We start from the raw sequence: 56,637 nt of genomic DNA, 5'->3' as shown, positions 1-56,637 counted from the left end.
CATCTTCACGACCATCATCTCGATCGCGATGATGGCATCGTCCACCAGCAGCCCAAGCGACAGGATCAACGCACCCAGGGTAATCCTGTCGAAGTCGCGCCCGGTCGCCAGCATGATCACGAACACGGCTGCGAGCGTCAGGGGCACCGACGCTGCGACGACGATGCCGACCCGGAACCCCAGCGCAATGAAGCTCACGGCCATGACCACCGCCAGGGCGACCGCAAATTTGATCATGAACTCGCCATAGGCGTGTTCGATGACGGCACCCTGGTCGGAAACATGCGACAATTCCAGCCCGACCGGCAGTCCGCCGCGGATCGCCTGTACCTCGCGCTCAAGCGCCTTGCCGAGGTCAAGACCGTTCCAGCGTGGCTTCATGACGACGCCCAGCATGAGGGCAGGTTCTCCCTGATGGCGCAGGTAGAAGGACGCCGGGTCCTCGTACCCACGCGTCACCGTCGCGACATCGCCGACGGTCAGCACGCGCCCGCCGGCGGCGACCGGCAGCCGGCGGATCGCATCGACATCGGTGAACGCCCCGTCCAGACGGACGCGAAGCGACGGGCCCGATGTCTCGATGACTCCGGCCGACGCGACGGCATTTGCACGCGCGACTGCGGCGGTGACATCGTCCACGCTGATCCCCGATGCCTGCAGGCGCGCCTGATCGAACCCGACGAAGATCCGCTGCGCGCGCTCGCCGATGATGTTCACCTTGGCGATACCTGGCACCGATAGCAGGCGCGCCCGCATCGTCTCTGCAATCTGGACCAGGCGTCGTTCGGGAAGACCCCGTGCCTGCAGGGCGTAGAGCCCGAAATAGACCTCGGAAAACTCGTCGTTGAAGAAGGGACCCTGCACGCCGTTCGGCAGGTTAGGCGTATCGTCGCCCAGCTTCTTGCGGACCTGATACCATTGATCCGCGATCGCGGCGGGCGGCGTGCCGTCGCCCAGCGTCACCTGCATCACCGTCGTGCCAGGCCGTGAAATGGTCTCCACGCGATCGAAATAGCGGATCTCCTGCAGCCGCTTCTCCAACCGGTCGGCGACCTGATCCTGCATCTCCTGTGCGGTGGCGCCGGGCCATGCCGCCGCGATCACCATGGTCTTGACCGCATAGGTCGGGTCTTCGGCACGGCCGAGCTTGAAGAATGCGATCAACCCGGCGACGGCGACCGCGATCAGCAGGAAGAGCGTGATCGACGGTTGCCGTACGGCGGCAGCGGACAGGTTAGGACCTCTCACTTCGGCAACCCGCCCAGGCGCACGCGCTGGCCAGCGGAGAGGAGATGCGCCCCGAGCGCCACGACCCGGTGACCTGCCGGCAAACCGGTCACCAGCGCTTTTTCGGCGTCCATGGACGCGATGCCGATGCGGTGAAACGCCACGGTCCTGTTCGGCTGGATCAGCCAGACGCCGGTCCCCGCGCCCCGGTCGACAAGGGCGCCGATCGGCAGCGCGACCGGTCGGCTTGCCCGTTCCCGGCCCGCGAACCGTAGCGTCACGGTCGAACCGATCGGCGCAGTCGCGCCGTCATGACCCAGCGCATAACGGGCCTCGAATGTCCGGGTCCGGGGATCGGCCGCTGCGGACAATTCCCGCAGCGTGGCGGGGAAGGCACCACCGTCGTAGACCTGCGCCGTAGCAGTCTGCGGCAGCGACGCTCTCAACGCCTCCGGCACCGCGATGACCGCGTCGCGCTCGCCGCTGCGGGCCAGCCGCACGATCGGCTGACCGGGCGAAACGACCTGCCCCGGTGCGGCGACCAGCTCCATGACGACCCCGTCGGCATCGGCGATCAGGCTGGCATAGCGGCGCTGATTGCCGGCGACACGCGCGCCGGCGCCAGCAGCGGCAAGCCGCAACCGGGCGGCGGCGAGTTCGGCGGCGGCCGTGTCGGACGCCGCACGTACGGCATCATATTGCTGGGGTGCGATGCCGCCAGCCCCGACCAGAGGCCGCAACCTGGCCTCATCCGCCGCAGCGCGGGTCGCGGCCGCTTTTGCGGCAACAACCTGCCGCGCGGCAGCGGCGGCCTGAGCCGTCGCCTGCTCGGCAGCGAGGCTGAGGTCGGAAGCATCGATCCGGGCGAGCACCTGTCCGCGGCGCACCGTCTGGCCGAGCCGAACCGGCCGCGCGACGATCTGGCCGCCGACGCGGAACGACAGCATCGCGTCATACCGGGCACGAACCTCGCCGGTCAGCGATCTGCCATTTTCCGTGCCCTCCTGGACGACGATCGTCGCAACCAGCAGGTCGGGGCGCGAGGCGTCCTTCTCGCCGCAACTTGCAAGCAGCAGACTCAACCCGCCGGCCATCAGCAGAGTAACGACGCGGCGCATGTGGTTCCCCGGTGTCCCAAATCCCCGACACTGGTTAGTGATGTGTGACGATTACGTCAATCCGTCACCAGGCTTGGCTCAGTTTCGCGCCAGACCGCGCAGCGCCAGATCGGCGATATGCCGCGCGTGCCTGTCCAGATCATGCGCGGCATGAAGATGCTCCAGCACGGTCGGGTGCGCGAACGGGACGAGCGCAATCCAGATCGCGTCGACGACATCGCCAAGCGGTGTACGGGTTTCGAACTCGCCCGATGCACGGCCCGCTTCGATGATCCGTTGCGCGGCCTGGCGCATGCCTTCCTTGTGCCGATCGATCGCCGGCCATTGTTGATCCAGGCTGGTGCGGATCATGTCGTGAAGTTTGCGATCCTCGAAGTACAACGCCATCGACCGTTCCAACAGGACGCGAAACAGGCGGCGCAGGCGCTCGGACGCGGGGATATCGGCGTCGCACACCTCGTCCAGCGCGCCGCCGACGCGGGCGACCAGTTCGGCCACGATCGCCTCGCAGATCGCGAGCTTGGACGAGTAGAATTTGTAGATATAGGCAGTCGAGATACCAAGATCGGACGCGACGTCGCCGACCGTCGTCTTGCCAAACCCATAATGACGGAATCGCGCTTCCGCCGCGGCAAGAATACGGTCCCGCACCTCGTGCTCCGGCGCACCGCGGACACCTCGGACGCCGCCAACCTCGTCTGTGCGCACGATTTTCGCCATCCTCCCTATGTGCGGTAAGGGCTGGCTTAGTGCAAGGCTTGACACGAAGTGACATTTTAGGACATTCGTCACACATGCGCAGCCTTTTGCTTGTTTCGCTTGTCGTCGGCCTTGCCGTTCCCGGTTCGCCCGCGTGTGCGCAGCCCCCGGCGGCGAAGACGGGCATCGAACAGGCCGAAGATCCGGCGGGTCCGGCCTGGTGGCATGTTCTGGGTGATCCGATTCTCGCCAGCATCGTCGAGCGCGCGCGTACGGACGGGCTGACCGTCGAAATCGCGGCCGCAAGGCGCGATCAGGCGCGTTCGGTCGCCCGTTCCACGCGGGCCGCGTTGCTGCCTTCGTTCGGCGCATCGGCCGGCGCAGGGGCGGTCCGGCAGTCGCTGGAAGACCCCGCCATCCGGCCCTTTTCGCGTTTTCCGGGGTTCGAACGCGACGTACAGCGCTACGACGCCCGCATCACGGCGCAGTGGGAGGTCGACCTGTTCGGCGCCGGGCCAAGGATCCGGGCGGCGCGTGACCGGGAAGAGGCGATGCGCGCGGAACTGGAGGCGGCGCGCGTTGCGGTCGCCGCGGACGCCGCACTGGCCTACTTCAATCTTCGCGAACTTCAGGCGCGGATCGGGATCGCGCAAGCACGCAGCGCCAGCCTTGCGCGGCAACGGACGGCGCTTCGCCTGCGCGTCGCCGCCGGCACGGTCGCCCGTCTTGATCTCGACCGGCTGGACGGAGAGGCCGAGAGCGCTGGCGCGGCCGTGCCGGTGCTTCAGGCCCTGGCAGCCGGCGAGGAGGCCCGGCTGGGCGTACTCGTCGCAGACCGGGCCTTGGCGGCGGAGGCGGGGACCGCCGATCCGCCATCGGTGATCGCCAATCCTGCATCGCTCGTCCCCGACATGCTCCAGGTTTCGATCGCGCGCCGCCCCGACGTGAGAGCGGCTGAGCTTCGCGCCCGCGCCGCCGATGCGGATATCTCGGTCGCCAGGTCCGCCCGCTGGCCCAGGCTCACGCTCACCGGCCTCATCGCGACGATCGCCACCGCGCCGGCATCGCTTTTCACATCCGCCGCCACGGCCGCGCAGGGCATTGGCGGGATCGGATTGAACCTGTTTGATTTCGGCCGGATCGACGCCGCGATTGCCGGCGCCCGCGCCACGCACCGGGAGGCCCTGGCAAGATACCGTCTGACAGCTCTCCAGGCGCAGGCGGAGGTGGAAACCGCTGCGGTCGCCCTCGTGCGGCGCCGGCAGGAGGCGGAGTATCAAGCGGCGGCGGCGATGTCCTTCACGCGGGCGGAGACGACCGCGCGTCGGACCTATGACGCTGGTGCGCTCGATCTGACGGTTCTCCTGGATACCGAGCGTGGAGCCCTTCAGGCCCGCGAGAATGCGATCCTGGCACAGACGTCCGCGCGTCGCGCGCTCGTTGATCTGCTCAGGGCCACCGCGGGGTCGATTTCGGCAGCGGCGTCTTGACGCTCATCGACTCAACGCCCGTCGACGCGACCCGGTGATCGGGACGCAGCCCGCCAGCCTCCGCGATCAGAACGGGAAAAAGATCGGGATCACGGCCACCCCCACTGCCCAGCTCACGATGTTCAGCGGCACGCCGACTCTCACAAAGTCCATATACCGGTAGTGGCCAGCCTGAAAAACGAGCACGTTGGTCTGGTATCCGAACGGCGTTGCGAAAGCGGCGCTCGCCGCTATCATCACGGCGATCAGAAACGGCCGGGGCGCGACGCCGAGACTTTCGGCCAGGGCGACCGCGACGGGGGTCGAAAGCACCGCCAGCGCCGCATTCGACAGGAACTCGGTAGCGAACAGCGTGACCCCGTAGAGGATCGCCAGTGCGGCCAGCGGCCCGAACGGACGGATGACGTCGATCGGCAGCCCCGTCCCGGCAGCGGCAAGGCCCGTCACCTCGATCGCCAGACCGACCACCATCATGCCCGCTATCAGCAGCAGCACCTCGGGGCGCAGCCCGGCATAGGCTTCTTCCGGACTGATGATCTTCAGCAGGATCAGCAGCACGGCGCCCGCGAACGCTCCCGCGGCGATGGAGGTGACTCCCGCCGCCGCGGCCAGGATGACCGCAAGGAAGACCGCGAGGGAGATCATAGCTCTTTTCAGGTCGAACGGGTTCTCGATGCCGAACATTTCGGGATCGCCCAACGTCTCGTCGCCGGTCTGCTCGTGAAGCTTCCGCCTCGGACGGGTGGGGCCGTCATCGGCTTGCGCCAGCAACCGCCCGCCGATCAGGAATAGATAAAGACCACCCGCGGCAGCGACGATGAGGCCGACGGGCGTGATTTCGAACACCCCGAACACCGGCTGCCCGGCATTGCTGGCCATGTCGTTGACCAGCAGGTTGGTGGACGTGCCGATCAGCGTGCAGGCGCCACCCATGATGGTGACGTAGCTCAGCGGAATCAGGAACCGCTTGGGCGACAGGTTCAGCGCATTCGCGACATCCTTCACGACCGGCGCCGCAAGCACGACGATGGGCGTGTTGTTCAGGAACGCCGACGCGGCTCCGCACAAACCCAGGATCAGCCACAAGCCCACACTTCCCAGCCGGGCGCACAGCTTCGTCGCCTGCCGGATCAGAAGCCCCAGAAGACCCGACATTTCGATCGCGTAGGCGATGATGAAGAGGCAGGCTAGCGCGATGATCGCGGGACTCGCGAACGCCCCCTGGACCTCGACCGGGCGAATGACGCCCCCTCGCCAAACGGTTATCGCATGCTTCTGGAAGGCCGGATCGCGGCGTTCAGCAGCAGGCAAGCGATCGCGTGCCATGCCGGTGGGCCAGACCAGCGCCCGGTCTGCATCATCGCCATGCAGCGCGATCGCGTCGCGTTCGAGGACACCAACGACACCCTATTGAGCGAGTGGCGACCGAGATAAGGCGGCTTTGACCGAATAGGGCGGGCGCAGTGACCCACGGCGCCGGCCGTCCGCCGAAAAATGGGACCGCGCTCGCCGGCTACGCCTGCGACACATCGCACGATTTACCAACCTTTCGATCTATTCGCCACTTTCCGAGTGATTTTCCGGAACTGGAAAGGTCTTTGAACAGGAAATATCCCGGAAGCCGCCACATTCCGCACTTGGCACGCCTGTTGCAAAACTCCTGACATCGCCAGCCATCACGGCCGGCACATCTCAGGGAGCCTTCACATGACCATCCTCGCCCGCACCTTCGCCGCCACCGCCGCGCTGCTGCTGTCCACCACCTGCGTGATCGCCGCGGTCGGCCCGATCCACACGCCCGCCGCCATCGTGCACATCGCCTGAACCCGTGATCGGAAAGGACCGCATCATGACCCGTTTCGCCCTCGACAAACGCAATGCCCGCATCATGGGCGTTTGCGCCGGGATCGCCGGCAGCACCGGCGCCGATCTCCTGCTGGTCCGGCTTGCGACCGTGCTGCTGACGGTCGTGCTGCTCGGCCCGGTCGGTATCGCGGCCTATCTCGTCGCCGGCTTCTGCGCCCCCGAGCGTGCAGTCTGATCTCCCAGCCAGCGTGCGGCGACATCGGGGGAGACTTTGCCGGCGTCGCGGTCGACCATGAAATTGGCCTGCCGCATCGCCGCTACCGGGATCGCCCCGATCAACGGCCGCAACGCCGCCTGCAACCGCGCATCGCCGGCGCGGCGCCCGCCCACCAGCAACAGCGCGTCGTAGGACGGCACCGCCCGCTTCGGATCGGCCAGCACGCGCAGGCCGTCCGCCGCGATCCGCCCGTCGGAGGAGAAGGCGGAAATCACATCCGCCTGCCCGCCCGACAGCGCCCGGTACATGAAGGTCGGGCTGTAGGCGCGGCTGTCCGCGAAACGCAGGCCATAGGCCGCCCGGATCGTCCGCCATTCGGGACGATCCAGAAATTCCAGGTCGGACGCCAGCCGCAATCCCGGCGCGATGCCGGCCAGGTCGGCGATCGACATCACCCCCGCGCGCGGTTTCATCGCCAGCGCATAGGCATTTTCAAATCCCAGCGCGCCCACCACCCGCGCGCCGTGCCGCGCGCGCAGCCAGCTGTCGATCGCCGCCGCCATCCGTGGCGCCGCCGGCGTATCATGCCGCTGCATCGCATTGGTCCAGATCGTACCCGCATAATCGACATAGACGTCGACCGCGCCATCCTCCAGCGCATGCAGCGCCACCGCCGACCCCAGCCCTTCGCGGTACCGGACGGCATAACCCGCCTGCTCCAGCCGCCCGCCGATCAGCCGGGCCAGGATATACTGCTCCGAAAAGTTCTTCGCGCCGATCACGATCGCCGGCCGGGACGGCCAGTAGCGATAGGCGGCAGCCCCCCCCACCACCGCCAGCAGCAGGGCGGCCGGCCCCAGCACGCGCCAGCGACTGCGCGTCGCCACGCCGGCCTCCACCAGCCCCAGCAACGCATCGGTCCCCAGCGCCAGCACCGCGCTCGCCAGGCAGCCGACCAGCACCAGCGCGGTCGTCTCGGTCTGCAACCCCGCGAAGATCAGGTTGCCGAGCGACGGATATCCGACCGTCGTCGACAGCGTCGCCGCGCCGATCGTCCACACCGCCGCGGTGCGGATCCCCGCCATCGCCACTGGTGCGGCCAGCGGCACCTCCACCAGCCGCAACCGTTGCGCGGGCGTCATGCCCAGGCCATCCGCCGCCTCGATCACCGCCGGATCGATTCCGCCCAGGCCGGCGATCACGTTGCGCAGGATCGGCAGCAGCGCATACAGCGTCAGCGCCAGCAGCGACGGCAGGAAACCGAGCGCCGGGATCCTCCCACCCACCAGCGCCGACAACCCCAGCAGCGTCGGATAGAATAACGCCAGCAAGGCCAGCCCCGGCACGGTCTGCACCAGCGATGCGAAACCCAGTGCGATGCGGCGCAGCACGGGCCGCCGCGTCGCCGCCACCCCCAGCGGCAGGCTGATCAGCAATCCCAGCACCAGCGCCGCCGCCGCCAGCAGGATATGCGACGCCGCCAGGGCCGGCACCTGTGCCAACGCGTCGTTCATGACGCGGCCAGCGCCTGCAACCGCGCCGCCTGGGCGCGCGGCACCGCCACCAGCGCCGCCGCGGGGCCATCCGCCGCGCGCAGCATCTCCACTGGCGTCCCGTCCGCCACGATCCGGCCTGCCGTCATCGCCAGCACCCGGTCCGCCAGCAGCAACGCCTCCGCCATGTCATGCGTCACCATGATCGTCGTCAGCCGCAGCCGGTCATGCAATGCGCGCACGGTTCGCCCGATCTGGTCGCGCGTCACCGGGTCCAGCGCGCCGAACGGCTCGTCCATCAACAGGATGCGCGCGTCTCCCGCCAGCGCGCGCGCCACGCCCACCCGCTGCTGCTGCCCACCCGACAGCGCGCGCGCCGGCCGCGTCGCCATTGCCGGGTCCAGCCCGACCTGCTCCAGCAACCCGGCCACGTCCGGCATCGCCGCGCCCAGCCGCGCCCGGATCGCGATATTGTCCCCCACCGACAGATGCGGGAACAGCCCGACATTCTGAAAGACATAGCCGATCGACCGCCGCAGCACCGCAGCATCGCCGGCGGCGACATCGTGCCCCGCCACCGTCACCCGCCCCGCATCGGGCGCGACCAGCCGGTTGATCATCTTCAACAGCGTCGATTTGCCCGATCCCGACGTGCCGACCAGCGCGACGAAGCTGCCCGCCGCAATCTCCAGCGTCACCGCGTCCACCACCGCGGCGTCGCCATAGCGCTTCGTCACGTCCCGGAATGCGATGGCCGGTCCGTGTCCCGCGTCGATCACCCCGCCACCGCGTCGATCGCCTGCGCCATCGCGATGTCCCGTACCGAAAGGCCCCCGGCATCATGCGTGGTCAGCGTCACCTCCACCCGGTTCCACACGTTCGACCATTCGGGATGATGATCCGCCTTCTCGGCCAGCAACGCCACCCGCGTCATGAACGCGAACGCTTCCGAAAAATCGGTGAACAGGAACGACCGCATGATCGCGTCGCGGCCATCGTCATGGTCCCAATCGGGCAGGCCGTCGAGCGCATCGATCCGCTCGGCTTCGGACAGGGGTTCGATCATCGGCGGCGGCTCCTCGGCTGGTATCGGTGCGTCCGCGACGATAGGGTCGGCATCATGCAGAAAGCAATCACCGGCCTCGCCCCCAGCGCCGACGAGATCGAGGCCCTCGCGCGCTTCGCGCTGGCGGCACTGCCTCCGGTGTTTCGCGCGCATCTCGGCGACATCGCGCTCCGGGTCGACGATTTCGCGGAGCAGGAGGTGCTGGACGAACTCGGCATCGACGATCCGTTCGACCTGACCGGCCTCTACACCGGCCGGCCGGTCGGCGAGAAATCGATCACGGATTCCGGGGCGTTGCCCGACATCATCCACCTGTATCGCCGCCCGCTGCTCGATGAATGGGTGGACACCGGTGTCTCGCTGCAGGCGCTCGTCACGCATATACTGGTCCATGAGGTCGGCCACCATTTCGGGCTGTCCGACGCCGACATGCACGCGCTGGAGGACGCCGCCGGATGACCCATCGGCTGCAACTCGGTGGCATCGCGGCCTGGCGCGGCGAACGCCTGCTGTTCAAGGGAATCGACCTTGATCTGCGGCCCGGCGATGCCCTGCTCGTCACCGGACCCAACGGCACCGGTAAATCGACGCTGCTCCGCATCGTCGCCGGGCTGCTCCCTCCCCTGTCCGGCACGGTCCGCCGCCACGGCCGGCTTGCGCTCGCCACGGCCGATGCCGATGCGCTCGATCCGCGGCAGCCGCTTGGCGCTGCGCTCGGCTATTGGGCGCGGCTCGACGGCGTCGCCGACACGACGACCGGCGCGCTGGAAAGCATGGGGATCGCGCATCTTGCCGACGTTCCGGTCCGCATGCTTTCCACCGGCCAGCGCAAGCGCGCGGTGCTGGCCCGTACGCTGGCCAGCGGTGCCGGCCTCTGGCTGCTCGACGAACCCGGCAACGGCCTTGATGCGGACGGTCTCGCCCGTCTCGCCGCAGCGATGGCGGCGCACCGTGCGCGCGGCGGCATGCTCATCGCCGCCTCTCATCAACCGCTCGGACTGGTCGACGCCCACCATCTCGATCTGACGCGCGCGCAGCCGAGTGACGCGGGGCCACCGCCACCCGGCCCGGACATCCGGTCTGCCCCGCCACCGGCATCGGGCGGTCGCCGCTTCGCCACGCTCCTCCGCCGCGACATCGCGCTTCATTATGCCGGTGGTGCCGCCACGCTTCCGATCCTGTTCTTCCTGCTGGTCGCGACCCTGTTCCCGTTCGCGGTCGGGCCCGATGGCGCGTTGCTCGCCCGCACCGGCGGCGGCGCGCTCTGGATGGCGGCGCTGCTCGCCGCGCTGCTGCCGGTCGATCGCCTGGTCGAACCGGATCGCGCCGCGGGCATATTCGATCAATATGCCGTCCGCGGCATCGCTGCCGAAACCGCGATGACCGCCAAGCTGGTCGCGCACTGGCTTGGTTTCGCCCCACCCCTGATGCTGGCGGTCCTGCCGGCCGCCGCCCTGCTCAAACTGAATGGCGGCACCGTACTCCGGATCGAAGCCGGGCTGGCGCTCGGCACGCCCGGTCTCGCCGCACTCGGGCTGCTCACCGCCGCGCTCACCGCCGGTCTGCGCGGGGCCGGCGCCTTGGCCGGCCTCGTCATGCTGCCGCTCGCCATCCCGCTGCTGATCTTCGGCGCCGGCGCGCTCGGCGATCAGGGCGCCGGTGCGCTGAAACTGCTTGCTGCCACCAGCCTGCTGCTGCTGGCGATCACGCCCTTCGCCGCCGGCGCCGCGCTGAAGGCGACCCGAAGCTGATCCTCAGGACGCCGGGCGTGGTACCCTACTCCCGGACCCAGCGCGCGAAGATCGCGGTCGGCAGCAACAGTCCGCGCGCTTCCTCGCGCACCGCCATCTCGCCGCATTCCACGCGCCCGCCCAGATCGGCGGTGGCCTGCGCCAGCAATTCTGCGATCGCCAGCGCCGACATCCGGATCGCATAGACCGTCAGCACCAGGAACTTGGACTTGTCGTCGATCAGGTTGCGGCAATGCGTGATCAATCCCGGCAGATGCTCCTCCAGCCGCCAGACCTCGCCATCCGGCCCGCGCCCGAACTTCGGCGGATCGAGCAGGATGCCGTCATAGCGCCGCTCGCGCCGCACCTCGCGCGCCGCGAATTTCACGGCATCGTCCACCATCCAGCGGATCGGCCGGTCGGACAGATCGGACAGGAACGCATTCGCCTTCCCCGCCTCGACCGACTTCTTCGATGCATCGACATGCGTCACCGCCACGCCCTTCGACGCCAGCGCCAGCGATCCGATGCCGGTATAGCCGAACAGGTTCAGCACCTCGTCGCCCGGCCCGACGCGCTCGCGCATCCACGACCACACCGGCGCCATGTCGGGAAAGAAGCCCAGGTGCCGGAACGGCGTATTCTGCGCGGTGAAGCGCAGATCGTCCCAGCGGATGTGCCAGCCGCCGCGCGGCACATCGCGCGACAGATGCCAGCGTCCGCCGCCATCCTCGTCCGACGCGCCGATGAAATCGCCGTCCGCCGCCCAGCCCTGCGTGGCGGGCGCCCACATCGCCTGCGGTTCCGGCCGGATGAACCGGAACCGGCCATAGCGTTCCAGCTTGCGGCCATGGCCCGAATCGATCAGCCCATAATCGTCCCAAGGCTCGGCGATGATCGTGGTCAGCGGGTTCATGCCGCCGCCTTCAAACTGCCACCGACCGTCGCCAGCGCCTCACCGCCCGCCAGCGCCGCCGCGCCCGCCGCCCGCGCCTGCTGCACCGTCACCGCATCCAGTTCCGCAACCGTCTCCGCCGCCGGCACGATCCGGCCATGGATCTGCAGGTTGCGCGCCAGATGGTCGCAGCGCGCCGCCACCGATTCCAGCCCCATCAGCAACCCGGCCTTCGCCTGCGCCCGCGCGCGCACCAATTCCGCCTCGCTCAACGTTTCCGCGGTCTCGGTCAGCACCGTGCGGGCTAGCGCCAGCGCCTGCGCCGCGCGCGGCCGTTCCGCCGCGCAGTAGATGCCGAACAGCCCCGTCTCCGCATAAGCCTGCGTCCAGCTATAGATGCTGTAGGCCAGCCCCCGTTCCTCGCGCAGTTGCTGGAACAGCCGGGACGACATGCCCCCGCCCGCCGCCGACGAAAACAGCGACAGGGCATGCAGCGCGTCCGCGCTATGGCCTACGCCCGGCCATGCCGCCGCCACGTGGATTTGATCGAATCGCCGCCGATCGTGGTGCGTTCCGCCACCGAACCGCGCCGTCGGCGCGGGCGCGGGGACGCCGCGCGCCATGTCGCCGAACCGCGCCTCCGCCAGCGTCAGCAGCGCATCCTCATCGACCTTGCCCGCCGCCGCCAGCACCAGCCCGCCCGGCCGATATTGCGTCTCGGTCCAGCGACGCAGGTCGCCCGCGGTCAGCGTGGCGAGCGTCGCCTCGTCACCCAGCACCGGCACGCCGATCGGCTGCCCCGGATAGCAGGCGGATTGCAGATGATCGAACACGATGTCGTCGGGCGTATCGCGCGCCTCGCCCAGTTCGGACAGCACGACCTTCTTCTCGCGTTCCAGTTCGTCCGCGTCGAACCGCGGCGCCCGCACCAGATCGGCGATCATGTCCACGCCCAGCGCCAGGTCACCGGCCAGCAACCGCGCATGATAGACGGTATGATCGCGCGCGGTCCACGCGTTCAGGCTCCCGCCGACATCCTCGATATCCTCGGCGATGGCGCGCGCATCCCGCGTGCCCGCGCCCTTGAACACCATATGTTCGACCAGATGCGCCAGTCCGCCCTGCCCCGCCGCTTCCGATCGCGATCCGACATCGGCATAGATCCCGACCGCCAGCGTCTCGACCCCGGCCATCGGCTCGACCGCGATGGTCAATCCGTTGGACAGCCTGTGCACCCGCGCCGTCATGCCCGCGCCCGCGCGTGATCGCCGATATAGCCCTCGACCGCCGCCAGCGTCGCGGGCAGCGTCTCGTAGCGCTCCTCCCGCTCGAACAGCCCGGCGATACGCGACGGCAGCGCGGGACGGCGGCCAATCGCACGCTCCACGGCATCGCGGAACTTGGCCGGATGGGCCGTCGCCAATGTCACCACCGGCACATCGGCCGGCAGGTCGGCACCGCGCGCCGCTGCCAGCCCGATCGCGGTATGCGGATCCAGCACCTGCCCCATCCGGTTGGCGGCATGGTGCATCGCCCCGGCCATGGCCGCGGCGTCGATCCGCGCGCTGCTGAACAGCCCGCCCGCCTCCGCCCGCATCGCCGGCGTCAGCGTCATGGTGCGATCACGCTCGAACCCGGCCATCGCCGCGTGCAGTGCACCGCCATCGCGGCCGTGCAGGTCGAACAGCAGCCGCTCGAAATTGGAACTCACCTGGATGTCCATCGACGGCGCCGCGGTCGGCGTCACGGTTCCGGCCGAATAATCCCCGGCGGACAGTGCGCGGTGCAGGATGTCGTTGACGTTGGTCGCGACGATCAGCCTGGCGACCGGCAAGCCCATCCTGGCGGCGCAATAGCCCGCGAACACATCCCCGAAATTGCCGGTCGGGACCGAGAATGCGACCGGCTTCTCCGGAGCGCCCAGCCGAACGGCGGCGTAGAAATAATAGACGATCTGCGCCATCAACCGCGCCCAGTTGATCGAATTGACCGCCGACAGCTCGAACCGCTCGGCAAAGGGCCGGTCGGCGAACATCGCCTTCACCAGCGCCTGCGCGTCGTCGAAACTGCCATCGATCGCGATATTGTGAACATTCGGCGCCAGCACCGTCGTCATCTGCCGCCGCTGCACGTCCGACACGCGGCCATGCGGATGCAGCATGAAGATGTCGACTTTCGCGCGGCCGGCCAGCGCATCGATCGCCGCCGATCCGGTGTCGCCCGACGTCGCGCCGATCACCGTCAGATGCGCGTCGCGCCCCGACAGGAACCGCTCGAACAGCAGCCCCAGCAGCTGCAACGCCACGTCCTTGAACGCCAGCGTGGGCCCATGGAACAGTTCCAGCAACCAATTGCGCTCGTCCATCTGCACCAGCGGCGTCACCGCATCATGCTCGAACCGGCCATAGGCCTGCACGCACAGCGCCCGCAGATCCGCTTCGGACAACGCATCCGCCACGAACGGCAGCATCACCGCCACCGCCGTATCGACATAGGATTTGCCGCGCAGCGCCGCGATCGCATCGGGGCTCAGCGTCGGCCAGGCTTCCGGCACATAAAGCCCGCCATCGGCGGCCAGGCCGGCCAGGGTAACGGCTTCAAAGCCGAGAATCGGCGCGGTGCCGCGCGTGCTCACATATTGCATGACCCGGCCGCTTAGCCGGGCGGGGTGCGGGGGGCAACTATCGCCCTGGATTCCGTCCGGGGGCGACGCCCGCTACGCACCCCGCATCCGCCGCCGGAGCGCCAGCGCGTAGATCACCAGCGCGATCCCGGCGAAGGCGAACCACTGCACCGCATAGGCGAAGTGATTGTTCGGAATGTCCTCCGGGCTCGGTCGCAGGCTCGGGCTCAGTCCCGGCGCGGCCTGGTCGGATACCAGCAGCAGGATGTGATCGCGGTCGGCATCGATCATCCCGGTCACGCGCCCGCCGGTCCAGCCGACGGGATTCTTCGGATCTTTCGACCATCCCATGTCGACCGCCATGCCCGGGCCTTCGGCACCCGTCCGGCACAGCACGACATGGCGCCATCCGCCCTCTCCCGCTCGGCTCCGTCCTGCCCGCGCGCTCCAGAGCGTCGGCTCCAGGCAATAGCCGCTGATCCGACGATAGAGCAGGCTGCCATCGCTTGGCGGAACCGCCGGCCACGCGACCGGCGGCTTGCCGGGTGCCGCGGCATAGCGCGCCAGCAGTTGTTCCTTCTCGTGCAACCGCCGGACCTGCCACAGGCCCAGCATCGCCATCGCCACTGCGGCAGCGATCACGATCAGCGTCGGCAGGATCGGGATCCGCTTCATGCGTCGCCATCCTTCCCGTCTGTCCGCATGCGTCCCTCGCGCGCATCGTTCCGATATTCGGCAAAGATCAGCATCGCCTTGGCCACGCGCAGCGATCCCACCACCGCCAGCAACGTCACCGGGGTCCAGATCGCGAAATGCACCCAGAAGGGCGGCGACACCGTGAGTTCCAGCGTGATCGCCGCGATCGTGATGAGCGTTCCGATCCCCAGCGTCAGGAACGCCGCCGGCCCGTCATCGACGTTGAACCGCCCATAATCCAGCCCGCACCGCGCGCAGGCGGGCGCGAACCGCGCGACGCCGGCGAACAGGGTCCGCGCGCCGCAGCGGGGGCATAGCCCCTTCAGTCCCGCGGCGATCAGGGTGGGAGCGTTCGAAACCGGATCTGTCATGGTGCCCCAGATAGCATGATCCCCCCGGAACGTATCGCCGTTCCGGGGGGATCATGCTGGACCGATCGTCCTGGCGGGATGGTGGGATCAGCCGGCGTGGATCGTCGCCCCGGCGCTGCCCCACACATAGATGGAAATGAACAGGAACAACCACACCACGTCGACGAAATGCCAGTACCAGGCCGCCGCTTCGAACCCGAAATGCTGCTTCGGCGTGAAGTCGCCCTTGTAGGTCCGGAACAGGCAGACCGCGAGGAAGATGGTGCCGACCAGCACGTGGAAGCCGTGGAACCCGGTCGCCATGAAGAAGGCCGCGCCATAGTTCAGGCCTTTGAACGCAAACGGCGCATGCATATATTCATAAGCCTGGATCGACGAGAACAGCACGCCGAGCGCAATGGTGCACCACAGGCCGAGCTTCAGACCCTCGCGATCACCCTGCAGCAGGGCGTGATGCGCCCAGGTCACCGTCGTGCCCGAACAGAGCAGGATCAGCGTGTTGAGCAGCGGCAGGTGGAACGGATCGACGACCTCGATCCCCTTGGGCGGCCATACCCCGCCGACCGCGTCGACCGTCGACGGGAACAGCGAGAAATCGAACCAGGCCCAGAACCAGCCGACGAAGAACATCACTTCGGACGCGATGAACAGGATCATCCCGTAACGGAGGTGCAGCGACACCACCGGCGTATGATCGCCGGCATTCGCCTCGCGGATCACATCAGACCACCAGCTGTAGAAGGTGTAGAGGATCCCGGCCAGACCCAGGAAGAACACCAGCCCGCCATGCGCGACGCTGTGCATCCACATGATCGCGCCCGACGCCAGCACCAGCGCCGCCATCGAGCCGAAGAACGGCCAGATGCTGGGGGGAAGGATATGATAATCATGGTTCTTGGCGCCGGCCATGTGCGGTCTTCCCCTGTCTCTTATCGTCGTCTTGTTCGATGCTTAGCCTGCGGTCGCGGGCGAATCCACCGGGTAGAATGTGTAACTCAGCGTGATTTCGGTCACGTCGCGCGCATCCGGATCGTCCAGGATCTTCGGATCGACATAATAGGTCACCGGCATCCGCATCGTCGCGCCCGCCTCCAGCGTCTGGTTGGTGAAGCAGAAACACTGGATCTTGGTGAAATATTTGCCGACCTGGCTGGGCGTCACGTTGAACGCCGCGCTGCCGGTGATCGCATGATCCGCGGCGTTGGTCGCGCTGAAGAAGGCGAGTTCGCGCGCACCGATTGCGACTCGCGCCGTCTGCTGCTCCGGGGTGAAGGTCCAGGGCAGGCGCGAACTGACATTCGCGTCGAACCGGACCGAAATGACCTTTCCGACGACCGCGCCAGGTGCCTGTGCCAGCGTCGATCGCTGCGTCGTGCCATCGAACCCGGTATATTCGCAAAACATTCGGTACAGCGGCACGCTCGCAAAGCCCAGCCCGACCATCGCGGCGACCAGCGCCAGCATCCAGTAGCGAACCCGGCGGTTGCGCGCGGTAAGGGAAAGCGGTGCCGTCGCCATCACATGATCTTCGCAAGGCTGATCGCGAAGAACAGGACCGCCAGAGCACCCAGCCCGAGCGCCATCACCAGCGATCGGCTTCGCTGCCGCCGCTGATATTCCGCCTGCTCGGCCGGCGTCATCTCGTGCCGCGGGATCATGCGGCGAACCGATCGACGACCAGCGCGCCGAACAGCACGAACAGGTACAGGATGGAGAAGGCGAACAATTGGCGTTCCGGCTTCATCGCCGCTTGATCGGTTTCCCGACTGATCGCGACGCGCACGGCCAGCACCGCAAAGATCGCGGTAAAAAGACTGGCGACCCCGCCATAGATGGCACCGGTCAGCCCCATCGGCCACGGCGCCACCGCAGCCACTGCCATCGGCCCTGTATAGAGCAGCACCTGAGTCCGCGTGACGCGCAGACCCGACACTACCGGCAACATCGGCACCCCGGCGGCGGCGTAGTCGGTCTTCACATAAAGCGACAACGCCCAGAAATGCGGGGGAGTCCACAGGAACACCAGCGCGAACAACAGAACCGGCAGCACATCGACGTGCCCGGTCGCCGCGGCCCAACCGATCAGCGCGGGAAAGGCGCCGGCGGCGCCCCCAATCACGATGTTCTGCGGCGTCCGCCGCTTCAGCCAGACGGTGTAGACCAGCACATAGAACAGGATCGACACGGTCAGGATCGCGGCGGCCAACACATTGACCGCCAATCCCATCAGCAGCACCGAGAAACATCCCAGCCCCACCCCGAAATGCAATGCGGATTCACGGCGCATCCGCCCTGCCGGCAATGGCCGATTGCGGGTGCGCTTCATCAGCGCGTCCAGATCCGCTTCATACCATTGGTTCAGCGCGCCCGCCGCGCCCGCGCCCAGCGCGATGCAGAGGATGGCGGTGAAGCCGAGCACCGGATGGATCGCGACCGGTGCCGCCAGCATGCCGCACAGCCCGGTGAACACGACGAGCGTGAGCACGCGCGGTTTGCACAGCGCCACGAAATCCCGCCAGTCCGCCGGCATGGCGATCTCGGCCGGGCTAACGATTGGTCGGTCGGTGTACGCAGTGGATGCCATGATACTCGATCGGTTCGCCGCCGCCGCAACCCGGACGGGATCGCGGCGGCGGTCAGGAGGCCTGCTGATCAGTCGATCTTCGGCAGGGTTTCGAACTGGTGATAAGGCGGCGGGCTGGACAGCGTCCATTCCAGCGTGGTCGCCCCTTCGCCCCACGGGTTGTCCCCGGCCGGCTTGCCGCCGATCAGCGACACCACCAGGTTCACGAAGAAGAACAGCATGCCCGCGGCCATGACGCCATAGCCCATCGTCGCGAGATGGTTGTACCACGCGAACGCATCCGGATAGTCCGGAATACGCCGCGGCATGCCGTCCAGCCCCAGGAAGTGCATCGGGAAGAACAACAGGTTCACGCCGACGAAGAACACCCAGAAGTGGAGTTGGCCGAGAACCTCATTGTACATCTTGCCCGACATCTTCGGGAACCAGTAGTAGAACCCGGCGAACAGGCCGAACACCGCCCCCAGCGACAGCACATAATGGAAATGCGCCACCACATAATAGGTGTCGTGCATGTAGTTGTCGATGCCGCCATTGGCGAGCACGACACCGGTGACGCCACCGACGGTGAACATGAAGATGAACCCGATCGCCCACAGCATCGGCGTCTTGAAGCTGAGCGACCCGCCCCACATCGTCGCGATCCAGGAGAAGATCTTGATGCCGGTCGGCACCGCGATCACCATCGTCGCCGCGGTGAAGTACATCTTCGTGTTCACGTCCAGCCCGGTGGTGAACATGTGGTGCGCCCACACGATGAAACCGACCACGCCGATCGCGACCATGGCATAGGCCATCCCGAGATAGCCGAACACGGGCTTGCGGCTGAACGTCGCGATGATCTGGCTGACGATGCCGAAGCCCGGCAGGATCATGATGTAGACTTCGGGATGGCCGAAGAACCAGAACAGATGCTGGTACAGCACTGGGTTGCCGCCGCCGGCCGCGTCGAAGAAGGACGTGCCGAAATTACGATCGGTCAGCAGCATCGTGATGGCGGCCGCCAGCACCGGCAGTGCGAGCAGCAGCAGGAAGGCGGTGACCAGCACCGACCACACGAACAGCGGCATCTTGTGCAGGGTCATGCCCGGCGCCCGCATGTTGAAGATGGTCGTGATGAAGTTGATCGCGCCCAGGATCGAGGATGCGCCGGCCAGATGGAGCGACAGGATCGCCATGTCGACCGCCGGCCCCGGCGACCCGTAGGTCGACAGCGGCGCGTACAGCGTCCAGCCATTGCCCGCACCGCCGACGAAGGCGGAGCCGAGCAGCAGCAGGAACGCCGGCACGATCAACCAGAAGGACACATTGTTCATCCGCGGAAACGCCATGTCGGGCGCGCCGATCATGATCGGGATGAACCAGTTGCCGAACCCGCCGATCATGGCCGGCATGACCATGAAGAACACCATGATCAGGCCGTGCGCCGTGATCAGCACGTTCCAGAATTGCAGCGCGGCATCGCCCTGCTGCCCCGACCAGGCTTCCAGATACTGGATGCCCGGCTGCGCCAGTTCCGCGCGCATCAATCCGGAAATCGCCCCGCCGATGACCCCCGCCAGGATGGCGAAGATCAGGTACAGGGTGCCGATATCCTTGTGATTGGTCGACATGAACCAGCGCTGGAAGAACGCCGGCTTGTGATCCGCGTCATGGGCATGCCCCGACGCATCATGCGCCTGGAAATAGGACGCGTTGGCTGTGCTGTCGGTCATTGGGCCTGCGTGCCTTCGTTAACGGTGGTGCCCTGCGCGACAGGCTGGGCGGTGACGGTCGCATTCACGGTGGGATCGCTGGCGACGCCGCCGACCGAGGGGGCCTCCGGCGCGGAGCCTGGGGCCGCCGCGGCGGTCGACGTCCCGGCGGTCGCCGGGCTCGACGGGCTGGTCGCATCGGGGTTGATCGCCCCGCGCGGGCCCGGCATCGTGCCGCCCTTCGATGCGACCCAGGCCGCGAACTGCGGACGGCTCACCACTTCGACGGCGATCGGCATGAAGGCGTGACGCGCACCGCACAGTTCCGAACATTGCCCATAATAGACGCCGGGTCGATCGACCTTGAACCAGGTCTCGTTCAACCGGCCGGGCACCGCGTCCATCTTGGTCCAGAAGGCCGGCACGGCGAAGCTGTGGATGACGTCGGCGGAGGTCACGATCAGCTTCACGACTGCGCCGGCCGGGACCACCATCCGCTCGTCGACGGCGAGCAGGCGCGGACCATCGGCATCCTTGCGCGCGCGCTGCCCGGCCGCGGCCTGTCCGGGCTCCTTCAACATGTTCGACACCAGTTCAAAATCGCCGTTGTCGGGATATTGATAGGTCCAGTACCATTGATTGCCGATCACCTTCACCGTCAGATCGGCGGGCGGCGGGCTATATTGCTTGGCCAGCAGGCGGATCGACGGCACCGCGATCACCAGCAGGATGATGACCGGCGCCAGCGTCCAGAACACTTCGAGCCAGGTGTTGTGCGATGTCCGCGATGGCGTCGGGTTCGCCGCGCGGCGGTAGCGGAACACCACCCACACCAGCAGCGCGAGCACGAACAGCGTGATGATCGTGATGATCGGCATCAGCACCACGTCATGCATCCATGCCGCATCCTGGCCCACTTCGGTCACCTGATCCTGCAGATGCGCGCGGCCGTCGGGCAGGCCGATGCCGGGCGTCGGCAACGCCTGCGGCAAGGCGCCGGGCGCGGGATCGTTGCTGGCCGGCAGGTTGGCGCTGGCCTGGCCCAGCGCGGCCGGCTTGGGAACGATCGGGGTCGGGATCGGCGCGGGACGAGGAGCATCCGCAACGACCGCGGGCGCAGGTGCGGTGGACGTCGCGATCTGCGGACCCGCCGGGTTGGCCACGGCCGATGGCGGCGCCGCGGTCTGCGCGAACGCAAGCGCCGGGCTCATTGCCAGCGCCACCGTCGCGATCATCGTCTTGAAGCTCTTCATTCATCCCCCGTTACGGGCGGCGAAACGCCTTTGCGTTCCTTTGGCGCACCTATCCGATCGGCCACCTATACCGATGGAGGCCCCCCGCCTCAAGCGTCCGGCACCCGAAAAGCCGCGCACCGGTTGCGGCTTCCCTCCGGCCTGCCTATCTGCGCCGGCAATGACCATGCGGACCGGGGGCCTGGCGCAAGTGACCGAAGACGAGGTGCTGTCGGAATTCCGTGCCGCCGGCGCGCTGTTGGAAGGACATTTTGTCCTATCCTCCGGTTTGCGGAGCCCGCGTTACCTGCAATGCGCCCGCGTGCTGATGGATCCGGCGCGTGCCGCCCGACTCGCACAGGCGCTGGCCCTGTCGATCCCGGACAAGGTGAAGATCCGCGTTGGCGCGGTGGTCAGCCCGGCGATGGGCGGGATCATCATCGGCCATGAAATGGGCCGTGCGCTGGGGCTGGAGGCCATGTTCGTGGAACGTCCGACCGGAACCTTCGCGTTGCGGCGTGGCTTCCGCCTGAATCCGGGCCAGAAGATCCTGCTGGTCGAGGATGTCGTCACCACCGGCCTGTCGTCGCGCGAGGCGATCCAGGCGATCACGGCGGATGGTGGCGAAGTGATCGCCGCTGCCGCGCTGGTCGATCGATCGAACGGCACCGCCGATCTCGGTGTTCCCTTCTACCCGCTGATCCGGCTCGACGTTCCCAGCTATGCGCCCGACGCGCTGCCGCCCGAACTCGCGGCGATTCCCGCGGTCAAGCCCGGCAGCCGTGCGGCATGACCGGGCCGCTCCGCCTTGGCGTCAACATCGATCATGTCGCGACGATCCGCAACGCGCGCGGTGTCGGCTATCCCGATCCGGTCCGCGCCGGGTTGCTGGCGGAACGCGCGGGTGCCGACGGGATCACGGCGCACCTGCGCGAGGATCGCCGCCACATCACCGACGACGACATCGCCCGGCTGACCGCGGCGCTCACGGTCCCGCTCAATTTCGAAATGGCGGCCACGGACGAAATGCTCGGCATCGCGCTCCGCCACCGTCCGCATGCCGCCTGCATCGTCCCGGAAAAGCGCGAGGAACGTACCACCGAGGGCGGGCTGGATGCCGCGGGGCAACAGGATCGGCTGCACGATCTGGTGGCTGCTCTCCGCGATGCCGGCATTCGCGTCTCGCTGTTCATCGAACCCGACGCGCGGCAGATCGATGCCGCGCTGCAGCTCGGCGCGCCGGTGATCGAACTCCACACCGGGCTCTATGCCGAATGCGGCGGCGACGCGCAGGCCGCCGAACTGCGCCGGCTGACCGACGCCGCGGCGCTGGCGGCGAAGAACGGGATCGAGGTTCATGCCGGCCACGGCCTCACCTTCGACAATGTCGCGCCCATCGCTGCGATCCCGCAGCTGGCCGAGCTCAACATCGGGCATTTCCTGATCGGAGAGGCGCTGTTCGCGGGGCTGGAACCCAGCATCCGCCATATGCGGGCGCTGATGGACGCGGCCCGGTGATCGTCGGCATCGGCTCCGATCTGTGCAACATCGATCGGATCCAGGCCTCGCTCGATCGATTCGGACAGCGTTTTCTCGACCGTGTGTTCACCGAAGCCGAACGCGCGCGTGCGGACCGCCGCCCCTTCACCCGCGCCGGCACCTATGCAAAACGCTTCGCCGCCAAGGAGGCTTTTTCCAAGGCGGTCGGAACCGGGTTCCGGCAAGGGGTGTTCCTGCGCGATATCGGTGTGATCAATCTGCCGACCGGCGCGCCGACCCTGGCGCTGACGGGCGGTGCCAGAGCCAGGCTTGACGCGATCACCCCGGCGGGCCACGCCGTCGACATTCATCTGACCATGACCGACGACCACCCGTTCGCGCAGGCATTTGTCATCCTGTCCGCGCGCCCGATCTAAGAAAGACGTTCCGTGAGCGATACCAAGGCCAGCCTCGCCGTCCCGCCCCAGGCGCCTGCCAAGACCACCGACTGGTGGGGTGAGGCCAAGGGGATCTTCTGGCTGATCCTGGCGGTGCTGGCCTTTCACAGCCTGCTGGCCAAGCCCTTCTACATTCCCAGCGAATCGATGATGCCGACGCTGTTGAAGGGTGATCGTCTGGTCGTCACCAAATATCCTTATGGCTGGTCCTATGTCTCGCCCAGCTTCCATGTGTTGCCGTTCATCAAGGGGCGACTGTTCGGGCGCATGCCGACGCGCGGCGACATCGTGATCCTGTCGCCCAACGGCCAGTCGTCCGATTATATCAAGCGGGTCATCGGTTTGCCCGGTGATCGGCTGGCGGTCCGCAACGGCACCGTGATCCTGAACGGCGTCCCGGTGAAGCGGGTGTCCGCCGGCGCGGCGAAGATCCCGGTCGATGCCAATGTGCCCTGCGATCAGCCGCAGGTGATGCAGTTTCGCACCACCGGCGCCGATGGCCGGCTCTATTGCGAACTGCCGCTGGTCCGCGAAACCCTGCCCGGCGGCGCGACGTTCAATACCATCGATCTCGGCGATTATCCGCCGGTGGACGATTATCCCGAAATCACCATCCCGGCCGGGCGCGTGTTCGTGATGGGCGACAACCGCGATCAGTCCGCGGACAGCCGCGTCCCCGCCGACCAGTTGGGCCTCGATGGCCCGGTCCCGGTCGAAAATATCGGCGGCCGTGCGGAATTCATCACCTTCTCGCTCGATGGCACCTCGACACTGTTCAACCCGATCAGCTGGTTCACCGCGATGCGCGGTGGACGTGCCGGAACCAGCCTCCATCCCGACCGTGGCGGCAGCACCGCCAAATGACGGACGCCCGTCCGCGCGCCGAAACGCCCGGTCCATCGGATCACAGCGATCCGACCACGCGGCGGGAATTGCTGCGCGCTGCGGTCTGGCTTGGGCTCGGCTCCGCCATCTTCCTGGCCTGGACCCTGTCCGAAACGCTCCTGCTGATCATCGGCGCGCTCGTGTTCGCCGCCATGCTCGACGGCGGCGCGCGGCTGCTGGGGCGCATCCTGCCGATCGGGCGCGGCTGGCGGCTGCTGATCGTCTGCCTGGGCGTGCTCGGTTTTCTGGTCTGGACCGTCTACTTCGCCGGTGCGTCGATCGCCGGACAGTTCGACATGCTGCGTGCCACCATCCTGCAACAGAGCACCCGCCTGCTGGCGTGGGGGCACCAGGTCGGCATCATCACCGGGGGCGATCAGTTCAATCGGATCGCACAACAGCTGATGGGATCGATCGGCAAGGTCACGTCCGCGGTTGGCACCGCATTCGGTGCGCTGTCGTCGCTCGCGATGATCGTGGTGCTCGGGCTGTTCTTCGCGGTCGAGCCCCGGCTCTACGAACGCGGTGTCGCCTGGATGCTGCCCATGGCGAAGCGCGACCGCTTCTACGATACCAGCGCGAAGCTGGGCCGGACGCTGCGCATGCTGATGGCGGGGCGGCTGCTCGGCATGGCGGTGGAGGGGGTCGGCACCTGGGCACTGCTTGCGATCGGCGGCGTGCCGATGGCCGGGTTGCTCGGCATCCTGACCGGGCTGCTGGCGTTCCTGCCCAATATCGGTGCGATCGTGTCGGGCGTGCTGATCGTGCTGGTTGGGTTCAGCCAGGGCGTGGAAACAGGGCTCTGGGCGGTCGGCGTCTACTGCGTCGTCCAGATCCTGGATGGCTATGTCATCGTGCCGATGGTCGCGCGGCGCTCGGTCGATCTCGCCCCCGCGCTGGTGCTGGGCGCGCAACTCCTGTTCGGCGGGCTGTTCGGCATCATCGGCCTGGCGCTGGCCGACCCGATCGTCGCCATGCTCAAGGTCCTGTTGGAGGAGCGTTCAAGGGCATCTGCGGACACGGCCCGGCACGATCTCTTAACCCCGGCGGGATAGGATCGCCTCCGCAGCAGGAGGATGATCGATGTTCCACAAGGCTAACGAGTTCGAATCCGTCGCGGCGGCTTCCTTGCCGTCCGGGGCTCCCTCGTCGGCCGGCAAGGCCCATTGGCCGGCACCGCTGCGCATCCTGCTCGGGTTGCTCTTCCTGGTCGCCTGGCTACCCATCACGCTGCTGTGCTGGGCCGGTTTAACGGCGATCATCGCGATGAAGATCGGCGTCGACGCCGCGGATCATGCGGGCGACACCATTCTCGGGCGCCGCCGCATTCGTTAGGGCCGGCGCAACTCCCGCCCGATCGGATAGACGCGGTATCGCGCGTCATAATAAGGCGATCGTTCGTAAAACCAGGCCAGCCGCGCCGCCGCATCGCCGGCAAAGACAGGATCGGCCTTCACCTTTGCGGCAAAGGCTGCCGCCAGCGCCGGATCGCGTGCCAGCATTGCATCCGCCATCGGCGCGACGACATAGGGCTCCATATATTCCGTCCGCTGCAGGATTTCCGGAAAGAAGCCCCAGGCTAGCAGCGATTCCGGGCTTTCCGGTTCCAGCATCGCGGCGGCCAGCTGCCCCAGCGGCTGGTCCGCCGGCACCCGCACCGACCCCGCGGGATACCGGTCCTGCACGCCCGCATGCACATAGCGGGCGGTCAGCGGGACATGCCCCTCATTGGCGTCGCCCAGCACCGGATCGACCAACCGCACCTGATCGACCGCCACCGTCCGCGCGGTGGCGATCGTCTCCATCGTCACGCCGTGCAACCGCAGCCGCGCGATCACCTCCGGCTTGGTCGCCGGTACCCACCATGCCAGCGGCAGGCGCGCGACGATCCGGGGCGCCTCGCCATAGATCGGCATCGCGATCCGGGTCGGTCGTCCGGTCCAGCGGATCACCGGCCCGCCCGCCGCCGCCGATCCGACCATGTCATGCGTGATCCCGTCGAACGCCCGGATACCGATCGGCCTGGTGGCGCGCTTCCAGTCGAGCACCTGCTCCCGCGGGCGCGCCGCCCGGTCCGCGGCGATCGCCGCCCGCACGCCGGCACCGTCGCGCGCCAGCAACCGCAGCGCCGCCTCGATCAGCACATAACTGCCCAGCACGCGCTGGCGATAGGGTTTCAGCGAATGGGTTTCGACCAGCACCGTCGGCAGGTGGCGCAGGTCGCCATAGCCGTCGGAAAAGCGCGCGGTGCTGGCGCTGTCCTCGATGCCCTTGTCGGGATCGGGGTCGATCGTGCTGATATATTGATAGGGCTTGTGCCCGTCGCGGATCAGCGCCGTCTCGATCGCAGGCCGAAACGCATGATCCAGCCAGCGCCCGATCGCCGGCGATTGCGCATAGCGCCCGCCAAATCCGTTGAAATCGGTCGTGATGTCATACTGATAATCGATGCCGTCTGTGACATGGATATCCAGGTACAGCGCCGGATCCCATGTCCGGATCAACCCGATCATGCCCTGCATCTCGGCCGTATCGGCTTTCAGATAGTCGCGGTTGAGGTTCAGGTTCTGCGCGTTCGTACGCCACCCCTGCCCGTTCGGTCCGCGCTGGTTGGGGCGGTTATGATCCCCGGCCCGCTCATGCCCGTCGACGTTGAAGATCGGCACGAACAGCAGGGTCGCGCCATCCAGCAGCGCCGCCTTCCCGCGCACCGCGATATCGCGGAGCAGCATGAGACCCGCATCCTTGCCGTCAATCTCGCCGGCATGGATCCCCGCCTGCACCAGCAGCACCGGCTTGCCCGCGCCCGGTTTCGACGCCACCACCGCATACAGGTCGCGCCCCTGCGGCGATCGTCCGAACGTCTCGATCTTCAGATAGGGCGATGCCTTGACCAGCCGGTCGATCCACGCCCGCGTCTCGGCATAGCTGGGCGTGGTCGCGAACCCGGACGCCTCCGACGGCGTGATCCATGGATCGGACGCCGGCACCACCAGCGCCTCGCTGGCGCCATGCCAGGGCTGCACCGGCGGCAACGGCGCCTGCGGGTATGTGGCGGCGAGAAGGAGGGAAAATATCATGGCGCTCGGGCTCTATCTAAACCCCTCCCCTTCAGGGCAGGGGTTGGGGTGGGGGCAACAGCGCCACATGTTCGACGGCGTGGCAATGGAGAAGCCACCACCACCCCAATCCCTCCTCCGAAGAGGAGGGACGATATTCAACTCACCCGCGCACCCGCCGCATTGACGCCCATCGATTGCAGATAGCGTTTCACCTGCCGCGCCGCCTGGCGGATGCGCTGTTCATTCTCGACCATCGCGATCCGGACGAAGCCTTCACCCTCTTCGCCATATCCGACACCCGGCGCCACCGCGACGCCGGCATGGGTCAGCAACTGCTTGGAAAATTCCAGACTGCCGAGATGCGCCAGCGCCGGCGGCAATGGGGCCCAGGCGAACATGCTGGCGCGCGGGCTGGGAATATCCCATCCGGCGCGGCCGAAACTCTGGACCAGTACGTCGCGCCGCCGCTTGTAGAGCTGCCGGTTCTGCTCGACGATATCCTGCGGTCCGTTGATCGCGGCCACCGCCGCCGCCTGGATCGGCGTGAACGCCCCATAATCCAGATAGCTTTTCACCCGCGTCAGCGCCGCGATCAGCGTCGGGTTGCCGACCGCGAACCCGATGCGCCATCCCGCCATGCTGTACGTCTTCGACAATGACGTGAACTCGACCGCGACGTCCTTGCCGCCCGGCACCTGCAGGATCGACGGGGTCGGCTGGTCGTCATAATAGAGTTCGGAATAGGCGAGGTCCGACAGCACCCAGATCCGATGCTCCTTCGCGAACGCCACCACCCGTTCGTAAAAAGCCAGGTCCACCACCTCCGCGGTCGGGTTGGAGGGATAGCCGATCACCATCACGCTCGGCTTCGGCACGGTGAACTTCACCGCCCGTTCCAGGGATTCGAAGAAGCGTTCGTCGGGCGTGGTCGGGATCGACCGGATCGTGGCGCCGGCAATGATGAAGCCGAACGTGTGGATCGGATAGGAGGGATTGGGCGCCAGCACCACGTCGCCCGGCGCGGTGATCGCCTGCGCCAGGTTGGCAAGCCCTTCCTTCGACCCCAGCGTCACCACCACTTCGCTGTCGGGATCGACATCGACACCGAACCGCCGCTGGTAATATCCGGCCTGCGCCTTGCGCAGTCCGGGAATGCCCTTCGATGCCGAATAGCCGTGCGACCCCGGATTGGCCGCCACTTCGGCCAGCTTGGCGATGACATGCGCCGGCGGCGGCAGGTCGGGATTGCCCATGCCCAGGTCGATCACGTCCTCCCCGCGCGCGCGCGCCGCTGCCCGCATCGCGTTGACTTCGCTGATGACATAGGGCGGCAACCGGCGGATGCGGTAGAAGTCGTCGTTCATCGGGTCCAGTCCTCGTAAAGGGCCTTGGGCTTGCCGGCCATCTGTCGCATGATCGCCGGTGACGTTCTTATAGGCCGGAACCGCGCGCCGCGACAGGCACGATGGACAGGATGGCCGGATGGACTGGAAGAGGATGACCGCCATGGCCGAAACACCCGAATCGAACGCGCCCGACCCCGCGGGGTCGATGCCGTCGCTGCAGGACATGCAATATTGGACCGGCATCCTCGGCAGCGCACAGCAGATGATGATGGAACATCTGTCGACGGTCGCCGCGACACCGGGCGCGAAACCGGTCCCCTCCTTCGCCATGCCCGACCCCGCGGTCTTCCTGAAGGCACAGGCCGATTTCTGGAGCGACAGCATGGCGCTGTGGCAGCGTTTTCTGACCCCGGCGGCCGATGCCGCGCCGCCGCCACCGCACCCGTCCGACCGCGATCGTCGCTTCGCCGCGCCGCAGTGGCGCGACAATCCGGTGTTCGACCTGATCCGTCAAAGCTATCTGATGGCGACCGACCATCTGCTGAAGGGTGTCGATCAGATGTCCGGGATCGACGATCGCCAGCGCGAAAAGCTGCGCTTCGCGACCGCCGCCTTCGCCGATGCGATGAGCCCGACCAACTTCCCGCTCACCAACCCGCTCGTGCTGGAAAAGACGATCGAAACCAAGGGCCAGAACCTGTTGAAGGGCCTGGAACATATGCTGGCCGACCTGAGCCGGGGACAGTTGACGCACACCGATCCGACCGCGTTCGAAATCGGCCGCAACATCGCTACTACGCCGGGAAAGGTGGTGAAGGAAACTCCGCTCTACCAGTTGATCCAATATACGCCGACCACCAGGAAGGTGCTCGCCAAGCCGCTCCTGATCTTTCCCCCCTGGATCAACCGCTTCTACATCCTCGATCTCAATCCGGAAAAAAGCTTCATCCGCTGGGCGGTGGAACAGGGGCTGACCGTCTTCGTCGTCTCCTGGAAATCCGCCGATGCGACCATGGTCGACATCAGCATGGACGATTATGTCCTGCGCGGTCAGATCGACGCGATCGACACCGTCCGCGACCTGCTGGGCCAGCCGTCGGTCCATGTCATCGGCTATTGCGTGGCCGGCACCGCGCTTGCCTGCACGCTCGCGCTGCTCGCCGAACGCGGTCAGGCCGACCGGGTCGCGTCCGCCACCTTCTTCACCGCGCAGGTCGATTTCGAACAGGCCGGCGATCTGAAGATGTTCATCGACGACGAACAGCTGAAAATGCTGGAACAGCTTTCGGCGGAAACCGGCTATCTCGACGGGCGCTATATGGCGCTGACGTTCAACCTGTTGCGCGGCCGCGACCTGATCTGGAACTATGTCGTCAACAATTACCTGCTGGGACAGGATTATCCGCCGTTCGATCTGCTCCACTGGAATGGCGACACCACCAATCTGCCGGGCAAATGGCATCAGGCGTACCTGACCGATCTGTACCGGGACAACAAGCTTGCGACCGGCACCTACAGGATCGACGGAACGCCGATCGACCTGTCCGTGGTCCGCACGCCCGCCTATATCCAGGCAGGCAAGGACGATCACATCGCACCGGTCGCCAGCGTCTATAAATTGACCCGGCATTTCTCCGGCCCGGTGCGGTTCGTGCTGGCGGGCTCCGGCCATATTGCAGGCGTGGTCAATCCGCCGGCCGCGCAGAAATATCAATATTGGGTCAACGAGGCCGGCGCCGACACGCTGGAGGCGTTTGTCGCCGACGCGATTGAAACCAAAGGCAGCTGGTGGCCGGACTGGTTCGCCTGGATCCTGACGCATGGCAGCGAAACCGTGTCCGCAACCCGCGCGCGCATCCCGGGCAAGGGCAGCCTGCCCGCGTTGGAGGACGCCCCGGGTCGCTATGTCCGCATGCGGTAGGCGCCTGGCATCACTCTGTCTCGGGTTATGCTGCACTGCACAAAATATGACTTGAAAATGTCGCGGGCTCCCGTTAGTTGTGCGCCGCACCATGAAAGAGGAGCGCATGATGGCAGTCCCGGTCAAGCCGCAGAGCAAGCGCAGCAGGCCCGCGTCCGTCATTCTGGCGAACCCCGATGCGGCGCATGAGCCGTTCGTGTCCGCGACTGCCACCTTTGCCGATGCGCTGCCGCTTCCGGCGGACACGGTGTCGCCACCGCTGATCGATGTCGCATCGGTCGTCGTGGCACCGACGCCGGCCGCCGATGTGCCGCAGCCCATCTCCGATTACCCCGAGCGGTCCGAGGAGACCGTCGCCGCTCATTCCGAAGCCACTGTCTCCGTTTTCTCGAAAGGACTGCCTCCGATGGCGACTGCATTCGACACGACCAAGGCCCACGACATGATGGGCGACATCAGCACCCGTGCAAAGGGCGCGATGGAAAAGAGCGTCAAGTTCGCCGAGGAAATGACCGAGTTCACCAAGGGCAATGTCGAGGCGATCGTCGCGTCCAGCCGCGTCGCGGTGAAGGGCATCGAGTCGATGGCGCAGGATGCCGCCGAAACCGCCAAGTCCGGTTTCGAACAGGCCCAGACCGCCATGAAGAGCTTCACGCAGGTCAAGTCCCCGACCGAACTGTTCCAGCTTCAGTCGGATTTCGCCAAGACCGCGTTCGACCAGATGGTCGCCAACGCCTCTAAGGCGTCGGAACAGGTCATGAAACTGATGGGCGACGTCGCACAGCCGCTGTCCAACCGTTATGCCCTGGCATCGGAGAAGGTGAAGTCGGCGACGCTCTGAGCGCCCGGCACCTCTCGATCCGGAACGGCCGCTTCCCGGGAACGGGGGGCGGCCGTTTGCGTAGGACATCATGGCTCTTGCCCTGTCCCGCCGCTTTCCCATATTCTTGGCATCCCGATCGATGAGTGCGCCCATGTTATCCAAGCCCGTCTCCCCTTCTGCCATGGCCGACCGCAAGGATGCCGATGGCGACGACGATACCGGCTCTGGCGTCGCCACCCGCACCCTGACCCGCACGAAGAAGCCGTCTCCGTACAAGGTGCTGATGCTCAACGACGATTATACCCCGATGGAGTTCGTCGTCCTGTGCCTGCAACGCTTCTTTCGCATGGGGATGGAGGATGCGACCCGGGTCATGCTGCACGTCCATCAGCGCGGCGTCGGCGTGTGTGGTGTCTTCAGCTACGAAGTCGCGGAAACCAAAGTGTCGCAGGTGATCGATTTCGCGCGCGAGAATCAGCATCCGCTGCAATGCACGCTGGAAAAGGCGTGATCCGCGCCTGACGATCCCGTGTTTCCGGCCAGCCGCCCGTCTCCCGGGGTGGCGAGTCTTGGCCTCCCTTTCAAAGCAGGTTAGGCGCTTTCGCCATGGACAGGATCATCATCCGCGGCGGTCACCGCCTTTCGGGCCGCGTGCCCATTTCGGGCGCCAAGAATGCGGCGCTGACGCTCATGCCCTGCGCGCTCCTGACCGACGAACCGCTGATGTTGCGCAATCTGCCGCGGCTGGCGGATGTCGACGGTTTCGGCCATCTGCTGAACGAACTCGGTGCCTCCACCCAGGTCGCCGGTGCGCGCGGCGCGGAAATCGGGCGAATCATGACGCTGCACGCGCAACGGATCGCCTCCACGGTCGCGCCCTATGACATCGTTCGCAAGATGCGCGCGTCGATCCTCGTGCTGGGCCCGCTGCTCGCCCGCTCCGGGGAAGCGACCGTGTCGCTGCCCGGCGGCTGCGCGATCGGCAACCGCCCGATCGATCTTCACCTGCGCGCGCTGGAGGCGCTTGGTGCGGAGATCGAGATTGCGGCCGGCTATGTGAAGGCAACCGCGCCCGATGGCGGGCTGCGCGGCGGGCAGTATCGCTTTCCGGTCGTCTCGGTCGGGGCGACCGAAAATGTCGTGATGGCGGCCGTGCTGGCGCGCGGCGAAAGCGTGATCGACAATGCCGCGCGTGAACCCGAAATCGCGGATCTCTGCCGCTGCCTGGTCGCGATGGGTGCGGCGATCGAAGGCATCGGCACGGAACGCCTCATCATCCACGGCCGCGACCGGCTGCACGGTGCCACGCATGAGGTGATGCCCGATCGTATCGAGGCCGGCTCCTACGCCTGCGCCGCCGCCATTACCGGCGGTGCGCTCGATCTGGTCGGTGCGCGCACTGCCGACATGGTCGCGATCCTCGACGGCCTGCGCGATGCTGGGGTTCATGTCACCGAGATCGCCGACGGCATCCGGGTCGAGGCACCCGATCGCCTGCGCGCGCTCACTCTGTCGACCGCGCCGTTCCCGGCGTTCCCCACCGACATGCAGGCGCAGTTCATGGCGATGCTGGCGCTGGCGGACGGCGCCAGCGTGCTGACCGAATCGATCTTCGAAAACCGCTACATGCATGTTCCCGAACTGGCGCGGATGGGGGCGGACGTCCTGGTGCAGGGCCGCACCGCGATCGTCCGCGGCGTCGCGGGGTTGACCGGGGCGGAGGTGATGGCCACCGACCTGCGCGCCTCGATGAGCCTTGTCCTGGCCGGCCTGGCCGCGACCGGCGAAACCCGCGTGCACCGCATCTATCATCTCGACCGCGGCTATGAACGGCTGGAGGAAAAGCTGGCGGCCGTCGGTGCCGAGATCGAACGCGCCGGCGGGGATTGATCCCGCCGACGGATCATGCCGGGTCGGACAGCCGCTTGCTCAGGAAAAAGCGTCGGCTGCCGACCGGATGATCGTCCAGCGTGCCGAATACCGAAAAACCCAGCTTTTCGTAAAACGCCCGCGCCTGGAACGCGAACGTGTCGAGCCAGATGCCGACGCAGCCGCGCGATCGGGCGATCCGCTCGGCTTCCCGCATCAACGCCGTTCCGATGTCCTGCCCGCGCAGGGTTTCGGGCACCGCGAGATATTCGACGAACATCCAGTCATAGGATGTCTTGCCCCATAGCCCGCCGATCGTCGCATCGCCGGCATCCCGCAACAGGATCGCGACCGGCGCCGTCCGGGCGTCGCCCGCCGCCGCGAGATTATAGGCCCGCAGCGGCGCCAGCACCGCGGCCTGGTCCTCGGGCGAAGGCTGGTCCGCGATCACCATCCGAACCGCGTCGCGTTCTGCGTTCATGTCATCCTACCCCGCCACCCGGTCCACCAGATGGATCAACACACCCACCAGCCCGCCGACCACGGTACCGTTGACGCGAATATATTGCAGGTCGCGTCCGACCGCGTTCTCCAGCCGCGCGGTGATGGTGCGCGCATCCCATCCGCGGATCGTCTCGGACACCAGCTTCACGATCTGGTCGCCATAGGTCGCGACCGCGCCCACGGCGGCGCGGCGCACGAAGCTGTTGATCGTCCGGCCGAGCCGTGGATCCTGTTGCAGGGTGCCGCCCAGCTGGCGCAGCATCTCGCCGAGCTTCCCGGCCAGCGCCGCCTCCGGGTCGCGCGCGGCACGCAGCAGCCCGGCGCGCGCACTCTCCCACAGTCCCGCGATCCACGCTGCGACCGCCGGATTGTCGAGCAGTTCGTCGCGAATTCGGTCGACCCGCGCCTGCATGGCGGGATCCCGCTGCAGATCCCAGGCCAGCTGCGCCAGCCCCTCCTCCGCCTTGATCCGCAACGGATGATCGGGATCGCTCGCCATGTCGTCCAGCAGTTTGTAGAGACCGTCGATCACCGCCTGACCGATCCGCTCGTCCAGTCCGGTCCAGCGCAGGATCGATCCCGATCGCTGGCTGACCATCGCCCGCACGGTTTCCTCGTTGCGCAGCAGCATGCGGCTGCCCCAACTGATCAGCGCGTCCAGCACCGGCATGTGGCGCTTGTTCTGCATCGCCGCGGCCAGCGCCTGCCCGATCAGCGGCGCCGCATTCAGCGCGCGCAGCCGGGCCGCGATCGCGCCCTTGGCCATTCCGCCCAGCCGGTCCTGGTCGAGCGACTCCAGGATGTTCGCCACCAGCCGCGATGCACCCGCGCGCATCCGCCCGCCTTCGCTGGGCGCCGACAGGAACCGCCCGGCCGCGCCGGCGACGTCCACGCGCCGCATCCGCCGCGCCACCACCCGCGGGGTCAGGAAATTGTCCTTCAGGAACGACGCCAACGTCGCGCCGATCCGATCCTTGTTGCGCGGGATGATCGCGGTATGCGGGATCGGCAGGCCCAGCGGATGCCGGAACAGCGCCGTCACCGCGAACCAGTCGGCCAGGCCGCCGACCATCGCCGCTTCCGCAAATGCGCGGACATAGCCCCAACCGGCGTGCTGCGGCTCCAGCCACCGCGTCAGCCCGTACAGCGCGGCCATCGACACCAGCAACCCGGTGGCGACGATCCGCATCGTGCGCGGGCCGCCCCTGATGGCTGTGGAAGCGGCGCGGGTGGACGGTGTCATTTCTATAGAATGACCACCGCCCGCGATGGTTCAATCCCCCACGTCGCGAACCATGGGTGCATCACTCCGCCGGCTGTACGGCTCCGATCGAACCGGCACCGCCACTCTGCACCTCTCCACCATTGGTGACGGTCCGCCGCAACCATGGTCCCACCCGGCGTTCGAACCCGTCGGCCAGGCTGAACCCCGCGGGTACGATCAGCAGCGTCAGCAGTGTCGACAGGATCAGCCCGCCGATCACCGTCACCGCCATCGGCTGGTTGAAGCTGCCGTCGCCACCGATCGACAACGCCACCGGCACCATGCCCGCGACCATCGCCACCGTGGTCATCACGATCGGCTGCGCGCGTTTGTGCCCCGCCTCCAGGATCGCGTTCCATTTGGGGACCCCGCGGTCCATCTCCTCGATCGCGAAATCGATCAGCAGGATGGAGTTCTTGGCGACGATGCCGAGCAGCAGCAGCAACCCGATATAGACCGGCAACGACACCGCCATACCCGCGATGTGCAGCGCGATGCCGCCCCCCAGCGGCGCCAGGATCAACGAACCCAGGTTCACGAACGGCGGCACCACCCGCTTGTACAGCAGGATCAGCACCGCCAGCACCAGCATCACGCCCGCGAGCACCGCGATCTGGAAGTTCACGATCATCTCGGCCTGCCACTTGCTGTCGCCGGATTCCACATAATCGACGCCGCGCGGCAGGCTCTTCATCTCCGGCAACGCCAGGATCTTCGCGCGTTCCTCCCCGCTGATGGCGCCCGGCGCCAGGTCGGCGCCGATCAGCAGACGCCGTGCCTGGTTGAAACGGCGGATCTGCGAAGGCCCTTCGCCGAATCCGACATCCGCCACCACCGACAGCGGCACCGAACCACCGCTGACGGTCGGCACCGGCAGGTTGCGGATCGTCGACAGGCTGCGGCGCGAGTCTTCGTCGATCGCGACCCGGATCGGGATCTGCCGATCGGACAGCGAGAATTTTGCGACATTCTGGTCGATGTCGCCCAGCGTCGCGATCCGGATCGTGGTCGACAATGCCTGCGTCGTCACGCCCAGATCGGCGGCCAGGTTGAAGCGCGGCTTGATCACGATTTCCGGCCGCGGCAGGTCACCCTCGGTCCGCGCCGCGCGGATGTTCGGCAACCGGCTCATCGCCGTCACCACTTTCTGCGCCGACGCCTCCAGCTTGCCGGGATCGTCGCTGGCCAGCATGATTGAAATGTCGCGCCCGGCACCGCCGCCGCCCTGCGACTGGAAATAGATTCGCGCGTCGGGGATCGCCTGCATCGCGGGCTGCAACTGCCGCTCGAACTCGGTGCTCGACCGCTTGCGATCTTCCTTCAGGTTGATGAAGATCCGCGCGGTGCCGACCTGGATGCTCGTATAGGCGGACTGCACTTCCGGTTGCGCCTCGATCACGCGCGCCGCGCGCATCGCCACCGCCTCGGTCTGCTGCAACGTCGCGCCGGGCACCAGCTGGATGCGAAGCTGGCTATAGTCGTTGTCGGACAGCGGCTGGAACGTATAGGGCAAGGTCGCAAAGGTGACGATCGTCAGCCCGAACGACGCCGCACCGATCGCCATCGTCCACCAACGATGCGCCAGCGTCCATTTCAAGACGCGCAGATAACGGTCCATGACCCAGCCGCCGGCATGTTCGCGCGGCGCATGCGGACGCAGGAAATAGGCGGCGATCATCGGCGTCACCAGCCGGGCGACGGCCAGACTGATCAACACCGCCACGACGACCGTGAATCCGAAATTCTTGAAGAACTGACCGGCGATGCCCGGCATCACGCTGACCGGGAAGAACACGGCCACGATCGAGAAGGTCGTCGCGACCACCGCCAGCCCGATCTCGTCGGCGGCATCGATCGATGCCTGCCAGACGGATTTGCCCATGCGAATGTGCCGGACGATGTTCTCGATCTCCACGATCGCATCGTCGACCAGCACGCCCGCCACCATGCTGAGCGCCAGCAGCGTCATGAAGTTGAGCGTGAAGCCCATCAGGTCCAGCGCCCAGAAGGTGGGGATGGCCGACATCGGGATGGCCAGCGCCGAAATCACCGTCGCGCGCCAGTCGCGCAGGAACAGGAACACCACCAGCACCGCCAGCACCGCCCCTTCGATCATGGCATGGATCGCGGCCTTGTAGGCGTTCTTGGTGTCGTTCACGCTGGTGTAGATCTGCCGGAACTGCATGCCCGGATTTTCCGTGCGCAGCTTGTCGATCACCTTTTGCGCTTCGTTATAGACGGTGACGTCGGAAAAGCCCTTCGCCTTGTAGAAGTCGAAACTGACCACCTGGCGCCCGTTCATCACCGCCAGCTTGCGCTGTTCGGCATAGCTGTCGCGCACCATCGCGATATCGGACAGCTTCACGGTACGGCCATTGCCGACCGAAATCTGCTTCTCGCCCAGGGCATAGGCGTCCTGCGCATTGCCCAGGATCCGGACGGATTGTTCCGCACCCGCAATCTCGGCCCGTCCGCCGGCGGCGTTCAGGTTGGTCGATCGCAATTGCGTGTTGACCTGGCTGGTGGTGATCCCCTGCGCCTGCATCTTGGCGGGGTTCAGGATCACGCGAATCTCGCGCGACACACCGCCACCGCGCTCGACCGACGCCATGCCCGGTATCGCCAGCAACCGCTTGGACACTTCATTGTCGACGAACCAGCTCAGCTGTTCCAGCGTCATGTCCGTGGCCGCCACGGAATAGGAGGCGATGGAATCCCCATCGACATCGATCCGCGTGACCTGCGGTTCGATGATGCCCTCCGGCAATTCGCTGCGGATCCGCGACACGGCTTCGCGGACGTCGGTCACCGCGCGATCGACCGGGGTGCCGATCGTGAACTGGACGAAGGTTGAGGAATTGCCTTCGGTTACGGTCGAATTGATCTCGTCGACGCCGTTGATCCCGCGGATCGCGGCCTCGATGCGCTGCGTGACCTGCGTTTCCATTTCGGTCGGCGCCGCGCCCGGCTGCGACACGCTGACCGTCGCCGCCGGAAAACTGATGTCCGGTTGCGCGTTCACGTCCATCCGCATGAACGAGATGATCCCCGCCAGCGTCAGCGCGGCGAACAGGACCAGTGCTGGCACCGGGTTGCGGATGGACCAGGCGGAGATATTGCGCATCGCGTTCGATCCTTCAGCGCGCGGTCGGCGCGGCGCGCGCCGCCGCAACCGATGGCGCCACGACGTCGCCGGGGTTCAGGAATGCACCGGCCGACACCACCACCCGCTCCGTTCCGTTCAGCCCGGACTGGATCGAAATGCCCTCATCCGAAACCTGGCCGACCTTGATCGGTCGCCGGACAACCTTGTTCGCGGCGTCGACAACATAGACGAAATTGCCCTGCGGATCGCTCAGCACCGCCGATTGGGGCAGCAAGGGCTGATCGATCGAACCGGTCGCGATCGTCGCGGTCGCAAACCCGCCCGGCCGCAATGCGGGGTCATAGGATAGCGCGATCCGCACCACCCCCTGCCGGGTGACCGGGTCGATGATCGGCGACAGCTGCCAGATACGGCCCGTAAAGCTGCGCGTGCCGCCCACCGGCACCACCTGCGCCGGACGTCCGATCGACAGCAGCGCCAGATCCTGTTCGGACAGGCGCGCCTGCATTTCCACCGCGCCATCGCGGGCGATCCGGAACAGCGCGCCGCCATTGCCGTTCACGATCTGGCCGGGTTCCACCGACCGCGTCAGCACCAGCCCCGCCGCCGGCGCGCGCACGTCCAGCCGCCCGATCAATGCCTGCGATTCGCTCAATTGCGCCCGCGCCACCGCTACCCGCGCATTGGCGGCGTCGCGCGTCGCGATCCGGCTGTCCAGATCGGCCTTGGACACGAACCCGCGTCCCACCAGCCCGCGGGCACGGTCCAGGTTGGACTGCGCCAATGCGGCGTCGGCCTGCGCCACCAGGATCGACGCGCGCAACTGGGCGGCCTGCTGCACCTGCACCGATCGGTCGATCACCGCCAGCGACTGCCCCGCTGACACCCACTGGCCCGGCTCCACCAGCACCGCGGTCACGCGCCCGCCCTCGCCCGCGACGCCGACCGGCATGTCGCGCCGCGCCGCCAGCACGCCGGTCGCGGTGATCGACGCGGTCGATGCGCTGCGGCCCGGCACCATCACCGTCACGCGCTGCGCCGCGCCCTTGCCCGCCGCGGCGGCGGCGGGCGCCGGCTTGGCGACGGCGTCCTTGCTCCCGCCGCGCATGAAGAACAGCGCGGTGCCGACCGCGATCAGCGCGATCAGCACGCCGACGACGATCCAGCGCCGGCTGCGCGGCCGGCCGCCCTCGACATCGGCGATCGCGAACGATCGGTCGGTGTTGGGGGATTGGATGTTCATCGGATGCTCTGCCTCGTTCCTGTGCGACCGATCGGATCGGTGCCTACTGTGTTATATGAGTATGACACCGGGCTCAAGCCCGACTCTCGGCAAGGCGACTAGCATATTCGAACCGCCTGCGGACGCCCCCCCGCGACGAAAGCGCGATGGCTTTCGACAAATAGGACATCCTTTTTCCAAGTTGATCCGACGTTCAGCCGCCATGCAGTGACCATGCGCCAGTCACGATGCATCGACAATTGGAGTAATCACCATGATCCACCGCCTTTTTCAGGTCCGGCAACCGTTCATCGGCGCGCTCGCGCTCGCTGTGCCGGGCGTGGCACTGGCGCAGGTGGCACCGGATCCGGTCGCGACGCTCACCGGCACCCGGCTCGATATCGTCGCCAATGGCGAGGTGACGCGCGTGCCCGACATCGCGACCGTCTCGGCCGGTGTGGTGACGCAGGCCCCGACGGCCGCGGCCGCCATGTCGGAAAATGCCACGCGCATGGCCGCGACGATCGCGGGGCTGCGCCGCGCGGGCGTGGCGGACCGCGATATCCAGACCGCGTCGATCAATCTCAGCCCGCAATATCGCTACGGGGAAAACGTGCCTCCGGTGCTGACCGGATATCAGGCATCGAATCAGGTCAGTGTCCGCTTCCGCGACGTGAAGCGTGCCGGCGCGATCCTCGACACGCTGGTTCAGGCGGGCGCGAACCAGATCAATGGCCCCGCCTTCTCGGTCGACAAACCCGCGGCGGCGCTGGACGAGGCACGGACCGCCGCGATCGCCAGCGCCCGTGCCCGGGCAGCGCTCTATGCGCGCGCGACCGGCCTGGCCGTCCGCCGGATCGTCGCGATCGTGGAGGAAGGCGAACAGGCCAGCCAGCCGCGACCGATGCTGATGGCGATGTCGCGTGCCAAGGAAATGGCGGACACCGCGGTCCAGGCGGGGGAACAGAGCCTTTCGGTGACCGTGCGCGTCACGTTCGAGCTGCAATAATCCCGCGCGGCCGGGCTCATCCCAGCACCAGCACCACGCGCAACCCCGGCGCATTGTCTTCCAGCCGCATCGTTCCCTCGTGCAACCGCGCCACCGCGGCTACCAGGGACAGGCCCAGCCCGGCACCACCCAGATGCCGGGCCGGATCCAGCCGGCCAAAGCGACGCAACGCCTCCTGCCGGTCCGCCGGCGCGATCCCGGTCCCGGCATCGGCGATGCTCAGCATCAGCCCGCCGGCCGGGGTCGCCGCCGCGGACAACGTCACCACACCGCCCGACGCGCCATATTTCAGGGCATTGTCGACCAGGTTCGCCAGCGCCTGGCCGATCAGTTCGCGGTGCAGCGGATGGTGCAGCATCGGCTCGACCGCGATCTCCAGTCGCTGGCCCTGCTCCTCCGCCAGCGGGCCGTACAGCTCCGCCAGGTCCTCGATCAGGGCCGCGACATCGGTATCGGCGCGCGCATCGCGCCCGATCCCCGCCTCGGCCCGGCTGATTTCCAGCGCGGTGGTCAGCATCCGCAACAGCGTCTCCGCCTCGATCGCCACGGTGTCGAGCGCGCCGAGGGCAACCGGGTCGCGCGTCGCCGCCACCGCGCGGTCCAGCGTCGCGCGCAACCGCGTCAGCGGGGATCGCAGGTCATGCGCCAGCCCGTCGGTCACCAGCCGCAATTCACCCACCAGCGCCTCGATCCGGTCCAGCATGGCGTTGACCCCCTGTGCCAGCGCCTCGAACGCATCCTCCGCGCCGGCCAGCGGCACGCGCTGCGTCAGGTCGCCCGCCGCCACCGCATGCACCGTCTCCGCGATCCGGCCGACACGGCGGTCCACCACCCGCGCCGCCACCACCGCGCCCAGCAAGGCGAGCGGGATCGCCAGCAACGCCGCGCCGACCATCGCGTCCTCGACAATGGCGGTCAGCGCAAGATCGTCCTCGATCACGTCGCCGGTCACCAGCCGGCTGCCGTCCGCCAGCGCGCGCGCCGTCGCCACCATCCGTTCGGGCCGATCCCCGCCGGTGCGATAGAGTTCGACGATCTGCGGCCCGGCCCGCGCGGTCAGCGCGGGGGGCAGCATGCCGAGATTGCCGGCCAGCGCCCGCCCCCCGGCATCGGTCAGCAGCATGACCGCATCGGTCCCCGGGTCTGCGGCCAGCCGTGCGGATATCGCCGCGGCCAGCCCGGCACGTCCGCCGCGGGCATAGGCGACGCGCATCGCAGTTCCCAGCGCCGCCGCGCGTCCCCGCGATTCCCGTAATGCCTCGCCCGCCGTCATCTGCTGCACCGTCAACAGGATCATCGCCGCCGACACCAGTTGCAGCAGGAACACCAACACGACGAACCCGAAGGTCGACGATCGCAGCAGCCCGCGCAGGCGCATCGGCCGCGCGCTCAGTTGGGCAGACCCAGCCGGTAGCCGGCACCGCGGACGGTGTGCAGCAGGATCGGCGTGAAACCCTCGTCGATCTTCTTGCGCAGCCGGCTGACATGCACGTCGATCACGTTCGTACCGGGGTCGAAATGGTAATCCCACACGCCTTCCAGCAACATGGTGCGGGTGACGACCTGCTCCTTGTGCCGCAACAGATATTCCAGCAGCCGGAATTCCCGCGGCTGCAGGTCGATCGCACGATCGTCGCGCCGCACCTTGCGCGCCAGCAGGTCCATTTCCAGGTTCGCGCAGACCAGCCTCGTCTCCACCGCCGGGGCCGTGGTGCCGCGCCGGATCAGCACGCGCACCCGCGCCAGCAATTCGGCGAAGGCGAACGGCTTGGCCAGATAATCATCCGCACCCGCGGTCAACCCGCCGACCCGGTCTTCCACCGCCGCGCGGGCGGACAGGACCAGGACCGGCGTCGTGATCTTGGCCGCACGGATCGCACCCAGCATCGACAATCCGTCCATCCCCGGCAACATCCGGTCGAGCACGATGGCCGCATAATCGCCGCCGATCGCATGGAACAGGCCATCGCGGCCATTATCGGCCTGATCGACGGTAAACCCTTCCTCGTTGAGACCCTTCACGATGTAGGCCGCGGTGGTCGCGTCATCCTCGACCACCAAGATCCTGTGCGCCATGCCCTGTTCCGTCTTTGCGTTCCCCGCGGACATCATAGGACGGGACCCGTATGAAAGCGACGTGCGCGATGGCGCAGTGGCGGCGGCATGGCGGCGGGGCATGGCGGCATGGACCTTCTCCTTGAAACAGGACGGATGTGCCAGTTCCCGGCTTCCCGCGACATGATCCGGGCATGACCGATTGTTCATGGCGGCGTCACCGGCCGGGTGGGCCGATGCGTGCAGACGTCGCGACATGACGGGACGATCGGGCATGGCTGCGCTGCAAGATACCGGCATGGGCACGGGCCGGACCGGTCGCGTGCCCGCCGCGTTGCGGACGCTCGCCATTGTCGCGGCCGGGCTGGCCGCGCTGCTGATCCGGCCCGATCACCGCCCCGCACCGACGCCTGCGGCGCGGATCACGGCCGCACCGGCGGATTGGGTCGATCCCACCTTCGGCCGGGTCATGCTATACCGCCCGGCCGGGCCACCGCGTGGGCTCGTCCTGTTCCTGTCGGGCGATGGCGGCTGGCGCGGCGTGGTCGATCGCATGGCGCGACAGCTTGCGGCGCATGGTGCGCTGGTCGCCGGGCTGTCGACCGGCCGCCTGCTCCGCCATGTCGAAGCCGAAGCCCGGCCGTGCGCGGCGCCCAGCTTTCCACTGCTCGGGATCGCGGCCGATATCGAACATCGCGCCGGCTTCCCCCGCTACCGGAAACCCCTGCTGGTCGGCTACTCCGCCGGCGCGACGCTGGCGTACGGCGTCGTCGCGCAGGCGCCGGGTGGCAGCTATGCCGGGGCGACATCGATCGCGTTCAGCCCCGATATCGCCGGTATCAAACCCTGGTGCCCCACTGCGGGCGTGACCGTCGCGCGGATCGGATCGCGGGGGTCGTTGTTCGCCCCGCGCCCGCTGTCGGTGCCCTGGACGGTGATCCAGGGAACCGCCGATGCGGTGGTCCGGTTCGGCGTCGCACAGCGCTTCGCGATCATGGCCCATGCCCGGCTGGTGGCTCTGCCCGGCGTCGGCCACGACTTCGCCGATGCCGCCCGCTGGTCGCGCCCGCTCACCCACGCCGTGCTGCCGCTGTTCCCGCCGCCCGCCAGTCCCGGCACCAGCCTGCCGGCCGATCTGCCGCTGACGCTCGTCACGGATCCCGCGGCGCCCGCGACGGACCGCATGGCGGTGCTATGGTCGGGCGACGGGGGCTGGGCCGGGCTCGACCGCGAAGTCGCGGCACGGCTGGCGCGCGCGGGGGTCCCGGTGGTCGGCGTCGACAGCCTCGCCTATTTCTGGACCGCACGCACGCCGCAGGGCACCGCGCGCGATCTGATGCGGATCATGGCGGGCTATAGCCGGCTCTGGCACCGCCCGCGCGTCCTGCTGATCGGCTACAGCTTCGGCGCCGATATCCTGCCGGAGGTCGTCGGCGCGCTGCACCCCGACTATCGCGCGCATGTCGCGCGGCTCGGGCTGATCGGCCTCGGCACCAGCGCCGATTTCCAGTTTCATCTCGGCGCGTGGCTGGACGTCGCCGGTCCGGCCGCGCGGCCGACCCTGCCGGCGATGGCGGCGCTGCGGGGGCGGGACATGGTCTGCCTGCGCGGTCGCGACGAAACCGACAGCGCGTGCCCGCTGCTGCCGCCCGGCCTCGCGCGTGCCATCGTCCTGCCCGGCGGCCATCATCTCGGCGGCGATGCCGACGCCATCGCGCGCGCCATCCTTTATGACGGAAGGACATGATACGGATGTTTGCGATCTTTGGCGGCGTGCTCGGGGCAATCGCGCTCTTCTTCGGGCATCTCGGCTATTATGGCGGTCCGATCTATGTCGATGGCGCCGCCACGGCACCCACTCCGCCCGGGCTGCGGAACAGCGTCGCGGTGCTGATGTCGGGCGATCTCGGGTTCAACATCGGCATCGGGCCGCAGGTCGCGCGCCGGCTGCGCGCCGATGGCCTGCCGGTGGTCGGCGTCAACTCGCTCACCGCCTTCCGCCACACCCGCACCCCCGCACAGGTGCAGGCGCTGGTCGCCGATGCGGTGCGCCACGCGCTCATCTTTGCGCATGCCGATCGCGTGATCCTGATCGGCCAGTCCTTCGGTGCCGACATGCTGCATGTCGGGCTGACCGCCTTGCCGCCCGCGCTCCGGGCGCGGGTCAGGCTGATCGTCCTGATCGTGCCGGGCGCCACGGTCCAGTTCCGCGCTTCGCCATCCGAAGTGTTCACGGCCTCCGCGCCCGCCTTCGATGCGCTCCCCACCGCGCGCCAGCTCGATTGGGCGCCCGTGCTCTGCGTGCGGGGGGAGAAAGAGGATGAAAGCCTCTGTCCGCGGATCACGGCGCCCGATGTCCATACCGTCGCGCTGCCGGGCGGGCATCCGCTGCGCCGCGACGCCGACGCCGTGCACCGCGTCGTGATCGCGGCCATCCGGGCGTCGGTGTGATGCGATCGCACTGGACGGCCATCACCGCGCGCCATGGCACCATCCTCGGGATCGCGGCGGCGCTGATCGTCGGTGCGCTCGGGCTGCTGGCGCTCCGCCACCTGCTGGCCGAAGTGCGCATCCGCGACATCCGCGCCGCCTATCATCTGCTACCCGGCTGGCGGATCGCTACCGCGCTCGGGCTGACCGTCTTCAGCTATCTCGCGCTCACCCTGTATGACGTGCTGGCGCTGCGCATCATCGGCCGAACGCTGCCCTGGCGCACCGCCGCACTCGCGTCCTTCACCAGCTATACGCTCAGCCACAATCTCGGCCTCTCGCTGCTAACCGGCGGATCGGCGCGCTACCGCATCTACACCGCCGCCGGGCTGGACGGTGCCGATGTCGCGCGCGTGGTCGGCATCGCCGGCGTCGCCTTCTGGGCGGGGGTGTTCGCGCTCGCCGCTCTTGCCCTTGCCGGGCAGCCCGGCGGGGTCCATCTCCGCCATTGGCCGATCTCCATCCCGGTGCAGCGCGGCCTGGGCGTCACCCTGCTGATCGGGATGGCGGCGCTGGTGATCGCGGGTCGCGGCGGGCGCGTGCTGCGCATTGCCGGCTGGTCGTTGCCGCTACCGGACTCGGGACAGGCGCTGGCGCAGATCGGGGTCGCGGCGCTCGATCTCGCCGCCGCCAGCGCCGCGCTGTTCGTGCTGGTGCCGCATGTCGGCGCGAACGCCTACCCCGCCTTCTTCCTCGGTTACGCGCTCGCCATCATCGTCGCGCTGATCAGCCATGTGCCGGGCGGGATCGGGATCTTCGAAACCGTGATGCTGGCCGCCCTGCCCGGTGTCGATCGGCCCACGCTGTTCGCGGCGCTGATCCTCTACCGCCTGATCTACTACATCCTGCCGCTGCTGGTGGGCGCGCTGCTGCTGGCCGCGCACGAAGGCTGGCGCTTTCGCCATCCGGTCGGGCGCGCGTTCGATCGGGCGCAGTCGATCGCGACCGGCGTCGCGCCGCTCGCGCTGGCCGCGCTCGCCTTCACCGGCGGGCTGGTCCTGCTGATCTCCGGCTCGCTGCCCGCCGTTCCCGGCCGTCTGCGGGCACTCCACGGCTTCGTGCCGCTGCCCTTCATCGAAGCCTCGCACATCGCCGCCAGCCTGGCGGGCACCGGGCTGCTGCTACTCGCCCCCGGCCTCTATCGCCGGCTCGACGGCGCGTTCGTCGCGACCCGCGCGCTCCTGCTGGCTGGCGCGGCCTTCTCGCTAGCCAAGGGGCTGGATTATGAAGAGGCGATTGTCCTGCTCGCGATCAGCGCCGCGCTGCAATGGACGCGCGCGGCCTTCTACCGCCGCACCCGCCTGACCGCGCAGCCGCTGACCGCCGGCTGGATCGCCGCCATCCTGACTGCGGTCGCACTGTCGCTCTGGATCGGCTTCTTCGCCTACAAGCATGTCGATTATCAGGACAGCCTGTGGTGGCAATTCGCGCTGTCGAACAATGCGTCCCGCTTTCTGCGCGCCAGTTTCGGCATCGCGATCCTGCTGGCGGCGGGCGCGCTGTGGCGCCTGTTCGGCGGTGTGTCCGTCCCGCCCGCCAGCGCGGTGGTGCCGCTCGACGCCGTCCTGCCCGCGCTCGCCACCGCCACCCGGACCGAAGCGATGCTGGCATTCACCGGGGACAAGCATTTCCTGCTGTCCGATTCGGGCGACGCCTTCCTGATGTACCGGGTCCAGGGTCATAGCTGGATCGTGATGGGTGATCCGGTGGGTCCGGAAACCGCCTGGGCGGACCTGCTGTGGCAGATGCGGGAACTTGCCGACCGCGCGCAGGGCCGGCTGCTCCTCTACCAGATCAGCCGCACCGCCCTGCCGCTCGCCATCGACCTCGGGCTCCAGATCGTGAAATATGGCGAGGAAGCCCGCGTCGACCTGTCCACCTTCACGCTCGAAGGCCCGGCGATGCGCGGGCTGCGCCAACCGGTCCGCCGCGCGGAACGCGAGGGGGCCCGCTTCGCGATCGTGCCGGCCGGCGATGTGCCCGCCATCCTGCCCGACCTGCGCGCGCTCTCCGATGCGTGGCTTGCGGCCAAGGGGCAGCGGGAAAAGGCGTTCAGCCTGGGCCGTTTCGATGACGCCTATGTCCGGCGGTTCGACTGCGCCGTCGTGTACCAGCACGATCGCATCGTCGCCTTCGCCAACATCTGGGCGACCGCCGATCGATCGGAACTGTCCGTCGACCTGATGCGCCATGCCGATATCATGCCCTACGGGACGATGGACTTTCTGTTCGCCGAACTGATGCTGTGGGGACGGGCGCTGGGATATCGCTGGTTCACGCTCGGCCTTGCGCCGCTGTCCGGCCTGACGACGCAGCGGCTGGCACCGATCTGGTCGCGCGCGGGGGCGTTCCTCTACCGGCACGGTGAGAATTTCTACGGATTCGAAGGACTACGCGGATATAAAAACAAGTTCGGTCCGGTCTGGGAACCGCGCTATGTCGCCAGCGGCGGGGGAATTTCGCTGCCGCGCGCGCTGATCGATCTCGAACGGCTGGTCGGCGGTCGGCGTGATCGCCGGGAATAAGTTGGACAAGAGCGCTACCTTTGCCGTTCCACCCCGCTGCCCCTGCTGTTAGCATGGGCGAAATTGGGGAGGGGATGATCGGTGCACGACGGGGAACCGACGGTCGTTACGCAGGAACCGGATGCCGGCGGTACGCCTGATCCGGCGCCCGCGCGCGCACGCCGTGGCACCGGCCGCCGCCTGCATGGTGCGATCGCCTACAAGCTGGGGGTCGCGATCCTGTCCGGGGAATATGCACCGGGCGAAACCCTGTCGGGCGAAGTCGTCTTCTCCGAAGCGCTCGGTGTCTCGCGCAGCGCCTATCGCGAAGCGGTTCAGGTGCTGAGCGCCAAGGGGCTGGTCGAAAGCAGGCCGAAGGCGGGCACGCGCGTCCTGCCGCGCAACCATTGGAATGTTCTCGATCCCGACGTACTGGCCTGGGCGTTCGCGGGCGAACCCGATCTCCGCTTCATTCGCGGGCTGTTCGAATTGCGCGGGATCGTCGAACCGGCCGCGGCCGCGCTGGCGGCCGAACGCCGGGAGCGATCCGATCTGAAACTGATGAAGGATGCGCTGACCGCCATGACGCGCCACACGCTGGCGACGCCCGCCGGGCGCGCCGCCGATCGCGATTTCCACGATGCGATCCTCAACGCGACCGGCAACGATTCGCTCGTGGTGCTCAGCGCCAGCATCGGCGCGGCAGTCAACTGGACCACGCAGTTCAAGCAGCGCGCGCGGGTTCTGCCGCGCAATCCCATCCCCGATCACCGCCGCGTCTATGATGCCATCGCGGCGCAGGATCCGGCCGGTGCCAGCGCCGCGATGCGGCAACTGGTCGATCTGGCGCTGGACGACACCCGCGCCGCGATGAAACAATAGCCCCTCCGCCCCGGCGGGGAGGGTCGGGCGCCCCGACCTACGCCGCCTGCACGTCCGGCAGGGCATGCGTCGTCCGCGATCCCCACAGCGCATAGAACAGGATGTAGAGTTCGCACGCCGCGGTCAGCAGGAACGATGCCTGCAGGCCGTAGGTATCGGCCAGCTTGCCCTGCACGAACACCAGCGCGCCGCCGGCGATCGCCATGATCAGCAGGCCCGACCCTTCCTCGGTCAACGGGCCCAGCCCCTTGATGCCCAGCGTGAAGATAGTCGGGAACATGATCGAATGGAACAGCCCGACGGAGATCAGCGCCCACATCGCGACATGTCCGGTCGTAAAGACCGTGATCAACATCACCACGAACGCTCCGATCGAAAACGCCGCCAGCACGGTTTCCGCCGGAATCTTCTGCATGATCGCCGATCCCAGGAAGCGCCCCACCATCATGCCGCCCCACAACAGCGCCAGATAGCGGCCGGCCTGTTCCGTGGTCAGGTTGGCGATCTGCGGCTGGCTGATGAAATTGACGAACAGGTTGCCGACGCCGATCTCCGCGATCAGGTAGATGAAGATCGCGGGAATGCCGAACACCAGGTTGCGATGCTTCCACAGCGAATGCTTCTTGCGCTCTTCCTTGGCATGGCGGCTGGTCGATGCGCCCATCGCCGGCAGCGGGAAGCGTGCGATGATGACCGCCAGTACGACCAGCACGATCGCGACCAGCACATAGGGCAGGACCACCGACTGTGCGTCGGCCAGCCGTTCCGCCTGGGTCAGCACGGTGCCGGCCTCCGCCGTTCCCCCCTTCGACCGCCCCAGGATCAGATAGGCTCCGAACAGTGGCGCCAGCATCGTTCCGGCGGAATTCAGCGCCTGCACCAGGTTGAGGCGGGACGACGCGGTCTCCGGCGGGCCGACCACCGCGACATAGGGATTGGCTGCCACCTGCAACAGCGTGATGCCGCTGGCGATCACGAACAGCATGACCAGCGTGACGCCATAGGACGGCAGGCTGGCCGCCAGCACCATGCCCAGCGCACCGGCGGCCATGATGCCGAGCCCGGTGACCAGCGCCTTCTGATATCCGATCCGCTCGATCAGCTTGGCCGACGGGATCGATGCGAAGAAATAAGCGATGAACCAGACGCTTTCGATCAGCGAAGCCTGGAAATAGCTCAGCTCGAACACGCTGCGCAGGTGCGGCAGCAGCGTTCCGTTGATGACCGTGATGAAGCCCCACATGAAGAACAGGCTGGCCAGCAGTGTCAGCGCCGAACGATAGTTCGTCGGGACGCCACCCGCCTGGGGCGCGTCGCCGGTGGCCTTGGTCTGGATCGGCATTGCCATGCTGTTGGCCCTTCTCTCCGCCCGGGTGCCGCATCTGGGATCGTTCCGCGCGGCTTGCCCTCGTTGATCTTGTCCGACTATATAGCCGTTAAAGGCGCGTCAACGTCGTCGGTCGGTGAAATTGAGGGATGTAGGCATGCGTAAGGTCGATCTGGGCATTTTCATGCTGGCCACCGTCGCGGTCGCGGCCATTGCTGGCGCACGCCCGGCGGCGGCCGCCGACGTGCGGCGCGCGTCCGCGGGCACGCTGGCCGACGGCACCAACATCGAAGCGATCACGCTCAGCAACGGAAAGGGCGTTTCCGCCCGCATCCTGACCTATGGTGCGACGTTGCAATCGCTGATCGCGCCCGATCGCAACGGCAAGCCGGCCGATGTGCTGCTCGGCTATGACGATCTGAAATCCTATGTCGAACACCCCAATTATTTCGGGGTCACGGTTGGCCGATACGCCAACCGCATCGGCGGGGGCACGTTCACGCTGGACGGCCGCCGGTATCAGCTTCCGCTCAATGATAAGACAAATTCCCTGCACGGTGGCGGCAAGGGCTTCGACAAGGTCGTCTGGCGGGTGGTGTCGGTCAGCGGCGGGCCGGTCGCCAAGCTGGTGCTCGCCTATCGCAGCCCGGATGGCGACTCCGGCTATCCGGGTAATCTCGATGTCACCACCACCTATACGCTCGATGCGAAGGGGGATCTCGGCATCGCCTTCGACGCCACCACCGACAAGCCGACCGTGGTCAACATGACGAACCACGCCATTTTCAATCTGGCGGGTGAAGGCGCACCGGGCGGCGCGACCGGGCATCGCCTGACGATTCCGGCGCGGGCGATCACCCCGGTCGACGCCCGGCTGATCCCGACGGGTGCGCTGATGCCGGTCGCGAACACGCCGTTCGATTTCCGCACGCCGCGGGTGGTTGCCGCCGACATTCGCGACGGCCGCAACGAACAACTGCGCTTCGGCCAGGGCTACGACCATAATTTCGCGCTCGACAAGGGGCTGACCGCCACCCCCGGCCTCGCCGCCCGGCTGGAGGATCCTGTGTCCGGCCGCGTGTTGGAAGTGCTCACTACCGAACCCGGCGTGCAATTCTACACCGGCAACTTCCTGGATGGCACGTTCGTCGGCAAATCCAGCCACCTCTATCGCATGGGCGACGGCATCGCGCTGGAGCCGCAGAAATTCCCTGATTCGCCCAACAAACCCGATTTCGTCTCGGCGCGGGTCGATCCGGGCAAGCCGTATCACCACCAGATGATCTACCGTCTTTCCACGCAACGCTGATTCGTCCGGAACCCTGCCCATGACCGACACCCCTGCCGTCCCGAAGCTGCGTTCGCGCGCCTGGTTCGACAATCCCGACAATATCGACATGACGGCGCTCTATCTGGAACGCTATCTGAACTTCGGTCTGTCACTGGATGAACTGCGTTCGGGCAAACCGATCATCGGGATCGCGCAGACCGGGTCGGATCTGTCGCCGTGTAATCGCCACCATCTCGTGCTGGCCGATCGGCTGCGCGAGGGTATTCGCGAAATGGGTGGAATCGCGCTGGAGTTTCCGGTCCACCCGATCCAGGAAACCGGCAAGCGTCCCACCGCCGGGCTCGATCGCAACCTCGCCTATATGGCGCTGGTGGAGGTGCTGTACGGCTATCCGCTGGACGGCGTGGTGCTGACCATCGGCTGCGACAAGACCACGCCTGCCTGCCTGATGGCCGCCGCCACCGTCAACATCCCGGCGATCGCGCTGTCGGTCGGGCCGATGCTCAACGGCTGGCACAAGGGCGAACGCACCGGTTCCGGTACGATCGTCTGGAAAGCGCGGCAGATGCTGGCCGCGGGGGAGATTGACGACGCCGGCTTCATCAAGCTGGTGGCATCGTCCGCGCCGTCGACCGGCTATTGCAATACGATGGGCACCGCGACGACGATGAACTCGCTGGCCGAGGCGCTCGGCATGCAGTTGCCGGGTTCGGCCGCGATCCCGGCGCCCTACCGCGATCGGCAGGAGATCGCCTATCTGACCGGCAAGCGCATCGTGGAGATGGTCGCGGAGGATCTGAAGCCGGCCGACATCATGACGCGCGATGCGTTCCTGAACGCGATCGTCGTCAATTCCGCGATCGGCGGCTCGACCAACGCGCCGATCCATCTGGCCGCGATCGCGCGCCATGTCGGCGTCGAACTCGACCTGAAGGATTGGCAGACCTACGGCCACAAGGTCCCGTTGATGGTCAACCTCCAGCCCGCCGGCGAATATCTGGGCGAGGATTATTATCATGCCGGCGGCGTGCCCGCGGTCGTGGCCGAACTGATGCAGCAGGGTCTGATCCGCGAGGATGCGATCACCGCCAACGGCAGGACCATCGGCGACAATTGCCGCGATGCGACGATCGAGGACGAACGCGTCATCCGCCCGTTCGCCTCGCCGCTGCTGGCCGATGCCGGCTTCATCGTGCTGTCCGGCAATCTGTTCGACGCCGCGATCATGAAGACCAGCGTGATCGGTCCCGAATTCCGCGAACGCTATCTGTCCAATCCCGACGATCCCGATGCGTTCGAAGGGCCGGCGGTGGTGTTTGACGGGCCGGAGGATTATCACCACCGGATCGACGACCCCGCGCTCGGCATCACTCCCGAAACGCTGCTATTCATGCGTGGCGCCGGCCCGGTCGGCTATCCGGGCGCGGCCGAGGTCGTCAACATGCGCCCCCCCGCCTATCTGATCCGTGAAGGCGTCCACGCGCTCCCGTGCATCGGCGACGGCCGCCAGTCGGGCACGTCGGGCTCGCCCTCGATCCTGAATGCTTCGCCGGAGGCGGCGGCCAATGGCGGGCTCGCGCTGCTGCGCACGGGGGATCGGGTGCGGATCGATCTCAACACCGGCACCGCCAACATCCTGATTTCGGATCAGGAACTGGCCGAACGCCGCGCGGCGCTGATGGCGGCCGGCGGCTATCGCTACCCCGCGTCGCAGACGCCGTGGCAGGAAATCCAGCGTGCGACCGTGGGCCAGATGAACACCGGCGCCATTCTGGAAGGTGCGGAGAAATATCAGCGCATCGCCCAGACCATGGGCCTGCCCCGCGACAATCATTAACGGAGAGGCCGCTCGCCTCCCCCGTCACCCCGGACTTGATCCGGGGTCCAGGCCACAAACGCTGCCGCTTGCGTCCCTGGATGCCGGATCAAGTCCGGCATGACGGGGCGTAGCGCCTAGGCTCCCAGCTCCACCCGCCGGGTCGCCAGCCGCTCTGCCTCGCGCACGTCATGCGTGACGTACAGGATCGGCAGCCGCAGATCGTCGCGTACCCGCTCGATCACGGTCAGGATCTCAGCCCGTCGCGCCGCGTCCAGCGACGCCAGCGGCTCGTCCATCAACAGCGTCCGCGCGCCCGACAGCAGCGCGCGGCCGATCGCCACCCGCTGCGCCTCCCCGCCCGACAGCGAGCGCGGCCAGCGGTCGAGCAGATGTCCGATCCCGAGGAACGCGACCGCCTCGTCCAGCCCGATCCAGCGATCCTCCGCCCGCGCCAGCCGCCAGCCATAGAGCAGGTTCGCCCGCACGCGCAGGTGCGGGAACAGCCGCCCGTCCTGAAACACATAGCCGATCCGCCGCCGTTCCGGCACGACGTCGATCCCTGCCGCCGCATCGAACAGCGGAACGCCGCCCACTCGCACATGCCCCGCATCCGGCCTCAACAATCCGGCGATCATGTTCAGTACCGATGTCTTGCCGACCCCAGACGGTCCGAACAGGACGGTCAGGCCCTCCTCCACCCGAAAATCCACCGCGATCTCGGCCCGGCCCAGCTGCCGCCGCACGGCGACGTCAAAGGACATGCACATGCCTCGCGCCGCGCCGCGCCAGCCACTCCGACAGCAGCAGCGCGATCAGTGAAACGCAGACCGACAGGATCGCCAGCCGCCACACCGCATCGTCATTCCCCGGCACCTGCAGCGCGCTGTAGATCGCGATCGGCAACGTCCGGGTTTCGCCCGGAATGTTCGATACGAACGTAATCGTCGCCCCGAACTCCCCGATCGATCGCGCAAAGCCCAGCACCAGCCCCGCCAGTACCCCCGGCAGGGACAAGGGCAGCGTGATCGTGGCAAATGTCCGCCACGCGCCCGCGCCCAGCGTCCGGGCCGCGCCCTCCAGCCGCCGGTCGACCGCCTCGATCGACAGCCGGATCGCGCGCACCATCAGCGGCAACGCCATGATCCCGGCCGCGATCGCCGCCCCGGTCCAGCGGAAGATCACCGACACCCCGAACGCCGCCTCCAGCCACCCGCCGATCGGCCCCTTGCGCCCGAACGCCAGCAGCAGCAGCCAGCCCGTCACCACGGGCGGCAGCACCAGCGGCAGATGGATCACCGCGTCAATCACCGCCTTGCCCGGGAACCGCCCGCGCGCCAGCGCATAGGCCAGCGCGAACGCGACCGGCAATGTCGCCGCCATCGCCACCCCGCTCACGCGCAGCGACAGCAGCAGGATGTCCCATTCGTCCGGCGTCAGCACCGCGCGCACCACCGCGTCGTCACGGGGTGGTGAAGCCGTGGCGCCGGAAGATCGCCTTGCCCGCGGGCGAGATCAGGAAGCGCCGAAACCCCTCCGCCTCCGCACTGCCGGCACGGGTCAGCAGCGCGACCGGATAGGTGATCGGTGGGTGGCTGCTGACCGGGAAGGTGCCGACCACGCGCACGCCCCGTTCTGCGCGCGCATCGGTGGCATAGACGATGCCGTACGGCGCCTCGCCACGCGCGACCAGCGCCAGCGCGCCGCGCACGCTGTCCGCGCGCGCCACCCGCCCCTCCACCGCCGGCCACACGCCCAGCGCGGTCAGCGCGGCCTTGCCGTATTTGCCGGCCGGCACCGCATCCGGGTCCGCCATCGCCAGCCGCCCGCCACCCAGCGCGCGCGCCAACGGAAAGCCGCGCCGGATCGGCAGCGTGCCGCGCGTCGTCGCCGGCGCGACCAGCACCAGCCGGTTGCCCAGGAACGACACCCGCGTGCCCGCCCGCACCAGGCCGCCCTTCTGCACCGCGTCCATCCACGGTTCGTCCGCGGACAGGAACAGGTCCGCCGGCGCGCCCGCCAGAATCTGACGCGCCAGCGCCGAGGATGCGGCGAAGGACAGCACCGGCATCGCATGTCCGCGCGCGGCCCAGACCTTGCCGGCATCCGTCAACGATTCCTGCAGGCTTGCCGCCGCCAGCACCAGCGGCGGCTTCGCGGCCAGCGGCACCGCGATCAGGCCGAGCATCAGCCCCGCGATCCATCCGAAAATCCGTGTCATCTCTACCCCCGGCTGATCGCGGCTATATCCGAACATATATAGCCCGCCGCCGTTCCCCTAGCGCGATTCTCGTCGCCGCTACACGCGTTCCGGCAATGCCCAGTCGACCATCCCGCGCCCGTTGGCGGCCAGAAACGCGTTCGCCCGCGAAAATGGCCGGCTGCCGAAGAAACCCTTGTGCGCCGATCCGTAGAGCGGCGACGGGTGGCTGCTGTGGATCACCAGATGGCGCCCGGCATCGACGGCGGCTGCCTTCTTCCGCGCGGCCGCACCCCATAGCAGGAACACGGTCGGCGGCCCGCGATCCACCACGCGCACGACAGCATCGGTGAAGCGCTCCCACCCCTGCCGGCGGTGGGACCCCGCCTTGCCCTGTTCCACCGTCAGCGAATCGTTGAGCAGCAGCACCCCCTGCCGCGCCCATGCCTCCAGATAGCCATGCGCGACCGGCGCGATGCCCAGATCATCCTGCAATTCCTTGTAGATGTTGACCAGCGACGGCGGCACCCGCACGCCCGGCCGCACGCTGAACGACAGCCCGTGCGCCTGGCCAGCGCCATGATAGGGATCCTGCCCCAGGATCACGACGCGCACCGCATCCGGCGGCGTGAGTTCCAGCGCGCGAAAGATGTCGGGCATTGGCGGGAACACCGTCCGCCCCGCCGCCACCGCCTCCGCCAGGAAATCGCGCAACGCCGCCATCGACGGTTGCGCAAATGCCTCGGCCAGCGCCGCGTGCCAGCCCGTGGCCAATGCGGTGGGAAGATCGGCGATCATGCGGGGTTCAACGCCGGAACGGATAATCGGACCCGCCAGGATCCCTCGCCTGCTTCCGCTTGCAAAACGCGCGGTGACGCGCGCCACGGACCGCCCGGTGCACCGCCCGATTGCTGCTTCACCGCCGGTCCGGAAGGGATGAAAGACCCAGGGTCCTGGGTCTCTCCCTCCGACACCGTGGAAATCGGGTCGGCGTCAGCGCGCGCTGCGGGTGCCGGCCGCGCGCATGCCGTCGATGCTCCAGCGCCCGGCGCCGATCGCCGCAAGGTACAGAAACACGAAGCAGAACTGGATCGCCGAATCTCCACCGTTGACGACCGGCAACCAGCCGTCCGGCTTGCCGATTCCGCCGCTGAAGTGGAACATCCAATAGGCCACGGCCATCTGCCCCGCCAGGACGAATGCCACCGGGCGGGTGAGGAAACCGACGACCACGAGCAGGCCCCCGAACAGTTCCAGCACGCCGGCAACACCGAACAGGCTGAGCAACGAAACCGGGCCGTTGCTGTGCGCCGACGCCGGCCACAGGAACAGCTTCTGCATGCCATGCTGCATGAAGAGCAGCCCGGTCACGACCCGTAACGCCGCCAGCGCCAGGCTCGCATAGCGCGACGCGCCTTCCATTGTCGATCGACCGTTCATTGCCCCTGTCCTCCGCACCGTTCTGCCCACCCCGAACCGGGATCATCATCCATGGTCTAGCCCATCATGCTGCCGCCGCCAAATGCTCCGTCGGCGGCGGCGCCAAGCCCCACGCATCCCGTTGCTGCGGGCGGTCATGCGGCACCGCCTCCGCGACCCGCGCCCGCTGCGAAACGGGCCGCCCCCGCCAGCCCTTCCGCCGCCAGCGGCAAGGCACCACCTTCGCCTTCGTGGCGCAGCGCCGCGTCAAGATCGCAATCCCACTGGCGGTAGGCCGAAAGCCGATCGGCACGGAGACAGAGTTGCGGAAATGCGGCGATATCCCCGGCCAGTTCCAGCGCCGCCTGCAGTGCGGTTCCGGCGGGGACCACCCGGTTCGCCAGACCGATCGCCAGCGCCTCGCCCGCACCGACCGCGCGCCCCGTCAGGATCATGTCCAGCGCGCGCGCCTGGCCGATCAGGCGCGGCAATCGCACCGTCCCGCCATCGATCAGCGGCACGCCCCAGCGGCGGCAGAACACCCCGAACACCGCGGTATCGCCGGCGACGCGCAGGTCGCACCACAGCGCGAGTTCCAGCCCACCCGCCACCGCATGCCCCTCGATCGCGGCGATCACCGGCTTTCCCAGCAACATCCGTGTCGGCCCCATCGGGCCGGGGCCGTGCGCATCATAGGGGGGTGGCGCGGCCGCGACGCTATGAAGGTCGTATCCCGCGCAGAAACCGCCGTCCGCACCGGTCAG

The 56,637-nt window shown here is 67.6% G+C and carries 54 protein-coding genes and 1 pseudogene (1 of these 55 only partly in view); 22 read left to right on the top strand and 33 right to left on the bottom strand.

Annotated features, from left to right (window positions below; all coding sequences use genetic code 11):
• From VF649_RS00290 to VF649_RS00280, 3 genes are all read right to left on the bottom strand, one after another.
• Nucleotides 1-1,248, bottom strand: the start of a protein-coding gene (locus VF649_RS00290; protein ID WP_331009946.1) for an efflux RND transporter permease subunit. The gene continues 1,854 nt to the left of window position 1, outside the view; the window shows 1,248 of its 3,102 coding nt (coding positions 1-1,248); its start codon is at nt 1,246-1,248; the stop codon falls past the left edge of the window.
• Nucleotides 1,245-2,345: an efflux RND transporter periplasmic adaptor subunit gene (locus VF649_RS00285; protein WP_331009945.1), complete on the bottom strand. Its 1,101-nt coding sequence runs from the start codon at nt 2,343-2,345 to the stop codon at nt 1,245-1,247. The genes VF649_RS00290 and VF649_RS00285 overlap by 4 nt, the downstream gene beginning before the upstream one ends.
• Before the next feature lie 78 nt (nt 2,346-2,423).
• Complete coding sequence (locus VF649_RS00280; RefSeq protein ID WP_331009944.1) at nt 2,424-2,996, bottom strand: TetR/AcrR family transcriptional regulator; 573 nt, start codon at nt 2,994-2,996, stop codon at nt 2,424-2,426.
• 143 nt (nt 2,997-3,139) lie between these two features.
• Between VF649_RS00280 and VF649_RS00275 the strand changes: the two genes are divergently transcribed.
• Nucleotides 3,140-4,534, top strand: coding sequence for a TolC family protein (locus VF649_RS00275; RefSeq protein WP_331009943.1), 1,395 nt, complete (start codon nt 3,140-3,142; stop codon nt 4,532-4,534).
• Nucleotides 4,535-4,600: 66 nt separating this feature from the next.
• Here the strand turns inward: VF649_RS00275 and VF649_RS00270 are convergent, their stop codons facing one another.
• The gene (locus VF649_RS00270) at nt 4,601-5,878 is read right to left on the bottom strand and encodes an SLC13 family permease (RefSeq protein ID WP_414713617.1); all 1,278 of its coding nucleotides are present in this window, start codon (nt 5,876-5,878) and stop codon (nt 4,601-4,603) included.
• A gap of 505 nt (nt 5,879-6,383) precedes the next feature.
• Between VF649_RS00270 and VF649_RS00265 the strand changes: the two genes are divergently transcribed.
• Complete coding sequence (locus tag VF649_RS00265) at nt 6,384-6,575, top strand: PspC domain-containing protein (RefSeq protein WP_331009941.1); 192 nt, start codon at nt 6,384-6,386, stop codon at nt 6,573-6,575.
• Here the strand turns inward: VF649_RS00265 and VF649_RS00260 are convergent.
• The 3 genes from VF649_RS00260 to VF649_RS00250 are packed head-to-tail and all read right to left on the bottom strand — an operon-like array spanning nt 6,533 to nt 9,116.
• Nucleotides 6,533-8,071, bottom strand: coding sequence for an ABC transporter permease/substrate-binding protein (locus tag VF649_RS00260; protein WP_331009940.1), 1,539 nt, complete (start codon nt 8,069-8,071; stop codon nt 6,533-6,535). The two genes, VF649_RS00265 and VF649_RS00260, sit on opposite strands and share 43 nt — an antisense overlap.
• On the bottom strand, nt 8,068-8,787 hold the full coding sequence (locus VF649_RS00255; RefSeq protein ID WP_331009939.1) for an ATP-binding cassette domain-containing protein: 720 nt from the start codon (nt 8,785-8,787) through the stop codon (nt 8,068-8,070). The genes VF649_RS00260 and VF649_RS00255 overlap by 4 nt, the downstream gene beginning before the upstream one ends.
• Before the next feature lie 38 nt (nt 8,788-8,825).
• Nucleotides 8,826-9,116: a 4a-hydroxytetrahydrobiopterin dehydratase gene (locus VF649_RS00250; protein WP_331009938.1), complete on the bottom strand. Its 291-nt coding sequence runs from the start codon at nt 9,114-9,116 to the stop codon at nt 8,826-8,828.
• A 54-nt stretch (nt 9,117-9,170) separates the two neighbouring features.
• On the opposite strand from VF649_RS00250, the gene VF649_RS00245 reads away from it, so the two are divergent.
• The 3 genes and pseudogenes from VF649_RS00245 to VF649_RS00235 all read left to right on the top strand — a co-directional run bounded on the left by VF649_RS00245 (nt 9,171) and on the right by VF649_RS00235 (nt 10,867).
• A complete protein-coding gene (locus tag VF649_RS00245; RefSeq protein ID WP_331009937.1) occupies nt 9,171-9,575 on the top strand; it encodes a metallopeptidase family protein in 405 nt (134 codons plus the stop codon).
• Nucleotides 9,572-10,129 (top strand): annotated as a pseudogene (gene ccmA / locus VF649_RS00240) (heme ABC exporter ATP-binding protein CcmA); the annotation flags it as partial. The gene VF649_RS00245 and the pseudogene ccmA, both read left to right, overlap by 4 nt.
• A 60-nt stretch (nt 10,130-10,189) precedes the next feature.
• Nucleotides 10,190-10,867 carry a heme exporter protein CcmB gene (locus VF649_RS00235; RefSeq protein ID WP_331009972.1) on the top strand — a complete coding sequence of 226 codons (678 nt, stop codon included), beginning with the start codon at nt 10,190-10,192 and terminating at the stop codon, nt 10,865-10,867.
• A gap of 25 nt (nt 10,868-10,892) precedes the next feature.
• On the opposite strand, the gene VF649_RS00230 is transcribed toward VF649_RS00235, so the two are convergent.
• The 11 genes from VF649_RS00230 to coxB form a co-directional block, all read right to left on the bottom strand.
• Complete coding sequence (locus VF649_RS00230; RefSeq protein WP_331009936.1) at nt 10,893-11,762, bottom strand: class I SAM-dependent methyltransferase; 870 nt, start codon at nt 11,760-11,762, stop codon at nt 10,893-10,895.
• Nucleotides 11,759-12,988, bottom strand: a complete 1,230-nt coding sequence (locus tag VF649_RS00225) for a pitrilysin family protein (RefSeq protein WP_331009935.1) — start codon at nt 12,986-12,988, stop codon at nt 11,759-11,761. The genes VF649_RS00230 and VF649_RS00225 overlap by 4 nt, the downstream gene beginning before the upstream one ends.
• Nucleotides 12,985-14,385 carry a threonine synthase gene (thrC, locus tag VF649_RS00220; protein WP_331009934.1) on the bottom strand — a complete coding sequence of 467 codons (1,401 nt, stop codon included), beginning with the start codon at nt 14,383-14,385 and terminating at the stop codon, nt 12,985-12,987. Before thrC ends, VF649_RS00225 begins: the two co-directional genes overlap by 4 nt.
• 72 nt (nt 14,386-14,457) lie before the next feature.
• Nucleotides 14,458-15,039 (bottom strand): SURF1 family protein, encoded by a 582-nt coding sequence (locus VF649_RS00215; RefSeq protein ID WP_331009933.1) that lies wholly within the window; start codon nt 15,037-15,039, stop codon nt 14,458-14,460.
• Nucleotides 15,036-15,431 (bottom strand): DUF983 domain-containing protein, encoded by a 396-nt coding sequence (locus VF649_RS00210; RefSeq protein ID WP_331009932.1) that lies wholly within the window; start codon nt 15,429-15,431, stop codon nt 15,036-15,038. Before VF649_RS00210 ends, VF649_RS00215 begins: the two co-directional genes overlap by 4 nt.
• Before the next feature lie 87 nt (nt 15,432-15,518).
• A complete protein-coding gene (locus tag VF649_RS00205) occupies nt 15,519-16,340 on the bottom strand; it encodes a cytochrome c oxidase subunit 3 (RefSeq protein WP_331009931.1) in 822 nt (273 codons plus the stop codon).
• 42 nt (nt 16,341-16,382) lie between these two features.
• Complete coding sequence (locus VF649_RS00200; protein ID WP_331009930.1) at nt 16,383-16,949, bottom strand: cytochrome c oxidase assembly protein; 567 nt, start codon at nt 16,947-16,949, stop codon at nt 16,383-16,385.
• On the bottom strand, nt 16,949-17,089 hold the full coding sequence (locus VF649_RS00195) for a hypothetical protein (protein ID WP_331009973.1): 141 nt from the start codon (nt 17,087-17,089) through the stop codon (nt 16,949-16,951). The genes VF649_RS00200 and VF649_RS00195 overlap by 1 nt, the downstream gene beginning before the upstream one ends.
• The gene (locus VF649_RS00190) at nt 17,086-18,015 is read right to left on the bottom strand and encodes a heme o synthase (RefSeq protein ID WP_331009929.1); all 930 of its coding nucleotides are present in this window, start codon (nt 18,013-18,015) and stop codon (nt 17,086-17,088) included. Before VF649_RS00190 ends, VF649_RS00195 begins: the two co-directional genes overlap by 4 nt.
• 68 nt (nt 18,016-18,083) lie before the next feature.
• The gene (gene ctaD / locus VF649_RS00185) at nt 18,084-19,730 is read right to left on the bottom strand and encodes a cytochrome c oxidase subunit I (protein WP_331009928.1); all 1,647 of its coding nucleotides are present in this window, start codon (nt 19,728-19,730) and stop codon (nt 18,084-18,086) included.
• The gene (gene coxB, locus VF649_RS00180; protein ID WP_331009927.1) at nt 19,727-20,962 is read right to left on the bottom strand and encodes a cytochrome c oxidase subunit II; all 1,236 of its coding nucleotides are present in this window, start codon (nt 20,960-20,962) and stop codon (nt 19,727-19,729) included. Before coxB ends, ctaD begins: the two co-directional genes overlap by 4 nt.
• Before the next feature lie 190 nt (nt 20,963-21,152).
• Between coxB and pyrE the strand changes: the two genes are divergently transcribed.
• From pyrE to VF649_RS00150, 6 genes are read left to right on the top strand one after another with little or no spacing between them, the layout of a single operon-like run.
• Entirely contained in the window at nt 21,153-21,734 is a 582-nt protein-coding gene (gene pyrE, locus VF649_RS00175) for an orotate phosphoribosyltransferase (RefSeq protein WP_331009971.1), read from the top strand.
• A complete protein-coding gene (locus VF649_RS00170; protein WP_331009926.1) occupies nt 21,731-22,459 on the top strand; it encodes a pyridoxine 5'-phosphate synthase in 729 nt (242 codons plus the stop codon). The genes pyrE and VF649_RS00170 overlap by 4 nt, the downstream gene beginning before the upstream one ends.
• On the top strand, nt 22,456-22,857 hold the full coding sequence (gene acpS / locus VF649_RS00165) for a holo-ACP synthase (protein WP_331009925.1): 402 nt from the start codon (nt 22,456-22,458) through the stop codon (nt 22,855-22,857). The genes VF649_RS00170 and acpS overlap by 4 nt, the downstream gene beginning before the upstream one ends.
• A gap of 12 nt (nt 22,858-22,869) precedes the next feature.
• Nucleotides 22,870-23,742, top strand: coding sequence for a signal peptidase I (gene lepB, locus VF649_RS00160; RefSeq protein ID WP_331009924.1), 873 nt, complete (start codon nt 22,870-22,872; stop codon nt 23,740-23,742).
• Complete coding sequence (locus tag VF649_RS00155; protein ID WP_331009923.1) at nt 23,739-24,818, top strand: AI-2E family transporter; 1,080 nt, start codon at nt 23,739-23,741, stop codon at nt 24,816-24,818. Before lepB ends, VF649_RS00155 begins: the two co-directional genes overlap by 4 nt.
• A 28-nt stretch (nt 24,819-24,846) precedes the next feature.
• Nucleotides 24,847-25,098, top strand: a complete 252-nt coding sequence (locus VF649_RS00150) for a hypothetical protein (RefSeq protein WP_331009922.1) — start codon at nt 24,847-24,849, stop codon at nt 25,096-25,098.
• Here VF649_RS00150 and VF649_RS00145 read toward each other — a convergent pair.
• Both VF649_RS00145 and VF649_RS00140 read right to left on the bottom strand, forming a co-directional pair.
• Nucleotides 25,095-26,843, bottom strand: a complete 1,749-nt coding sequence (locus tag VF649_RS00145) for a M14 family metallopeptidase (RefSeq protein ID WP_331009921.1) — start codon at nt 26,841-26,843, stop codon at nt 25,095-25,097. The genes VF649_RS00150 and VF649_RS00145 overlap by 4 nt on opposite strands.
• Nucleotides 26,844-26,980: 137 nt before the next feature.
• Nucleotides 26,981-28,189 carry an LL-diaminopimelate aminotransferase gene (locus VF649_RS00140; RefSeq protein WP_331009920.1) on the bottom strand — a complete coding sequence of 403 codons (1,209 nt, stop codon included), beginning with the start codon at nt 28,187-28,189 and terminating at the stop codon, nt 26,981-26,983.
• Nucleotides 28,190-28,322: 133 nt separating this feature from the next.
• Between VF649_RS00140 and VF649_RS00135 the strand changes: the two genes are divergently transcribed.
• From VF649_RS00135 to murA, 4 genes are all read left to right on the top strand, one after another.
• Nucleotides 28,323-30,092 (top strand): PHA/PHB synthase family protein, encoded by a 1,770-nt coding sequence (locus VF649_RS00135; protein ID WP_414713616.1) that lies wholly within the window; start codon nt 28,323-28,325, stop codon nt 30,090-30,092.
• A 109-nt stretch (nt 30,093-30,201) separates the two neighbouring features.
• Entirely contained in the window at nt 30,202-30,933 is a 732-nt protein-coding gene (locus tag VF649_RS00130) for a phasin family protein (protein WP_331009918.1), read from the top strand.
• Nucleotides 30,934-31,096: 163 nt separating this feature from the next.
• Nucleotides 31,097-31,426 (top strand): ATP-dependent Clp protease adapter ClpS, encoded by a 330-nt coding sequence (gene clpS / locus VF649_RS00125; RefSeq protein WP_331009970.1) that lies wholly within the window; start codon nt 31,097-31,099, stop codon nt 31,424-31,426.
• A 95-nt stretch (nt 31,427-31,521) separates the two neighbouring features.
• Nucleotides 31,522-32,805 (top strand): UDP-N-acetylglucosamine 1-carboxyvinyltransferase, encoded by a 1,284-nt coding sequence (gene murA / locus VF649_RS00120; RefSeq protein WP_331009917.1) that lies wholly within the window; start codon nt 31,522-31,524, stop codon nt 32,803-32,805.
• Between the two features lie 13 nt (nt 32,806-32,818).
• On the opposite strand, the gene VF649_RS00115 is transcribed toward murA, so the two are convergent.
• The 4 genes from VF649_RS00115 to VF649_RS00100 form a co-directional block, all read right to left on the bottom strand.
• On the bottom strand, nt 32,819-33,265 hold the full coding sequence (locus VF649_RS00115; protein ID WP_331009916.1) for a GNAT family N-acetyltransferase: 447 nt from the start codon (nt 33,263-33,265) through the stop codon (nt 32,819-32,821).
• Between the two features lie 6 nt (nt 33,266-33,271).
• Nucleotides 33,272-34,477 carry a DUF445 domain-containing protein gene (locus VF649_RS00110; RefSeq protein WP_331009915.1) on the bottom strand — a complete coding sequence of 402 codons (1,206 nt, stop codon included), beginning with the start codon at nt 34,475-34,477 and terminating at the stop codon, nt 33,272-33,274.
• Between the two features lie 115 nt (nt 34,478-34,592).
• Nucleotides 34,593-37,676, bottom strand: coding sequence for an efflux RND transporter permease subunit (locus tag VF649_RS00105; protein WP_331009914.1), 3,084 nt, complete (start codon nt 37,674-37,676; stop codon nt 34,593-34,595).
• Nucleotides 37,677-37,689: 13 nt separating this feature from the next.
• On the bottom strand, nt 37,690-38,901 hold the full coding sequence (locus VF649_RS00100; protein WP_331009913.1) for an efflux RND transporter periplasmic adaptor subunit: 1,212 nt from the start codon (nt 38,899-38,901) through the stop codon (nt 37,690-37,692).
• Nucleotides 38,902-39,154: 253 nt separating this feature from the next.
• Here VF649_RS00100 and VF649_RS00095 point away from each other — a divergent pair, with 253 nt between their 5' ends.
• Nucleotides 39,155-39,889 (top strand): SIMPL domain-containing protein, encoded by a 735-nt coding sequence (locus VF649_RS00095; protein ID WP_331009912.1) that lies wholly within the window; start codon nt 39,155-39,157, stop codon nt 39,887-39,889.
• Between the two features lie 16 nt (nt 39,890-39,905).
• Here VF649_RS00095 and VF649_RS00090 read toward each other — a convergent pair whose 3' ends face one another.
• Together VF649_RS00090 and VF649_RS00085 are read right to left on the bottom strand one after the other, a co-directional pair.
• Complete coding sequence (locus VF649_RS00090; RefSeq protein WP_331009911.1) at nt 39,906-41,267, bottom strand: sensor histidine kinase; 1,362 nt, start codon at nt 41,265-41,267, stop codon at nt 39,906-39,908.
• An 11-nt stretch (nt 41,268-41,278) separates the two neighbouring features.
• On the bottom strand, nt 41,279-41,965 hold the full coding sequence (locus tag VF649_RS00085; protein ID WP_331009910.1) for a response regulator transcription factor: 687 nt from the start codon (nt 41,963-41,965) through the stop codon (nt 41,279-41,281).
• A 253-nt stretch (nt 41,966-42,218) separates the two neighbouring features.
• Here VF649_RS00085 and VF649_RS00080 point away from each other — a divergent pair, with 253 nt between their 5' ends.
• The 4 genes from VF649_RS00080 to VF649_RS00065 all read left to right on the top strand — a co-directional run bounded on the left by VF649_RS00080 (nt 42,219) and on the right by VF649_RS00065 (nt 47,820).
• Nucleotides 42,219-43,691, top strand: coding sequence for an AcvB/VirJ family lysyl-phosphatidylglycerol hydrolase (locus VF649_RS00080; RefSeq protein ID WP_331009909.1), 1,473 nt, complete (start codon nt 42,219-42,221; stop codon nt 43,689-43,691).
• A gap of 5 nt (nt 43,692-43,696) precedes the next feature.
• Nucleotides 43,697-44,395, top strand: coding sequence for an AcvB/VirJ family lysyl-phosphatidylglycerol hydrolase (locus tag VF649_RS00075; protein WP_331009908.1), 699 nt, complete (start codon nt 43,697-43,699; stop codon nt 44,393-44,395).
• Nucleotides 44,395-46,959, top strand: a complete 2,565-nt coding sequence (gene mprF, locus VF649_RS00070; protein ID WP_331009907.1) for a bifunctional lysylphosphatidylglycerol flippase/synthetase MprF — start codon at nt 44,395-44,397, stop codon at nt 46,957-46,959. The genes VF649_RS00075 and mprF overlap by 1 nt, the downstream gene beginning before the upstream one ends.
• Before the next feature lie 180 nt (nt 46,960-47,139).
• The gene (locus VF649_RS00065; protein WP_331009969.1) at nt 47,140-47,820 is read left to right on the top strand and encodes a FadR/GntR family transcriptional regulator; all 681 of its coding nucleotides are present in this window, start codon (nt 47,140-47,142) and stop codon (nt 47,818-47,820) included.
• A 37-nt stretch (nt 47,821-47,857) separates the two neighbouring features.
• Here the strand turns inward: VF649_RS00065 and VF649_RS00060 are convergent, their stop codons facing one another.
• Nucleotides 47,858-49,168: a sugar MFS transporter gene (locus VF649_RS00060; protein WP_331009906.1), complete on the bottom strand. Its 1,311-nt coding sequence runs from the start codon at nt 49,166-49,168 to the stop codon at nt 47,858-47,860.
• Between the two features lie 136 nt (nt 49,169-49,304).
• Between VF649_RS00060 and VF649_RS00055 the strand changes: the two genes are divergently transcribed.
• Nucleotides 49,305-50,456 carry an aldose epimerase family protein gene (locus VF649_RS00055; RefSeq protein ID WP_331009905.1) on the top strand — a complete coding sequence of 384 codons (1,152 nt, stop codon included), beginning with the start codon at nt 49,305-49,307 and terminating at the stop codon, nt 50,454-50,456.
• Between the two features lie 19 nt (nt 50,457-50,475).
• On the top strand, nt 50,476-52,275 hold the full coding sequence (locus tag VF649_RS00050) for an IlvD/Edd family dehydratase (RefSeq protein ID WP_331009904.1): 1,800 nt from the start codon (nt 50,476-50,478) through the stop codon (nt 52,273-52,275).
• Between the two features lie 116 nt (nt 52,276-52,391).
• Here VF649_RS00050 and VF649_RS00045 read toward each other — a convergent pair whose 3' ends face one another.
• The 6 genes from VF649_RS00045 to VF649_RS00020 all read right to left on the bottom strand — a co-directional run.
• Complete coding sequence (locus VF649_RS00045) at nt 52,392-53,018, bottom strand: ATP-binding cassette domain-containing protein (RefSeq protein WP_331009903.1); 627 nt, start codon at nt 53,016-53,018, stop codon at nt 52,392-52,394.
• Complete coding sequence (gene modB / locus VF649_RS00040) at nt 53,008-53,697, bottom strand: molybdate ABC transporter permease subunit (protein WP_331009968.1); 690 nt, start codon at nt 53,695-53,697, stop codon at nt 53,008-53,010. Before modB ends, VF649_RS00045 begins: the two co-directional genes overlap by 11 nt.
• 19 nt (nt 53,698-53,716) lie before the next feature.
• On the bottom strand, nt 53,717-54,475 hold the full coding sequence (modA, locus tag VF649_RS00035) for a molybdate ABC transporter substrate-binding protein (RefSeq protein ID WP_414713615.1): 759 nt from the start codon (nt 54,473-54,475) through the stop codon (nt 53,717-53,719).
• Between the two features lie 78 nt (nt 54,476-54,553).
• Nucleotides 54,554-55,252, bottom strand: coding sequence for a uracil-DNA glycosylase (gene ung / locus VF649_RS00030; protein WP_331009902.1), 699 nt, complete (start codon nt 55,250-55,252; stop codon nt 54,554-54,556).
• Between the two features lie 195 nt (nt 55,253-55,447).
• Entirely contained in the window at nt 55,448-55,894 is a 447-nt protein-coding gene (locus VF649_RS00025) for a DoxX family protein (protein WP_331009901.1), read from the bottom strand.
• A 134-nt stretch (nt 55,895-56,028) separates the two neighbouring features.
• On the bottom strand, nt 56,029-56,637 hold a 609-nt coding region (locus VF649_RS00020; RefSeq protein ID WP_331009900.1), incomplete at its 5' end, for a crotonase/enoyl-CoA hydratase family protein.

This window comes from Sphingomonas sp. (assembly GCF_036387535.1).
In the GTDB taxonomy this organism is placed as follows: domain Bacteria; phylum Pseudomonadota; class Alphaproteobacteria; order Sphingomonadales; family Sphingomonadaceae; genus Sphingomonas_R.
Note: the sequence above shows the minus strand (reverse complement) of the source record. Positions and strands in the feature narration are given on the sequence as shown.

Excerpts from the sequence above, each read along its gene's own strand:
- VF649_RS00215 (WP_331009933.1), bottom strand. The coding sequence starts at position 15,039 with ATGAAGCGGATCCCGATCCTGCCGACGCTGATCGTGATCGCTGCCGCA.
- VF649_RS00045 (WP_331009903.1), bottom strand. The coding sequence starts at position 53,018 with ATGTCCTTTGACGTCGCCGTGCGGCGGCAGCTGGGCCGGGCCGAGATC.
- VF649_RS00260 (WP_331009940.1), bottom strand. The coding sequence starts at position 8,071 with ATGAACGACGCGTTGGCACAGGTGCCGGCCCTGGCGGCGTCGCATATC.
- VF649_RS00205 (WP_331009931.1), bottom strand. The coding sequence starts at position 16,340 with ATGGCCGGCGCCAAGAACCATGATTATCATATCCTTCCCCCCAGCATC.
- VF649_RS00055 (WP_331009905.1), top strand. The coding sequence starts at position 49,305 with ATGCGTAAGGTCGATCTGGGCATTTTCATGCTGGCCACCGTCGCGGTC.
- VF649_RS00245 (WP_331009937.1), top strand. The coding sequence starts at position 9,171 with ATGCAGAAAGCAATCACCGGCCTCGCCCCCAGCGCCGACGAGATCGAG.
- VF649_RS00025 (WP_331009901.1), bottom strand. The coding sequence starts at position 55,894 with ATGAACGGTCGATCGACAATGGAAGGCGCGTCGCGCTATGCGAGCCTG.
- VF649_RS00110 (WP_331009915.1), bottom strand. The coding sequence starts at position 34,477 with ATGCGGATCGTCGCCACCGGGTTGCTGGTGTCGATGGCCGCGCTGTAC.
- VF649_RS00150 (WP_331009922.1), top strand. The coding sequence starts at position 24,847 with ATGTTCCACAAGGCTAACGAGTTCGAATCCGTCGCGGCGGCTTCCTTG.
- coxB (WP_331009927.1), bottom strand. The coding sequence starts at position 20,962 with ATGAAGAGCTTCAAGACGATGATCGCGACGGTGGCGCTGGCAATGAGC.
- VF649_RS00275 (WP_331009943.1), top strand. The coding sequence starts at position 3,140 with ATGCGCAGCCTTTTGCTTGTTTCGCTTGTCGTCGGCCTTGCCGTTCCC.
- VF649_RS00115 (WP_331009916.1), bottom strand. The coding sequence starts at position 33,265 with ATGAACGCAGAACGCGACGCGGTTCGGATGGTGATCGCGGACCAGCCT.
- VF649_RS00210 (WP_331009932.1), bottom strand. The coding sequence starts at position 15,431 with ATGACAGATCCGGTTTCGAACGCTCCCACCCTGATCGCCGCGGGACTG.
- ung (WP_331009902.1), bottom strand. The coding sequence starts at position 55,252 with ATGATCGCCGATCTTCCCACCGCATTGGCCACGGGCTGGCACGCGGCG.
- VF649_RS00060 (WP_331009906.1), bottom strand. The coding sequence starts at position 49,168 with ATGGCAATGCCGATCCAGACCAAGGCCACCGGCGACGCGCCCCAGGCG.
- VF649_RS00195 (WP_331009973.1), bottom strand. The coding sequence starts at position 17,089 with ATGATCCCGCGGCACGAGATGACGCCGGCCGAGCAGGCGGAATATCAG.
- VF649_RS00250 (WP_331009938.1), bottom strand. The coding sequence starts at position 9,116 with ATGATCGAACCCCTGTCCGAAGCCGAGCGGATCGATGCGCTCGACGGC.
- VF649_RS00225 (WP_331009935.1), bottom strand. The coding sequence starts at position 12,988 with ATGACGGCGCGGGTGCACAGGCTGTCCAACGGATTGACCATCGCGGTC.
- mprF (WP_331009907.1), top strand. The coding sequence starts at position 44,395 with ATGCGATCGCACTGGACGGCCATCACCGCGCGCCATGGCACCATCCTC.
- VF649_RS00170 (WP_331009926.1), top strand. The coding sequence starts at position 21,731 with ATGACCGGGCCGCTCCGCCTTGGCGTCAACATCGATCATGTCGCGACG.
- murA (WP_331009917.1), top strand. The coding sequence starts at position 31,522 with ATGGACAGGATCATCATCCGCGGCGGTCACCGCCTTTCGGGCCGCGTG.
- VF649_RS00285 (WP_331009945.1), bottom strand. The coding sequence starts at position 2,345 with ATGCGCCGCGTCGTTACTCTGCTGATGGCCGGCGGGTTGAGTCTGCTG.
- VF649_RS00085 (WP_331009910.1), bottom strand. The coding sequence starts at position 41,965 with ATGGCGCACAGGATCTTGGTGGTCGAGGATGACGCGACCACCGCGGCC.
- VF649_RS00100 (WP_331009913.1), bottom strand. The coding sequence starts at position 38,901 with ATGAACATCCAATCCCCCAACACCGACCGATCGTTCGCGATCGCCGAT.
- VF649_RS00105 (WP_331009914.1), bottom strand. The coding sequence starts at position 37,676 with ATGCGCAATATCTCCGCCTGGTCCATCCGCAACCCGGTGCCAGCACTG.
- clpS (WP_331009970.1), top strand. The coding sequence starts at position 31,097 with ATGGCCGACCGCAAGGATGCCGATGGCGACGACGATACCGGCTCTGGC.
- VF649_RS00145 (WP_331009921.1), bottom strand. The coding sequence starts at position 26,843 with ATGATATTTTCCCTCCTTCTCGCCGCCACATACCCGCAGGCGCCGTTG.
- VF649_RS00265 (WP_331009941.1), top strand. The coding sequence starts at position 6,384 with ATGACCCGTTTCGCCCTCGACAAACGCAATGCCCGCATCATGGGCGTT.
- VF649_RS00130 (WP_331009918.1), top strand. The coding sequence starts at position 30,202 with ATGGCAGTCCCGGTCAAGCCGCAGAGCAAGCGCAGCAGGCCCGCGTCC.
- VF649_RS00200 (WP_331009930.1), bottom strand. The coding sequence starts at position 16,949 with ATGGCGACGGCACCGCTTTCCCTTACCGCGCGCAACCGCCGGGTTCGC.
- VF649_RS00080 (WP_331009909.1), top strand. The coding sequence starts at position 42,219 with ATGGCTGCGCTGCAAGATACCGGCATGGGCACGGGCCGGACCGGTCGC.
- VF649_RS00095 (WP_331009912.1), top strand. The coding sequence starts at position 39,155 with ATGATCCACCGCCTTTTTCAGGTCCGGCAACCGTTCATCGGCGCGCTC.
- VF649_RS00075 (WP_331009908.1), top strand. The coding sequence starts at position 43,697 with ATGTTTGCGATCTTTGGCGGCGTGCTCGGGGCAATCGCGCTCTTCTTC.
- modA (WP_414713615.1), bottom strand. The coding sequence starts at position 54,475 with ATGACACGGATTTTCGGATGGATCGCGGGGCTGATGCTCGGCCTGATC.
- ctaD (WP_331009928.1), bottom strand. The coding sequence starts at position 19,730 with ATGACCGACAGCACAGCCAACGCGTCCTATTTCCAGGCGCATGATGCG.
- VF649_RS00155 (WP_331009923.1), top strand. The coding sequence starts at position 23,739 with ATGACGGACGCCCGTCCGCGCGCCGAAACGCCCGGTCCATCGGATCAC.
- VF649_RS00190 (WP_331009929.1), bottom strand. The coding sequence starts at position 18,015 with ATGGCATCCACTGCGTACACCGACCGACCAATCGTTAGCCCGGCCGAG.
- VF649_RS00135 (WP_414713616.1), top strand. The coding sequence starts at position 28,323 with ATGACCGCCATGGCCGAAACACCCGAATCGAACGCGCCCGACCCCGCG.
- VF649_RS00050 (WP_331009904.1), top strand. The coding sequence starts at position 50,476 with ATGACCGACACCCCTGCCGTCCCGAAGCTGCGTTCGCGCGCCTGGTTC.
- VF649_RS00090 (WP_331009911.1), bottom strand. The coding sequence starts at position 41,267 with ATGCGCCTGCGCGGGCTGCTGCGATCGTCGACCTTCGGGTTCGTCGTG.
- VF649_RS00230 (WP_331009936.1), bottom strand. The coding sequence starts at position 11,762 with ATGAACCCGCTGACCACGATCATCGCCGAGCCTTGGGACGATTATGGG.
- thrC (WP_331009934.1), bottom strand. The coding sequence starts at position 14,385 with ATGCAATATGTGAGCACGCGCGGCACCGCGCCGATTCTCGGCTTTGAA.
- VF649_RS00140 (WP_331009920.1), bottom strand. The coding sequence starts at position 28,189 with ATGAACGACGACTTCTACCGCATCCGCCGGTTGCCGCCCTATGTCATC.